The sequence below is a fragment of the Flavobacterium xueshanense genome (assembly GCF_900112975.1).
Classification (GTDB): Bacteria; Bacteroidota; Bacteroidia; order Flavobacteriales; family Flavobacteriaceae; genus Flavobacterium; species Flavobacterium xueshanense.
Genome location: NZ_FONQ01000009.1, coordinates 1 through 57,671, shown reverse-complemented (window position 1 = coordinate 57,671; position 57,671 = coordinate 1). Strand labels below are relative to the sequence as shown.

General features: G+C 35.2%; 44 protein-coding genes (1 of these 44 running past the window's edge). 33 read left to right on the top strand and 11 right to left on the bottom strand.

The features are described from left to right. The 3 genes from BMZ76_RS09800 to BMZ76_RS09790 form a co-directional block, all read left to right on the top strand. Positions 1-1,213, top strand: the 3' portion of a protein-coding gene (locus BMZ76_RS09800) for an OmpP1/FadL family transporter (protein WP_091205535.1). It extends 68 nt beyond the left edge of the window; 1,213 of the gene's 1,281 nt are visible here — the last part of the coding sequence; its start codon lies off the left edge, out of view; its stop codon occupies positions 1,211-1,213. 31 nt (positions 1,214-1,244) lie between these two features. After that, complete coding sequence (locus BMZ76_RS09795; protein ID WP_091205532.1) at positions 1,245-2,945, top strand: bifunctional metallophosphatase/5'-nucleotidase; 1,701 nt, start codon at positions 1,245-1,247, stop codon at positions 2,943-2,945. 136 nt (positions 2,946-3,081) lie between these two features. Further along, positions 3,082-4,512 (top strand): OprD family outer membrane porin, encoded by a 1,431-nt coding sequence (locus BMZ76_RS09790; protein ID WP_091205530.1) that lies wholly within the window; start codon positions 3,082-3,084, stop codon positions 4,510-4,512. Positions 4,513-4,521: 9 nt separating this feature from the next. On the opposite strand, the gene BMZ76_RS09785 is transcribed toward BMZ76_RS09790, so the two are convergent. Both BMZ76_RS09785 and BMZ76_RS09780 read right to left on the bottom strand, forming a co-directional pair. After that, a complete protein-coding gene (locus BMZ76_RS09785; protein WP_091205528.1) occupies positions 4,522-5,214 on the bottom strand; it encodes a LytR/AlgR family response regulator transcription factor in 693 nt (230 codons plus the stop codon). 2 nt (positions 5,215-5,216) lie between these two features. Then, complete coding sequence (locus BMZ76_RS09780; RefSeq protein WP_091205526.1) at positions 5,217-6,242, bottom strand: sensor histidine kinase; 1,026 nt, start codon at positions 6,240-6,242, stop codon at positions 5,217-5,219. 163 nt (positions 6,243-6,405) lie between these two features. Here BMZ76_RS09780 and BMZ76_RS09775 point away from each other — a divergent pair, with 163 nt between their 5' ends. From BMZ76_RS09775 to BMZ76_RS09765, 3 genes are read left to right on the top strand one after another with little or no spacing between them, the layout of a single operon-like run. Next, on the top strand, positions 6,406-7,791 hold the full coding sequence (locus BMZ76_RS09775) for a TolC family protein (protein WP_091205523.1): 1,386 nt from the start codon (positions 6,406-6,408) through the stop codon (positions 7,789-7,791). 12 nt (positions 7,792-7,803) lie between these two features. Beyond that, positions 7,804-11,088, top strand: a complete 3,285-nt coding sequence (locus BMZ76_RS09770) for an efflux RND transporter permease subunit (RefSeq protein ID WP_091205521.1) — start codon at positions 7,804-7,806, stop codon at positions 11,086-11,088. Then, positions 11,078-12,169 (top strand): efflux RND transporter periplasmic adaptor subunit, encoded by a 1,092-nt coding sequence (locus tag BMZ76_RS09765; protein WP_091205518.1) that lies wholly within the window; start codon positions 11,078-11,080, stop codon positions 12,167-12,169. The genes BMZ76_RS09770 and BMZ76_RS09765 overlap by 11 nt, the downstream gene beginning before the upstream one ends. A gap of 505 nt (positions 12,170-12,674) precedes the next feature. Here BMZ76_RS09765 and BMZ76_RS09760 read toward each other — a convergent pair. After that, positions 12,675-14,255, bottom strand: a complete 1,581-nt coding sequence (locus BMZ76_RS09760) for a GMC oxidoreductase (protein WP_091205515.1) — start codon at positions 14,253-14,255, stop codon at positions 12,675-12,677. A 262-nt stretch (positions 14,256-14,517) separates the two neighbouring features. Continuing rightward, positions 14,518-14,964, bottom strand: a complete 447-nt coding sequence (locus BMZ76_RS09755) for a tellurite resistance TerB family protein (RefSeq protein WP_091205512.1) — start codon at positions 14,962-14,964, stop codon at positions 14,518-14,520. A 371-nt stretch (positions 14,965-15,335) separates the two neighbouring features. Between BMZ76_RS09755 and katG the strand changes: the two genes are divergently transcribed. Continuing rightward, a complete protein-coding gene (katG, locus tag BMZ76_RS09750; protein WP_091205510.1) occupies positions 15,336-17,588 on the top strand; it encodes a catalase/peroxidase HPI in 2,253 nt (750 codons plus the stop codon). Between the two features lie 384 nt (positions 17,589-17,972). Here katG and BMZ76_RS09745 read toward each other — a convergent pair whose 3' ends face one another. After that, positions 17,973-19,553 carry an NADP-dependent glyceraldehyde-3-phosphate dehydrogenase gene (locus tag BMZ76_RS09745; protein ID WP_091205508.1) on the bottom strand — a complete coding sequence of 527 codons (1,581 nt, stop codon included), beginning with the start codon at positions 19,551-19,553 and terminating at the stop codon, positions 17,973-17,975. A 60-nt stretch (positions 19,554-19,613) separates the two neighbouring features. Continuing rightward, positions 19,614-19,925 carry a rhodanese-like domain-containing protein gene (locus tag BMZ76_RS09740; protein ID WP_091205506.1) on the bottom strand — a complete coding sequence of 104 codons (312 nt, stop codon included), beginning with the start codon at positions 19,923-19,925 and terminating at the stop codon, positions 19,614-19,616. 282 nt (positions 19,926-20,207) lie between these two features. Here BMZ76_RS09740 and BMZ76_RS09735 point away from each other — a divergent pair, with 282 nt between their 5' ends. The 7 genes from BMZ76_RS09735 (at position 20,208) to BMZ76_RS09705 (ending at position 25,049) form a co-directional block, all read left to right on the top strand. After that, the gene (locus tag BMZ76_RS09735; RefSeq protein WP_091205504.1) at positions 20,208-20,834 is read left to right on the top strand and encodes a Crp/Fnr family transcriptional regulator; all 627 of its coding nucleotides are present in this window, start codon (positions 20,208-20,210) and stop codon (positions 20,832-20,834) included. Positions 20,835-21,145: 311 nt separating this feature from the next. After that, on the top strand, positions 21,146-22,561 hold the full coding sequence (locus tag BMZ76_RS09730) for an MBL fold metallo-hydrolase (protein ID WP_091205502.1): 1,416 nt from the start codon (positions 21,146-21,148) through the stop codon (positions 22,559-22,561). A 25-nt stretch (positions 22,562-22,586) separates the two neighbouring features. Beyond that, entirely contained in the window at positions 22,587-22,790 is a 204-nt protein-coding gene (locus tag BMZ76_RS09725; protein ID WP_091205500.1) for a YgaP family membrane protein, read from the top strand. A 1-nt stretch (position 22,791) separates the two neighbouring features. After that, positions 22,792-23,628, top strand: coding sequence for a methyltransferase domain-containing protein (locus BMZ76_RS09720; RefSeq protein ID WP_091205498.1), 837 nt, complete (start codon positions 22,792-22,794; stop codon positions 23,626-23,628). A gap of 26 nt (positions 23,629-23,654) precedes the next feature. Next, a complete protein-coding gene (locus BMZ76_RS09715) occupies positions 23,655-23,861 on the top strand; it encodes a hypothetical protein (RefSeq protein WP_091205496.1) in 207 nt (68 codons plus the stop codon). Beyond that, complete coding sequence (trxA, locus tag BMZ76_RS09710) at positions 23,854-24,156, top strand: thioredoxin (protein ID WP_091205494.1); 303 nt, start codon at positions 23,854-23,856, stop codon at positions 24,154-24,156. The genes BMZ76_RS09715 and trxA overlap by 8 nt, the downstream gene beginning before the upstream one ends. Positions 24,157-24,326: 170 nt before the next feature. Next, on the top strand, positions 24,327-25,049 hold the full coding sequence (locus BMZ76_RS09705; RefSeq protein ID WP_091205492.1) for an LOG family protein: 723 nt from the start codon (positions 24,327-24,329) through the stop codon (positions 25,047-25,049). A gap of 114 nt (positions 25,050-25,163) precedes the next feature. On the opposite strand, the gene BMZ76_RS09700 is transcribed toward BMZ76_RS09705, so the two are convergent. From BMZ76_RS09700 to BMZ76_RS09690, 3 genes are all read right to left on the bottom strand, one after another. After that, on the bottom strand, positions 25,164-27,323 hold the full coding sequence (locus tag BMZ76_RS09700; protein WP_091205489.1) for a PAS domain-containing hybrid sensor histidine kinase/response regulator: 2,160 nt from the start codon (positions 27,321-27,323) through the stop codon (positions 25,164-25,166). A gap of 63 nt (positions 27,324-27,386) precedes the next feature. Further along, positions 27,387-29,408 (bottom strand): chemotaxis protein CheB, encoded by a 2,022-nt coding sequence (locus tag BMZ76_RS09695; RefSeq protein ID WP_091205487.1) that lies wholly within the window; start codon positions 29,406-29,408, stop codon positions 27,387-27,389. A gap of 428 nt (positions 29,409-29,836) precedes the next feature. Continuing rightward, the gene (locus BMZ76_RS09690; protein ID WP_091205485.1) at positions 29,837-36,235 is read right to left on the bottom strand and encodes a PAS domain S-box protein; all 6,399 of its coding nucleotides are present in this window, start codon (positions 36,233-36,235) and stop codon (positions 29,837-29,839) included. Positions 36,236-36,411: 176 nt separating this feature from the next. On the opposite strand from BMZ76_RS09690, the gene BMZ76_RS09685 reads away from it, so the two are divergent. From BMZ76_RS09685 to BMZ76_RS09665, 5 genes are all read left to right on the top strand, one after another. After that, a complete protein-coding gene (locus BMZ76_RS09685) occupies positions 36,412-37,725 on the top strand; it encodes a TolC family protein (protein ID WP_091205483.1) in 1,314 nt (437 codons plus the stop codon). 4 nt (positions 37,726-37,729) lie between these two features. Beyond that, the gene (locus BMZ76_RS09680) at positions 37,730-38,812 is read left to right on the top strand and encodes an efflux RND transporter periplasmic adaptor subunit (RefSeq protein ID WP_091205480.1); all 1,083 of its coding nucleotides are present in this window, start codon (positions 37,730-37,732) and stop codon (positions 38,810-38,812) included. A gap of 173 nt (positions 38,813-38,985) precedes the next feature. Further along, positions 38,986-42,177: an efflux RND transporter permease subunit gene (locus BMZ76_RS09675; protein WP_091205477.1), complete on the top strand. Its 3,192-nt coding sequence runs from the start codon at positions 38,986-38,988 to the stop codon at positions 42,175-42,177. Positions 42,178-42,253: 76 nt separating this feature from the next. Further along, positions 42,254-42,559, top strand: coding sequence for a hypothetical protein (locus tag BMZ76_RS09670; protein ID WP_091205475.1), 306 nt, complete (start codon positions 42,254-42,256; stop codon positions 42,557-42,559). An 11-nt stretch (positions 42,560-42,570) separates the two neighbouring features. Further along, the gene (locus tag BMZ76_RS09665) at positions 42,571-42,756 is read left to right on the top strand and encodes a YgaP family membrane protein (protein WP_091205473.1); all 186 of its coding nucleotides are present in this window, start codon (positions 42,571-42,573) and stop codon (positions 42,754-42,756) included. Positions 42,757-42,857: 101 nt separating this feature from the next. Here the strand turns inward: BMZ76_RS09665 and BMZ76_RS09660 are convergent, their stop codons facing one another. Then, complete coding sequence (locus BMZ76_RS09660) at positions 42,858-45,011, bottom strand: catalase (protein WP_091205470.1); 2,154 nt, start codon at positions 45,009-45,011, stop codon at positions 42,858-42,860. 498 nt (positions 45,012-45,509) lie between these two features. On the opposite strand from BMZ76_RS09660, the gene BMZ76_RS09650 reads away from it, so the two are divergent. The 14 genes from BMZ76_RS09650 to BMZ76_RS16140 all read left to right on the top strand — a co-directional run bounded on the left by BMZ76_RS09650 (position 45,510) and on the right by BMZ76_RS16140 (position 57,366). Continuing rightward, a complete protein-coding gene (locus tag BMZ76_RS09650) occupies positions 45,510-45,965 on the top strand; it encodes a MarR family winged helix-turn-helix transcriptional regulator (RefSeq protein WP_091205464.1) in 456 nt (151 codons plus the stop codon). A 14-nt stretch (positions 45,966-45,979) separates the two neighbouring features. Next, positions 45,980-46,612 (top strand): NAD(P)H-dependent oxidoreductase, encoded by a 633-nt coding sequence (locus tag BMZ76_RS09645; RefSeq protein ID WP_091205462.1) that lies wholly within the window; start codon positions 45,980-45,982, stop codon positions 46,610-46,612. Between the two features lie 28 nt (positions 46,613-46,640). Beyond that, positions 46,641-47,210, top strand: coding sequence for a YceI family protein (locus tag BMZ76_RS09640; RefSeq protein WP_091205460.1), 570 nt, complete (start codon positions 46,641-46,643; stop codon positions 47,208-47,210). Positions 47,211-47,551: 341 nt separating this feature from the next. Continuing rightward, entirely contained in the window at positions 47,552-48,952 is a 1,401-nt protein-coding gene (locus BMZ76_RS09635) for an anthranilate synthase component I family protein (RefSeq protein ID WP_091205458.1), read from the top strand. Positions 48,953-49,095: 143 nt separating this feature from the next. Beyond that, positions 49,096-49,662, top strand: a complete 567-nt coding sequence (locus BMZ76_RS09630) for an anthranilate synthase component II (protein ID WP_091205455.1) — start codon at positions 49,096-49,098, stop codon at positions 49,660-49,662. A gap of 169 nt (positions 49,663-49,831) precedes the next feature. Next, on the top strand, positions 49,832-50,125 hold the full coding sequence (locus tag BMZ76_RS09625) for a GNAT family N-acetyltransferase (protein ID WP_244281780.1): 294 nt from the start codon (positions 49,832-49,834) through the stop codon (positions 50,123-50,125). Positions 50,126-50,199: 74 nt separating this feature from the next. Next, positions 50,200-51,192, top strand: coding sequence for an anthranilate phosphoribosyltransferase (trpD, locus tag BMZ76_RS09620; protein WP_091205453.1), 993 nt, complete (start codon positions 50,200-50,202; stop codon positions 51,190-51,192). Positions 51,193-51,292: 100 nt separating this feature from the next. Next, positions 51,293-52,072, top strand: coding sequence for an indole-3-glycerol phosphate synthase TrpC (trpC, locus tag BMZ76_RS09615; protein WP_091205451.1), 780 nt, complete (start codon positions 51,293-51,295; stop codon positions 52,070-52,072). A gap of 65 nt (positions 52,073-52,137) precedes the next feature. Further along, positions 52,138-52,833 (top strand): phosphoribosylanthranilate isomerase, encoded by a 696-nt coding sequence (locus tag BMZ76_RS09610; protein WP_449756668.1) that lies wholly within the window; start codon positions 52,138-52,140, stop codon positions 52,831-52,833. Between the two features lie 12 nt (positions 52,834-52,845). Then, the gene (trpB, locus tag BMZ76_RS09605) at positions 52,846-54,027 is read left to right on the top strand and encodes a tryptophan synthase subunit beta (protein WP_091205447.1); all 1,182 of its coding nucleotides are present in this window, start codon (positions 52,846-52,848) and stop codon (positions 54,025-54,027) included. A gap of 235 nt (positions 54,028-54,262) precedes the next feature. Continuing rightward, positions 54,263-54,583, top strand: coding sequence for a gamma-glutamylcyclotransferase family protein (locus tag BMZ76_RS09600; RefSeq protein WP_091205445.1), 321 nt, complete (start codon positions 54,263-54,265; stop codon positions 54,581-54,583). A gap of 59 nt (positions 54,584-54,642) precedes the next feature. Beyond that, positions 54,643-55,404, top strand: a complete 762-nt coding sequence (gene trpA, locus BMZ76_RS09595) for a tryptophan synthase subunit alpha (protein ID WP_091205442.1) — start codon at positions 54,643-54,645, stop codon at positions 55,402-55,404. 232 nt (positions 55,405-55,636) lie between these two features. Then, positions 55,637-56,506 (top strand): hypothetical protein, encoded by an 870-nt coding sequence (locus BMZ76_RS09590; protein ID WP_091205440.1) that lies wholly within the window; start codon positions 55,637-55,639, stop codon positions 56,504-56,506. A 689-nt stretch (positions 56,507-57,195) separates the two neighbouring features. Beyond that, a complete protein-coding gene (locus BMZ76_RS16140) occupies positions 57,196-57,366 on the top strand; it encodes a hypothetical protein (protein ID WP_244281779.1) in 171 nt (56 codons plus the stop codon). On the opposite strand, the gene BMZ76_RS09580 is transcribed toward BMZ76_RS16140, so the two are convergent. After that, the coding region (locus BMZ76_RS09580; RefSeq protein WP_143071075.1) for an IS30 family transposase at positions 57,356-57,671 on the bottom strand (316 nt) is incomplete at its 5' end. The two genes, BMZ76_RS16140 and BMZ76_RS09580, sit on opposite strands and share 11 nt — an antisense overlap.

Genomic DNA, 57,671 nt, shown 5'->3' with positions numbered 1-57,671 from the left:
AATGCAGGGAGTTGGAGCCGTGAATATGTCTATGGGCGGTGCTTCAACAGCGCAACCTATTGATATCAATGGTGCTTTAAAATGGAATCCCGCGGCAATATCCATATTTGAAGGAAATACTATCTCTTTAAATGTAGGATTGTTTATGGCAAATCCGGAGCTTTCATCGACCGTTCCTACACCTAATGGACCAATGAGCGGTACGTCTACCGATACAAAAAGCAATTCAATAATGCCTTCGTTGGGTTTTGTTTATGGAAAAAAAGATAGTAAACATACCTTTGGAGCATTTGCATTTGGAGTAAGTGGTTTTGGTGTTGATTTTCCTGAAAGCACGACAAACCCCATAAATATGCCTCAATCTATGGGCGGTTTTGGAAATTTAACTTCCAATTATATGATGCTTCAAACTGGTTTAAGCTACGCCTATAAAATATCTGAATCGGTTTCTATTGGCGTAAGCCCAAACTTCAATATTGCTACATTAGAATTAAAACCCAATCCTACCGCTAGTCCGACAATGGCTGGTTATCCGACTACTAATAATGCTATGGCTACAGGTGTTGGAGGACAAATCGGTATTTTTTACCAAAATAAAGAAGGTTTTAAATTAGGAGCCAGCTACAAAACAGAACAACAGTTTTCTAATTTTGAATTTGAAAATACCTATTTAGACAATTCCAGTGCGGAAAACTCTTTTAAAATGAATTTTCCTGCAGTTTATTCATTAGGAGCTGGATATTCAAACAGTAAATTAGATTTAGCATTTGATTTCAGACAAGTAGAATACTCAAAAACAGAAGGTTTTGAAGAATATGGATGGTCTGCAACAGGTGCAGTAAAAGGTTTTGGCTGGAAAGATATGCAAGTATTATCAGTAGGAGCACAATATAAAGGAATCAAAAAATTACCTCTAAGAGTAGGTTATACCTATAATACCAATCCTATTAAACCGGAATTAGCATTTTTCTCAACTTCTGCAACTGCAGTAATTCAGAATGCGTGTCAATTTGGTTTTGGATATGAATTTTCTGAAAAATTAACTTTAAATGCGGTATATCATAATGCTACAAGTGACGGCAGTACCAAAGGACCTATATACAACCCAATGTTAGCTGGGCAAACTGATTCATTAGGGACAGTTCCTAGCAGCAAAGTTTCTTACAAAATGGATACAAGTATGCTAATGCTCGGCATTTCATATAGAATATAATTTTAAATAAAAATCATTTTAAATAAATAAAATGGAATCAAATAACAACCGAAGAAATTTCCTAAAATCAGTTGGAACATTAAGTCTGGGAGCGGCGATTATTTCGCCACTTTCTGCTATTGCAAATACAAATCAAACGGAAGAAATGAAACTGGATGCAGCAATTGACCGAAGCAAACCGCAAACGATTTCTATTCTTCAAACCACTGATGTGCATTGTCAGATTCATCCGCATGATGAGTTATTTTGGGAAAATGGGAAAGCTGTTTTTAGAAAAACGGGCGGTTATGCCTACATGGCAACTTTACTGAAACAACTCAAAAAGAAAAACCCAAATACCTATACCATTGACACCGGCGACATGTTTCAAGGTAGCGAATTAAGCGTAGAAACTACCGGTGAAGCTTTTGTTCCAATTTTAAATGCGTTGAATTACGACTTATATCTTCCCGGAAATTGGGAAGTAATTTACGGCAAAAAGAGAATGCAAACCCTTTTGGGTTCTCTGAATGCGCCAAAAATCTGTACCAATATGTACCATGATTTAGGTGAAGGGAAAAGAGGGGAACTTATTTTTCAACCCTATACGATATGGCATATTGCCGGAGCAAAAATTGGTTTTTTAGGCTACACCGATCCATTGGTTCCCTTGAGACAGAGTCCAAATTACAGCAAAGGAATTATTTATACCAATCCCGAAGAAAATCTGGCTCATTATGTAGATGTGTTACGAAATCAGGAACAATGCAGTTATGTAATTATAATTGCACATTTAGGTTTATCGCAGCAAATAGCATTGGCAAACCGACTGGAATGTGAAGGTGTAAACTACATTTTGGGTGGCGACACACACGAAAGAGTTCGTAAACCAATTGTTTGTAAGTATTCAAAAGTGGTGGAACCGGGAGCATTTGGTTCATTTATTGGAAAATTAGATTTGACCATTTTAAACGGAAAAGTGGTTAGTGACAGTTATGAATTAATAGAAGTCGATTCTCCAAAAATAAAACCCGACGCTAAAATCGAAAAATTATTAAAAGAAAAAGAATCCGTTTATCAGGAACAAATCAATCAGGTTATTGGTTATAGCACGATTCCGCTATACCGCTATTTTGTGGTGGAAAATCCTATTGATACAATGATTCTGAATGCCTTAAACTGGAAATTTCCTGATATTGACATTAATCTTTCTAATGGATTCCGCTTTTGTCCACCAAAAACCACAGCAGATCAAACCGGAAATATTCCCATCACAAACGGATTTATTTTTGATATGTTACCCGTTGACAGCACCGTAAGAACAGCAAAAGTAACCGGAAAGCAATTGAAAAACTGGCTGGAAAAAGAATTAAACAATGTTTTTGCTGGTGACGCTTCAAAACGTTTTGGTGGCTGGGTGGTAAAATTCAAAGGAATGGAAGTGCGCTTTAATGCTTTTGCCGAAATGGACAAAAGAGTTCAAAGTATTACGGTGAAAAATATGCCATTAGATCCTGAAAAATTATATTCAATCATGGCCTGCGAGCGCGACGGAGATCCTGTGGACATGCTTTGCAGAATGAAAGGCGTCATGGATGCCAAAAACACAAATGCAACCTTACATTCGGTAATGCGAGATTATTTAAAACAAAATTCTCCTGTTACACCTACACCGCAAAAAAACGCAATAATTCTTGATGCTCCTGAAACACTCTTAACTCAAGTTACCGGTGTTGATTATACTTTCACATAGTAATTAAGTCGTAAAATCAAAAGTCATAAAGTCGAATGTTTAAACATTCGGCTTTATTTTTTGGGCCAATGTGATAAAAGTTACCTCCCATTTATAGGACTCAGATTATTTTTGTAAAAAAATTAAAGACTTACAAATGAAATCTTTTTTCTCTATATTAATCTCAACTTTTTTACTTTTAATAAGTTTCCATTCCTCGGCACAACATCAGGAAGTTTCGGATAAGCCAGCCGTTTGGAAAGAGAAAAATAATGAAAAAATTGATTCCACCTCGATTTTAAATGCTTTCAAAAACGGAAACTTCAGCGGCCATTTTCGCTATTTTTTTATGAGTACCAACAATGAAAGTGGCTTATCTGATTATTATGCTAATGCTCTTGGTGGCGGCGTAAAATTTGAAACGGCTAAATTTCATAATTTTCAATTTGGGGTCAGCGGTTATTACATTTATGATATCGGTTCTTCTGATTTTTCTAAAAAAGATCCGGTAACAAATTTATCCAACAGATACGAAGTAGCGCTTTTTGATTTTCAAAACGTATCAAGTAAAGGCAATTTAAGCCGGTTAGAAGAATTATATTTAAAATACAACTACAAAAATTCTAATGTAACCCTTGGAAAACAACTGCTGAATACGTCTTTCATAAATCTGCAGGACGGCAGAATGCGGCCTACTGAAGTCGATGGAATATGGATCGATTTTAATGAACTCAAAAAAACTAAAATAAATGTAGGTTACCTATACGGAATTTCGCCACGAAGTACCATGAAATATTTCAGAGTTGGAGAATCCATAGGAATTTACCCAACAGGTGTCAATCCCGATGGAACAAAATCCGATTATGCAGGGAATTTAGACAGTAACGGAATTTATATTGTTGGTATACAAAATGAATCGATAAAAAATTTAAAAACACTTTTGTGGAATCAGTACGCAGAGAATATATTCAATTCGGCACTATTCCAAATGGACTATAAATACAATTTAAATCCAAACTCGACACTACTTTTCGGATTTCAGACAATTTACCAGAATGCCTTGAATTTCGGCGGAAATGAAAATCCACGCAAAACCTATTTTGAAAAAAATGGCAATTCGCAAACTTTTGGAGGAAGATTAGGCTGGCAGAATAAAAAAATAGAAATTACTTTAAATTACAACCGAATAACTGCTAAAGGAAGGTATTTAATGCCCCGAGAATGGGGACGAGACCCGTTTTACACCTTTATGGCCAGAGAACGGAATGAAGGATTTGGAGATGTGCATGCGGTAACGACCAAAATACAATATACGAATCCTAAAAAGACATTCAAATCACATTTGGCGGTAGGTTATTTTGATTTACCGGATGTGAAAAACGTTGCATTAAATAAATACGGATTGCCTTCTTATGTGCAGACCAATGCTGATGTTCGCTACCAATTTCAGGGAATGTTAAAAGGGTTTGATGCGCAATTACTGTATGTACACAAGTTCAACGCGGGTGAAACCAATACTAACAAAAATTATATTTTAAATAAAACGAATATGAGTAATATCAATTTTATACTCAATTTCAATTTTTGATTGTGTAAACTATTTTAAATTTAACCGCTCCGTCAATGCCCTTCTGTAAGTAATGCCAACCGGAATTTTCTCATTATTGATGACCACTGTATTCCGTTTCCAATCCTTAATTTTAGCAATGGCTACTATGTAGGATTTATGAACCCGCATGAAAAGTTCCGAAGAAAGACTATTTTCCAGTTCATTAGTGGTCATTGAGGCAAGATAAACTTTTTTTAATGTAAAAATTTTGACGTAATTACCGCAGCTTTGGGCAAAAAGAATGTCATTTACATTCAAATCAAATAGGAATCCGTCAATTTTTACTGCAATAATCGGATTTATTATTTCCGTCTTTTCATCAGTGTAAGTGGTAAAAAAGCGTTCCATCGATTTTAAAAAACGAGGGAAATAAATAGGCTTTAATAGGTAATCAAATACGCCGAATTCATAACTCTCCAATGCAAATTCCGAATAAGCCGTGGTCAGAATTGTTTTGGGCGGATCAGTCAGGGTTCGCAAAAGTTCCAGTCCCGTTATTTCAGGCATATCAATATCTAAAAACATCAAATCAACCATATTGGATCGAAGATAATTTAAGGCTTCAATACCATTGTAACATTGCTGCACCAGTTCCAATTGCGGGTTTTGGCTGATATAGTTCGCCAACACATAATGTGCCGCAGGTTCATCATCTACAATAATACATTTTCTTACGGTCATGTTCAGCGGAGTTCAATTACTAAATTAACGGTATAATCGTATTCGTTTTGCGTGATTTCAAGTTGGTGTTTTTTTGGATATAGAATTTCCAATCTTTCTTTCGTATTTTTCAGACCAATTTTGGTAGAAACCACTTCTTTTTTATGCTGCGGAACCGAATTGGATACATTCATACACAATTTTCCTTTGATTACCTTTATGTGAATGGTTACAAAACACTTTTCGATCGTAGCGGCGCCGTGCTTAAAAGAGTTTTCAATAAAAGTTATCAATACCATAGGCGCAATTTCATACTGCCCTTCCTGATCGCATTCGTAATCAAAATCAATAGTACAGCGGTAGCCTACCCTTTCTTTTTCCAACTGAATGTAACTGGAAATAAAGGTGATTTCGTTTTCTATAGAAACGAATTCTTTGTTGCCCTGCTCCACCTGATACCGCATCAGCTGCGAAACTTCCATAATCATTTCCGAAATGCGTTCCGGATATTTAAGACTGATTCCGTAAAGTGTATTCATCGTATTGAACAAAAAATGGGGATTAAACTGGTTCTTTAATGCATTAAGCTGAACCTGATTGTACAACAATATTTTGTTGGCTTCCTTTTTTTGTGCTCTGTAATGTTCTAAAATCTGTATGGTTCCCAAAATACAAACCAGCGTCCCAGACAAGGTAGCAAACTGAAACTGATACGTTTTTTGATGGGATGATTTGTATAAAAAACAATTTTTATAAATAAACTCGGTTGAAAATTGATATAAAAAGACCGTAAACAATGCTATTAACCCAACGGTAAGAATTATATATAAAACCGGTTGGTGTTTTTTTAATAAAATCGGAAGCAAAAAAAAACGATTGAGCTGTGCATGAAAATACAGCACGAAAAAATAGAGCAAACCGTTACTAAAACCTTTCCAACTTTGTATAAAAACCCAGTCGTTAAGTGTAAAAAGGATAAAAGAAAAAACTAAAATGGCCGTTTCCTGTTCCCATTTATTTTCTAAAATCGGTTTAAATTTCCATTTCATTACTATTTAATTAAAGTATCAAAGGAACGACATATAATTTAAATAGGCACCGATTGAGTGACCAATTCAATTCGTCATTTATAAAAAGTATTCGTCATTTATTACCGCCCCGAAAGAAGTACTCAGGTTAGTTTTGCAATTCAAATTTATTCATAATTTAATAATGAAAACAAAAAAACTAACCCTTTTTCTATTTCTGATTTTCTTTTCTCAGGGTTTTTCTCAAACGCTTCCGCTAAAAGAGGCACTGGAAAACGGAATTGCCAATTACGGAACGATAAAAGCAAAAAGCAACTATTCCGATGCTTCCAAAGAAGCGATCAAACAAGTTCGCAGAGAATATCTGCCCAATGTCACGCTCTCAGGCCAACAGGATTACGGGACTGTTAACGGACAAAACGGACCGCTGTATGGTTTTGGAGGACTCGGAGTGGCTTCTTCGGGGCTTCCGTTGGAAAAGCAAAATTGGAATGCAGCTTTTGGTGCCTTGTATCTGGTCAATGTCAATTGGGATTTTTTCACTTTTGGAAAAATGAAACAAAAAATCAATCTATCCAAAGCGGATTCCCAGCGTTACGAAAAAGATCTTGATCAGGAAAAATTCCAGCATAAAATTAAAATCGCAGCCGCTTACCTCAACTTATTGGCGAGTCAGCGATTATTGATTTCCCAAAGAAAAAATCTGGAGCGTGCCATGGTCTTTCAGAATATTGCAGCTGTAAGAGTAAAAAACGGACTCTTGGCCGGAGTAGATTCCACACTGGCTTCCGCCGAAGTTTCCCGATCCAAAATCACATTAAATCAATTGGAGGACCAAGTTAAGGAGCAAAATAACAAACTAATCGCACTGATGGGCGTTTCCATTCAGGATTTTGTGCTCGATACTACTTTTGTCACAACAATACCAAAAGCAATACTATCACAGGAAACTTCTGGTAAGAATTTGAATCCGATATTGGAATATCATAAAAGCAGGGTTGATTTCAGCGAAGAACAGCTTCGTCTTTTTAAAAAGGAATACTATCCCACCTTTAGTTTATTTGGTATATACCAAGGCCGGGCTTCCGGTTTTAAATCCGATTATGCCGTAAATCAGAATTCCTTCTCCCAAAATTATTTAGACGGTATTGATCCCTCCCGACAAAATTATCTGTTCGGCGTTGGCGTTACTTGGAACCTGACCACTATTGCTCGGATGCGTAAAAAAGTCAGTGCCCAGAAATTGATTTCCGAAGGTTTACAGGAAGAATACAATTTAATCGACCAGCAATTAAAAATACAGTCGGATGCGGCTGATGCCAAAATAAAATATGCATTGGAAAATTATGTTGAAGCTCCAAAACAGGTTCAGGCAGCGCAACAGGCCTATTTGCAGAAAACCACTTTGTATAAAAACGGAATGACCAATCTCCTAGATGTTACACAGACTTTATACACGTTGAACCGTGCGGAAACTGACCGTGATATTATTTATACCAATGTCTGGCAATCCCTTTTGATGAAAGCCGCAGCTATGGGAGATTTTGACTTATTTATGAATGAATTTTAATTATTTAAAGCAATGAATTTAATACGTTTTGCCCTTCGCAAACCCATCTCGATAATGGTACTGGTTGCCGGATTATTCTTTTTCGGAATTGGTGCTGTACGTGACATCAAAGTGGACATTCTGCCTGAAATGAATCTTCCCGTTATTTATTTAGCCCACTCATTTGCAGGTTATACGCCCAATCAGATGGAGTCCTATTTCGCCAAAAATTATGTCAATGTAATGATTTTAGCCAATGGTGTAAAAGATATCGAGACCAAGAATATTCAGGGGCTCACTCTGATGAAAGTGACCTATTATGAAGGCACTAATATGGCTCAGGCCGTTGCTGAAATCAGTGCGCTGTCCAACAGAATCCAGTCCAGATTTCCGCCGGGTTCCCAGCCTCCGTTTATCATTCGGTTTGATGCTTCCTCGTTACCCATCGGTCAATTGGTTTTGAGCAGTAAAACCCGTTCCAATAATGAGCTTCAGGATTTGGCAAACGTATATGTTAGGGCTTCGTTCACGGCAATTCCGGGATTATTATCACCGCCTCCTTTTGGCGGAAGCCCCAGAACCATTGAAATTAATGTAGATCCTGATCTGCTTCGTTCGCATCAACTGACGGCGGATCAGATTGTGGAAGCTATCCGTACCAACAATCAGACGGCTCCTTCGGGAAACCTCAGAATTGGGGATATCAACTATATCATTCCTACGAACAATACCATTAAAGAAGTAAAGGATTTTGAAAAAATACCTTTATTCAAAGGCGGTGTCCAGAATTTATATCTTGGCGATGTGGCTCAAGTGAAAGATGGCGCCGATATTACTGCAGGATACGCTTTAGTCAATGGAAAACGTTCTGTTTACATTAGTATTGCCAAGGCCGGTGATGCTTCGACTTGGGATGTTGTTCAAAAATTAAAATCACAACTCCCTAAAATCCAGAGTACTTTACCCGATGATGTTACATTATCGTATGAATTTGACCAGTCGGTTCATGTGATTAACTCGCTGAAAAGTTTAATTATCGAAGGGATAATCGGTGCCGTTCTTACAGGGCTCATGGTTTTATTGTTTCTTGGAGATCGAAGAGCAGCATTGATTGTCATACTCACCATTCCTATTGCTATTATTTCGGGTGTGTTATTCTTAAAACTATTCGGACAAACCATCAATCTGATGTCCTTAAGCGGCCTGGCTCTTGCGATTGGAATCCTGGTAGATGAAAGTACGGTAACCATCGAGAATATCCATCAGCATTTGGATATGGGCAAACCCAAGGCCTTGGCAATTTGGGATGCCTGTAAAGAAATTGCCTTGCCCAAGTTGTTAATCCTCCTTTGTATTCTGGCCGTTTTTGCACCTGCATTTACGATGACCGGAATTCCCGGTGCCTTATTTCTGCCATTAGCACTAGCGATTGGATTTTCGATGATTGTTTCCTTTTTGCTTTCGCAAACCTTTGTTCCAGTGATGGCCAACTGGCTGATGAAAACGCATTCAAAAAAAGAACATGCTTCAAATATTACCGATGATGAAGCCGAGTTTAATGCATCCGGACTTACTTTAGAATCTGAAGAAGACACTTTTGACCAGAAAAAAATCCTGGTTCAAAGAGCCGATTTTAATAATGACGGCAAAATCAACTTTTTTGAACGATTCAGAAACCGGTACATGCGATTCATCAATCGGCTTTTTGACTATAAAAAACCGATTACACTAATTTATCTTTTTCTGTCGGCTGGTTTGGTGCTACTACTGTTAAATACTATCGGACAGGATGTATTTCCTAAAGTCAATTCGAGTCAATTCCAAATGAGACTGAGGGCGCCGGACGGAACTCGTCTGGAAAGTACCGAAGATAAAGCAGTAACAGTGTTGACCGAATTGGAAAAAATGATTGGTAAAGAACATGTTGCGATATCGTCCGTTTATGTGGGTCAGCATCCTGCAATATTTTCCGTTTCACCCATCTATTTGTTTACTGCCGGACCTCATGAGGCGGTTTTCCAAATTGGATTAAAAGACTATCACGTGGATATGGATGTTTTTAAAGATGAATTCCGTCAGCGCATTAAAAAAATATTACCAGATGTCAAAATTTCTTTTGAACCCATCGAACTGACTGACAAAGTGCTGAGCCAAGGTTCCCCTACTCCAATTGAAATCAGGATAGCTGGAAAAAATAAAAAGCGGAATGAAGCATACGCCAAGAAACTTATCGCAAAATTGAATAAAATTGACTATTTGAGAGATATTCAGATTGCCCAACCCATAAAATATCCAGCGCTGGACATCACAATTGACAGAACACGTGCCGCACAATTAGGGATTGACATGAATGACATTTCGCGTTCACTGATTGCTTCCACTTCTTCGTCCCAATATACCGAAAAGAATATCTGGGTAGATGAAAAAGCTGGATTCTCCTATAACGTTCAGGTTCAGGTGCCTTTAAACAAAATGAAAAGCGAAAATGATCTGAAAGAAATTCCGTTGCTTAAAAATGCGTCCCGTCCGGTTTTAAGTGATGTGGCCACGATTACCCCTTCTTTTACGTATGGGGAAAATGACAATATTGGAGCCATGCCTTATATTTCTGTGACAGCAAATATGGATCACATTGATTTAGGAACTGCTACCAAAGCTGTTCAGCAAAGCATCGAATCTCTAGGCGAACTTCCCAGAGGCTTGTTCATAGAGCAAATTGGTTTAAGCACCGTTTTAAAGGAAACCATGAGCAGTCTGCAGACTGGTTTATTGATTGCTATAATGGTTATTTTCCTGATGCTGGCTGCAAATTTCCAGTCTTTTAAAATCTCGCTGGTCATTTTAACCACGGTTCCTGCTGTTATTTTAGGTTCCTTATTGTTACTGGTGAATACAGGTTCTACTTTGAATTTGCAATCTTATATGGGAATTATTATGTCGGTGGGTGTTTCTATTGCCAATGCCGTGCTGATCATCACCAATGCGGAACAGCTTCGAAAACATAATGGCAATGCTTTGCAGTCAGCACGTGAGGCCGCTTCGCTGAGGCTGCGTCCCATTATTATGACCAGTATTGCCATGATTGCCGGAATGCTCCCGATGGCCATCGGACATGGGGAAGGCGGCGATCAAATTTCTCCGTTGGGAAGAGCCGTGATTGGCGGATTGGTATTTTCTACCTTCACAGTACTTCTTATTTTACCGCTCGTTTTCGCCTGGGCTATGGGCAAAACTTCGGTACACTCTTTATCCTTAGATCCAGAAGACAAGGAAAGCAAACATTATATCTCATCTTTACACCCTCAAAATGAAAAATAAATTATTAAAAAAATCGTTTCTGTTTTTAGTCCTGGCCACTCTTGTAACAGCCTGCAATACTTCTGAAAAGAAAAAAAATGTACCTCTAGAAATCGCTCCGGTTATCGAAACCTTTACCATCAGTAAAGAAAAATTAGCAACCGAACTCCGCATTCCGGCGGAACTGACGGGTTTTCAACAAGTGGATATTTACGCCAAAGTGAGTAGTTTTGTCAAAGAACTCAAAGTTGATATTGGTTCGCAGGTGAAGAAAGGACAATTACTTCTCATTTTAGAAGCACCGGAAATCAGTTCGCAATTGGCGGCAGCCCAATCCAGACAGCTTTCGCAAAAAGCCGTTTATACAGCTAGTAAAAGCACTTTCGACAGGCTTTTTGAAACCAGCAAAATAGAAGGTACGATTTCCAAAAATGATCTAGAACAGGCTGCAGCGCGAAAAAATTCCGATTATGCCCAATATCAGGCAACCCAAGCGGCTTATAAAGAAATTACGATCATGAAAAGCTATTTGGCAATCCGAGCGCCTTTTGACGGAATTATCTCTGCCAGAAATGTAAATCCGGGAACCTTTGTTGGATCTTCAGGAAAAGGATCAGAATCCCCTTTGTTTACGCTTCAGCAACAGAATAAATTGCGTTTATCTGTCTATGTGCCTGAGATTTATACCGGTTATCTAAATATTGGTGATGAACTGATTTTTAATGTAAAATCTTTTAATAACGAGACCTTCCATGCAAAAATAGCCCGTATGTCCGGAGCTTTAGATAGCAAACTTCGATCCGAACGTGTAGAATTAGATGTTATAAATACCTCTAAAAAACTGTTGCCGGGAATGGTTGCCGAAGTGTTTTTACCTTTAAAATCAAAAGACAATAATTATGTGGTACCCAAATCGGCTGTTGTGACTGCCAGTGACGGTATCTATGTTTTTATCGTAAAGCATAATAAAATGAAAAAAACAGCCGTTCAAAAAGGTCGGGAATTGGAAAATCGCGTTGAAATTTTTGGGGATATTCCTGAAAATTCCATACTGGTAAAAGTAGCTTCAGAAGAAATGAAAGACGGTACGAAGGTGAAATAATAATATCAATAGCATCCGAAAAAATAATTTTCGGATGGCACTTTTAGTTAGAAATAAAACGATGACAAAAAATCTACACCTATTTTTTTATAAAAAAACTTAAAATAACTTTATTTAAATTCCTTGAAATTGAAGTTTGCAGTTTTTTTATTCCAAATGATAAAATTTCATTATCAAATAATTGATGAGGAAATAAAATATCGTTCCTGCCACTGCAAATGTGATAAAAAAGCTAATTAGGTTCAGCACAATGTTAGGTATAAACTTTAATCGGGGATGAGTCAAAATCGGCTCCCGATGCAGTCTTTGGTGAATATTTTCCTTTGCTATTTTTATTTTCTTTTTGATAATTGAATTGTTTTAAAGACGCACTCGGTCCTGAATTAAAATAATATTATGTTGTTTCTTAAACACTCTAAATTAGGTAATTAATTTAATAATGAAACATTCGCAAGCAAAAAATAATAGCGATTCATTAATTAACTAATCTATTTTGCATGAAATTTCAAAAATCCATTCTTTTAACAGCAAAAGGAATCTGATGCATGGCTCGTTCTGCAATTGCAGTGATAGAAAGTGATGGATTAACTCCCGGATTTGCAGATATCATAGAACCGTCAATGATCAACATATTATGGTATCCAAAAACTTCATTATTTTTATTAATTACCCCTACAGAACGGTCTTTCCCCATAACAGCACCTCCCAATACATGAGCAGTTGACGGAATTCCTGCTACGGATTCCAAAATAAATGAAGTTGCTTTACCATTAATTATTTTGCTGTATTTTTCTGTTAAAGCAATAGACTCCGGAATGTAAGCTGACGGTTTTAATCCAGTACCTATAATCGAAGACATTCCGCCAAAAAAGTTGTTTTTGAATTTTAAAGTACTGTCTACTGATTGCATGAATAATAAAACAGTAGTACTTTTTGACCAACTTTTTGTCCAATAAATTTTGAAATAGGATAACGGATATTTTACCACTTGCTGCGTCATGTTTGCCATTCGTTCCACCGTATTTTTTCCATTAGACAGCGGCAAATGAAATAATTTCCAGAAACCAGATCCTTCCGAATACCTTACAATTTCAAGATGGCTGTTGTCGTCCGTGCGCAGTAGACTGCCGATAGCCACTCCTTTTGATAAATTTATAGTTTTGTCTAAAGAGGAAACACTAATTAGTGTTTCATTATTGGTTCGTATATCAGCGCCGAGTTTATCTGACAATAGCGGAAGTGATTTCGTCTTTAGTTTAAGCAATAATTTAATAGTACCTAACACTCCTCCAGAAAAAATTACTCCTTTTGAAGTAAATTCTTTTCTAGATCCAAAAAATTTTGTGCTTGATTTCACAGCAATTTTATAACCTGCCGACCCATCTTTATTGTCAATTGGCAAAACATCATAAACCTCATTTTCGGCGAGGATTTCAGCACCATTATTTTGTGCTAAATAAAGATAATTTTTATCAAGTGTGTTTTTAGCATTATGTCTGCAACCCGTCATGCACCCTCCGCAAAAATTGCACCCAGCTCTTTCAGGACCTTTACCATCAAAATAGGGATCCTTTACTTTCACCCCTTGTTTTCCAAAAAAAACCGCAACATCAGGATGTTCAAATTGATCTTCTTTCCCAATTTCTTTGGCCAATTCTTTTAATGCAATATCACCGTCAAACAATTTGGGATTTCTGGATGCGCCAAGCATGGTGAGCGCTTTTTGATAAAATGGTTTTAGTTCGGTTTCCCAATTTTCTAATTCGCTCCAACTTCCTGATTTATAAAATGCCGATTTTGGTACGGGCAAAGTATTCGCATACACCAGAGAACCACCACCAACTCCTGTTCCCGATATAATTACAATATGCCTGAAAACACTCATTTTCATGATGCCAAAGAAACGCAGAGAAGGCATCCACAACCATTTTCTTAGATTCCAATTGGTTTTGGCAAAATCTTCCGATTGGTACCATTTGCCTTTTTCAATTACTAAAACTTTGTATCCTTTTTCAGAAAGCCGTAAGGCACTTACTGAACCTCCAAATCCGCTTCCTATTATTATGTAATCAAAATCGTAATGCATATTTTTTTGTGTTATATCCCAAAAATAAGCAATTATTTTGAATAATATGCATGCATACTAAAATGCTTAGAAAGGATTCTTTCAACAGCAAAAAATCAACTTCTAGTGAACCAAATCATATACCGACAGAATAAATGATTTGATGTAGATATGTTTTTAAATAAAGAAGAGCATTTCAAATTTGAAATGCTCTTCTTTATTTAACCCTACGGTAACATAGATCTTACTGGCTTTACGTAGTTATTATGGCAGAACTGTCAAATTATATTCCTTTAATATTTCCTTTATTTTTCAGGAAAATCACCTCAATTATTTTACTGGTCATTCCAGCTTCTATTTTTAAGTGATTGGATAAAACTTCAATTACGTTTTTTTCTTCTTTGTCCAATGTTCCGTCGGCAAGTAAAACTTCCAATGCGAGAGCAAAAACTGTTTGTTTATCGGATTCTTTAATTAATTCACAACAGGCCGAAATATAGTTTAATTGTCCCATTTCCGTTCTTATATTATATGATTTTGCATAAAGAGGCGCAATATCGATTCCAATAAATTTTTGTTTCGAATGCAATATTCTCGATAATGTTGCTGTTTCTGAATCGGTAATTTGATTATCGGCAGAAAGGCACGAATATAATATTCCAACCCAAGCTTCAAATTCAGAAGTTACTGGATTTTGATTACTATTATTTTTATCTTCAAATGAACTCATGTTTTTATTTTTTGGTTAAAGTTACCGCTAACAGCTTATTAGATTACTAGGATTTAGTACTAAATTATGATTTATTTTTTAGTTTTCAGGAAACTGACGAAAACGAGACCTTTAATCTTAAAGAATAATTCAGCGTTTTATAACTATTTTAAAAAAATAGTAAAAGTCAACCGCATAATTATTACCAATTTATAAACTTCACGCAATTAAACAACAACCTTATTTACTGATAATCAATTAATTAAAAGTTTAGGTGCATTTATGCATCACTAATACTGTAAATCATTATAGTTTTTATCTATTGAAAATAAAATCAGGTAAGGATGGTTTGTAGTAAATTCGCATTCAAGTAAATAAAAATCAATTAAACTATGGAAAATAATTCAAATCCAACCACATCGTCCTATAATGTGAACAGCGAAAGCAAATGCCCATTTAATCATGGTGCCAGCACCGGAACTCACGCAAAGCAAGGCGCTGGTTCTGCTCCGGCAAATCGTGACTGGTGGCCAAATCAATTGAAATTGAATATTTTGCGTCAGCACTCTGCAGCGTCGAACCCAATGGGAGAAACTTTCAATTATGCAGAAGAATTCAAATTGTTAGATTTTGCTGCTTTGAAACAGGACATCATGGATTTAATGAAAACTTCACAAGACTGGTGGCCGGCCGATTATGGGTCTTACTGCGGATTATTCATCAGAATGGCTTGGCACAGTGCAGGTACATATCGTATCGCAGACGGACGTGGCGGTTCTGGAGCTGGAACACAGCGTTTTGCCCCACTAAACAGCTGGCCAGACAATGCTAACTTAGATAAAGCTAGGCTGTTGTTATGGCCAATTAAACAAAAATACGGCAGAAAGATTTCTTGGGCTGATTTATTAATTTTAACTGGTAACTGCGCTTTAGAGTCGGCTGGTTTTGAAACTTTTGGTTTCGCTGGTGGACGTGAAGATATATGGGAACCAAACGAAGATATTTATTGGGGTTCTGAAAATGAGTGGTTAGGCGACGGTCGTTACAATACGGAACGCGAATTAGAACAACCTCTTGCTGCGGTTCAAATGGGATTAATTTATGTGAATCCCGAAGGACCAAACGGAAACCCAGATCCAGTATTGGCGGCACATGATATTCGTGAGACATTTGCCCGAATGGCAATGAATGACGAAGAAACTGTTGCATTAAGTGCCGGTGGACACACTTTGGGTAAAACTCATGGTGCTGCAGATCCAGAGAAATATGTTAGTGCAGAACCTGCGGGAGCAAGTATCGAAGAACAAAGCCAAGGTTGGAAAAACAGCTACGGTACTGGTAATGGTGCAGACACGATTACTAGTGGTTTAGAAGGCGCATGGACTACCACGCCATCGAAATGGAGTAATAATTATTTCGAAAATTTATTTGGTTATGAATGGGAATTAACCAAAAGTCCAGCAGGTGCGTATCAGTGGAAACCAAAAGATGGTGCAGGAGCTGGTTTAGTGCCAGATGCTCACAATCCATCATTAAGTCACCAACCTTTTATGTTGACTACCGATTTATCATTACGTTTTGACCCTGCTTATGAAAAAATATCAAGACGTTTTTTAGCGAATCCAGGAGAATTCAATGATGCGTTTGCTCGAGCTTGGTTTAAGCTTACCCACCGTGATCTGGGTCCAAAAACCCGTTATCTAGGACCAGAAATCCCTGCTGAAGATCTTATCTGGCAAGATCCTATTCCTGCAATCAATCATCAATTAATAGACGATCAAGATATTGATTTTCTAAAAGCAACAATTTTGGCTTCAGGATTATCAGTTTCTCAATTGGTGTCAACTGCATGGGCTTCAGCATCGACTTTCCGTGGTTCTGATAAACGTGGTGGTGCAAACGGGGCTCGTATTCGTTTAGAACCTCAAAAAGATTGGAAAGTAAATAATCCTTCTCAATTACAACAAGTAATTGAGACATTGGAAAAAATTCAAAAAGAGTTTAACACTGCTAATACTGGTGGCAAGCAAGTTTCAATTGCTGATTTAATAGTTTTAGGTGGAAATGCAGGAATTGAAAAAGCAGCAAAAAATGCTAATCATAATGTTAAAGTCCCGTTTACTTCTGGACGAACAGATGCTTTACAAGAACAAACAGATGTTGAATCATTTGCAGTTTTAGAGCCGCAAGCAGATGGTTTCCGTAATTACGTTAAGACAAAATATACGGTTTCAGCCGAGGAAATGCTCATTGACAAAGCGCAATTGTTGACATTAACAGTGCCAGAAATGACAGCTCTTATTGGTGGTATGCGTGTGTTGAATACGAATTTTGATCACTCTCAAACTGGAATTTTTACAAAACGTCCAGAGGCTTTAACGAATGATTTCTTTGTAAACTTACTTGATTTAGGCACAACTTGGAAAGCTGTTTCAGAATCTGATGATGCGTTTGTCGGTACTGACCGTAAAACTGGTACAATAAAATGGATTGGTACTCGTGTGGATCTTATTTTTGGTTCAAACTCTGAATTGAGAGCTATTGCTGAAGTTTATGGCTGTATCGATTCGCAAGAAAAATTTGTTAAGGACTTTGTGGCGGCTTGGACCAAGGTGATGAACTTAGACCGTTTCGATCTGGTTTAATTTTATTGTTTTTAATTTGTTTAAAAAGGTGGTCTGGCAACGGATCACCTTTTTTGTTTTTTATAATATAAATTACAAAACAGAATATCCCAGATATAAAGTGACACTAATCCATCCAAATAGGAAGGCTTCGTGCCACTAAATAGCTTTTGCTAAAGCATAGATAATTAACCAAAAAAATCTATCTCAACAAATCTAAAAGTTTTCGTTTTCATTGCTTTACGGTTTACCGTAAAGCAATGTTAATTTTTGTAATTATTTTAAAAGAACTTGACACATTACCTATTTTTTTTTAGAATAAAAATCTCATCTCCAACCTCAACTCCACAAAAAAAGCCATCTCGAAAAAAACGAGACGGCTTTACTTTTCTGATTAAAATAGATTTACATCGTATAATCCGTATTAACAAAATTGGATTCTTTACTGTTTAATAATTCCTGTAAAATAGCATTATTGTAGTCATTGTCTTTCGAAGCTACAAAAGTTCTGATAGAGAACGAGCGCAAGGCATCGTGAATACTCAACGTTCCCACAGCTGAATCTTTTCGTCCTGTAAACGGATAAACGTCGGGACCTCTCTGGCAAGAACTGTTCAAATTTACTCTGCACACTAAATTTACCAAAGTATCAATCAGTGGCGCAATGGTTTTGATATCTCTTCCAAATAAACTTACTTGTTGACCGTAATTCGATTCGGCCATATCGTTCAAGGGTTCCTGAATGTCTTTGAAAGTCATAATTGGTACCACTGGACCAAATTGCTCTTCATGATACACTCGCATTTCTTTATTTATTGGAAACAAAACCGCAGGAAATATATAATTAGGAGAATGTTTTCCACCTTTTTCATTGATGATGGTTGCGCCTTTTTTGACAGCATCATCAATCAATTCCTGAATATAAGCCGGTTTATCTTTTTCCGGTAACGGTGTCAACATTACCGATTGATCCCAAGGATTTCCAAAAACAAGCGAATCTACTTTGGCAGCAAAACGTCTGTTGAATTCATCGGCAATCGTCTCGTGAACGTATAAAATTTTCAATGCTGTACAACGTTGCCCGTTGAATGACAGCGTTCCTGCGATACATTCCTGAATGGCCAAATCTAAATCAGCGTCAGGTAAAATTATAGCTGGATTCTTAGCTTCTAAACCTAAGATTAAACGTAATCTGTTTTTGTTTGGGTGTTGATCCTGCAAGGCAATCGCTGATTTGCTGTTTCCTATCAAAGCCAAAATATTAACTTTTCCGGACTTCATAATTGGCGAAGCAACTTCACGCCCTCTTCCATAAACAATATTAATGACTCCTTTTGGAAAACTGTTTCTGAACGCTTCCAATAAAGGGGAAATTAATAATACGCCATGTTTTGCGGGTTTAAAAATAACGGTATTCCCCATAATCAATGCCGGAATTAGCAGTGCAAAGGTTTCGTTCAACGGGTAATTGTAAGGTCCAAGACACAATACAACTCCAAGCGGTCCACGACGCACCATAGCATTTACTCCTTGGCTTTTGGTAAAACGGGAACTATTTCGGTCTAGTAATTTATAATCTTCAATAGTGTCGTAAATATATTCTACGGTTCTGTCAAATTCTTTTTCGGAATCAGGCAATGATTTACCAATTTCCCACATCAAAAATTTAACAACTTCGCTGCGGGTCGCTTTCATTTGAATAACAAAATTCGACATACACTTTATACGGTCTGAAACTTTCATAGTAGGCCACAATCCCTGACCATTATTATACGCTGCACTAGCCGCATTGACTGCTTCCAAAGCCTCAGTTTCACCCATAAACGGAATCGAACCTAGGATTGTTGGACCGTATGTTTCCGTGGATGAAATCGTTGAAAAAACTGCGGTAGTCTGGCCTTCCCACTTTTTTAATTCGCCATCCACTAAATACGTATCTTGATTTAATAATGTGGTAATCTGAAATTCTTCTGGTATTGTGTTCATACTGTAGGATATAATATTTATAATTTAAATAAATAAAAGACGCAATTGGCTCTTTCCGTTTTATGGTTCAATGACCTCGCCGTCCCATTCTGTAATGCCGCCAATAAGATTATAAGCATTTTCAAAACCCAGCTGATTCATTATTTCACAGGCTTTTGCACTTCGAATTCCGGATCGGCAATACACAAAATAATTTTTATTTTTATCCAAAGCTTCTATTTCGGTTACAAAATCCTGGCCTCTGTGAATATCGATATTGATAGCATTTGCTATAAAGCCTTCGTTAAATTCGTCTTCGGTTCTCACGTCCAGAATCACTGCATTTTCATCAGCTTCAAATTGAGAAACCCAATCTTCTTGTGTTAAATTCATAATGATGTTTTTTGTAAAAATACAACGTTTTTACCGAACAATAAACGCATCAATTGTTAATTAGATAATATTAATAAGAAATCGTTTTCGCAAAACATTAACTATCAAGAAAGTATAAATCATGCTTTTATTTTTGCGAAAAACAGTCTATTAAATCTATAGGCAATATATAAATAATAGACGCTCAATCAAGCACTTGTATGCCGTTTTAGTCTAAAAAACGACCTGTTTTTTAAGTTTTTTAAACTACTTTTACAGTACAAAATAGTGAAAAAAATTAAAATGACTGATCCGATAAAAAAAATATTTACTTCCTTTTCTACTGAATTAGTCAAAGATGTTGATGCCAATGCGGCTATACAATCCTTCAAAACCGGCGATGTCATCATACGAACCGGTCAGTATATAAAAAATACGGTACTCGTAATCAGTGGCAAAATAAAGGTCTATCGCGAAGATGAAAATGGCGGAGAGTTTTTTATGTATTATTTGCAACCGGGTCAAGCTTGTGCCATTTCTATGATTTGTGCCACCAAAAATGAAAAAAGCCAAATCATGGCCAAAGTCGTTGAGGATGTTGAATTGATCATGGTGCCTTTACCATTGATGGATAAATGGATGATGCAACACCGCAGTTGGTATGAATTTGTAATTGACACGTACAGAAGTCGTTTTGAAGAAGTTTTAGAAGTTATTGACAGCATTGCTTTCAGAGCGATGGATGAACGATTGGAATTTTATTTAAAACGCCATGCTGATGTTTGTGGTTGTAAAGAATTGAAACTTTCCCATCAGGAAATTGCCTCCGAATTGAATACTTCTAGAGAGGTGATTTCCCGTTTGTTAAAAAAAATGGAACAGCGCGGCATAGTTGCTTTACACCGTAACAATATTGAACTTTTAAAATAAATTTACTTAATTCACTGAGAAAGCCTTTTTTATAAACGCTTCTTTTTTGTCCGTATTCTTTATACCATATATTTATCACCTGTTTATCAATACTTTAGATTCTAATTTTATGAAAAATTCACTTTGTAAAATGGACACTACTCTTAATTTTTGATTATCTTTAGTATTGTTTTTTTGTTTAATATTTGAAACAGAATCATACAATCCAAGTACTCATTTTTCTTATTCTAATAATAGTAATGTAACAATTGTCACTGTTTTTCCTAAAAAACAGAAATACATTTGTACTTTACATTTAAAAAAACGCAATCATGCAAATAGAACAAATATATACCGGATGTTTAGCACAAGGCGCTTACTATATTACTTCAAATGGTGAAGCTGCCATTATCGACCCGTTACGGGAAACCCAACCCTATCTGGACCGACTAAAAAGAGATGACGTAAAATTAAAATACATTTTCGAAACCCATTTTCACGCTGATTTTGTTTCCGGCCACGTCGATTTAAGCCGCCAAACTGGTGCTCCTATCGTTTATGGTCCAAATGCTACCTGCGAATTTGATTGCATTTCTGCAAAAGACGGACAGGAATTCACCATTGGAAACGTCAAAATAAGAGTACTGCACACTCCAGGACACACCATGGAAAGCTCTACTTTTTTATTGATTAACGAAAACGGAAATGATCATGCTATTTTCTCGGGAGACACTTTGTTTATAGGCGATGTGGGAAGGCCGGATTTAGCTCAAAAAGCGGCACACATGACACAAGAACAATTGGCCGCTACCCTATTTCATTCGTTACGAACAAAAATCATGACTTTGGCAGATGATGTCATGGTTTATCCTGCTCACGGTGCAGGAAGTGCCTGTGGAAAAAATATGAGTACGGAAACCGTTTCAACCATTGGCGACCAAAAAGCAACTAATTATGCATTACGTGCGAATATGACAGAAGCCGAATTCGTACAAGAGGTGACGGAAGGTTTATTGCCGCCGCCCGCTTATTTTGGTATGAATGTGGCCATGAACAAAAAAGGATACGATAGTTTCGAAAACGTTTTGAATTTAGGAATGCGTGCGATCTCCCCTTCAGAATTTGAAGTGGCTGCTGAAGAAACCGGAGCCTTACTTTTGGACACTCGTAAAAACGGAGAATTTGCCAAAGGGTTTGTTCCGCAATCTGTAAATATTGGAATTGATGGTGATTTTGCTCCGTGGGTAGGCGCTTTAATTGCCGATGTGCAACAACCAATCCTAATTATTTGCGAACCAGGACAAGAGGAAGAAACCGTTACTCGCTTGAGCCGTGTGGGATTTGACAACTTGATTGGTCATCTAGCAGGTGGTTTTGATGCTTGGGCAAAAGCAGGAAAAGAAATTGATACCGTAAATAGAATTTCAGCCGAACAATTTGCCAAGGAAGTAAAAATTGGCGAAAGCAAAATAATTGACATTCGTAAAGAAAGTGAATACTGCGCAGAGCATATTGAGGAATCTTATAGCAAGCCATTAGCGGCTATTAATGAATGGGTTAAAGATATTAATCCAAAAGAACATTTTTACCTACATTGTGCTGGTGGATACCGCAGTATGATTGCCGCTTCAATACTGGAAGCGCGTGGTTTCAGAAATTTTACTGAAATTGAAGGCGGTTTTAATGCTATTGCAAAAACGAATGTTCCAAAAACCGATTTCGTTTGCCAAAGTAAAGTTTTGAAATAACTAATAACCAAATAAAAAGTATACAATGAAAAAAAACATGGGTTCAATAGACAAAATTATCCGGATCGCCATTGCAGTAATCATTGCAATATTGTATTTTACCAATACTATCAGCGGTACACTTGCAATTGTTTTAGGAGCATTTGCCCTTATTTTTATAATCACCAGTTTTGTGAGCTTTTGCCCATTGTATGCGCTGTTAGGAATTTCAACCCGAAAAAAAATATAAAATGTCCGATTTAAAATGTTGTGTCGTTTCTTGCGATAGACCGCTAAATGCAGCCTATTGGGAAGCGCAATATGAAGCCAAAACTACCGGTTGGGATTTAGGCCAAGTATCACCGCCCATACAAATGTATGCAGATACGGTTGCGGATATAAATAGCCGTATTTTGATTCCCGGTTGTGGCAACAGCTATGAAGCGGAATACCTTCTGAAGCAAGGATTTTCAAATATTACCGTTATCGATATTGCACCCACACCAGTCTCCTTTTTAAAAGAAAAATGCAAAAACAATCCTAACATTCAAATTCTTTTAGGTGATTTTTTTGAACATGAGGGAAAATATGATTTGATTATTGAGCAAACTTTTTTCTGTGCTTTGCCTCCAAATATGCGTCAAAAATACGTTTGGAAAATGCACCAACTTTTGGCTGAAGAAGGAATTCTGTCGGGATTACTATTCAATAGAATGTTTGAATCAGGACCTCCTTTTGGCGGAAGTAAAGAAGAATATGAAAAGCTTTTTACAGCCGCTTTTGAATTTATAAAAATGGATTTATCCGAAAATTCAATTGCACCAAGAGCCAGTTCAGAATTGTGTATCGAATTGAAAAAGAACAGTCAGGTTGTTGTAAACCTTTATGCACTGGAAGGTATTACATATAGCGAATCGATTGAAACGCTTACAGAAAAACTACTGGCAATTGACGGCGTTTTAAACGTAAGCATCAGCGGTAATTTTGCTGATGCATTACTTGTGAGCAAAAATGAAATTACAATCGAAACATTACAACAAGTAATTGCTTTCGATGAAAAGTATACCATCAAAAAAATAAAAAAATAAATTCATACTCCTTTTTTAGAAAAAAAATGAAAGCACTATTATTCACAAATTGGCATGTTATGCGCTGGGTTCGCTTGGTGTTTGCCTTATTTTTATTTGCACAAGCCTATATCCTGAAAGAATGGATGTTCATTGGTCTTGGACTATTTTTCTTCATTCAGGTAATTTTCAATTTAGGATGTGGCGCGAATGGTTGCAGTATTCCTAACAATAAATACACTAAAAATGAATAATTTCGATACCATTATCCAGTCCGAAAAACCAGTCTTAATAGACTTTTTTGCCACATGGTGCGGCCCTTGTAAAATGCTTGGTCCCGTTTTGAAAGAAGTAAAAGACAGTTTGGGAGATCGCGTTTCCATTATCAAAATTGATGTGGATAAAAACCAGCAAATATCGAGTCAGTATCAGGTTCGTGGTGTTCCTACGATGATTTTGTTTCAAAACGGAAAACAGTTGTGGAGACAATCTGGTGTTTTGAGTAAGGAGGAAATCATTAAAACTATTTTGGAAAAAAGCAATAAATAGCCAAAATAATAACAATCGAAAAACTTTTGTTTTAGTTTGAGAATACTTGTGACTTTTCAAAGATTTTAACGGAAAACTACTTTAAATTTTAGAACTAAATTAGTATTAAATTCATTTATTGGGATGGAAAAATAAATGCAACCTGATATTTTCCTATATTAGTGATCACTATGGAAAAGCCACGCCAATACAGACTTTCAAGATCTGAATCTTTATTTGTAAGAGGACCTTTGACCCGATTAAAAAATTTAGTTTTCATTTTTAAAGTACTCTACAACTTCATCAGAGCGTTTCAGAAAATGCATTTTATTGGTCCTTGTGTCACCATTTTTGGTTCCGCTCGTTTTGGTCCGGAAACAGCGCATTACAAAAATGCAGAACGTATTGGTGCCGAAATAGCTAAATTAGGATTTACAGTAATGACCGGTGGCGGACCTGGAATTATGGAAGCCGCAAATAAAGGTGCTTACGAAGCTGGCGGTTATTCTGTGGGTACAAATATAGTTCTTCAAGTAGAACAGAAGCCAAATCCGTACCTTCACAAATGGATTTATATTCCCTATTTCTTTGTCAGAAAAGTAATTCTCATAAAATATTCCTATGGCTTTGTAGTAATGCCCGGAGGAATGGGGACTTTGGATGAATTATTTGAGGCATTGACTTTAATTCAAAATAAAATCATCAACAATTTTCCCATTGTTATTTTTGACTCTGTTTATCATAAAGAATTGTGTCATCACATTCAAAGAATGATTTACAATGAAAGTATCAGTCCTCAAGATATGAAGCTTTTATTTGTGACAGACTCTGTTGAAGAAGTGATAGAACACATCAAAAAAAATGCTATCAAAAAATTTGGATTAAAAAAACAAGAATATAAAGCCAAACAGTAACTTGTTGGAAAATATGTGTTTTTTCATTCTTACTTATCAACGAAAGTTATAATCAACTGTCTTATGTTACGGTTAATTACAGATTGCAAAAGTATTTTCTCATCTTTTATTATTTTAATTTAACGGTTTTTTTTTCAACCATTTATATAAAACCTCTTCTAAATCACATCTGATAATTGGTTTTGAAACATAATCATCCATTCCGGATTCCAAACATTTTTCTTTTTCTCCTAACATAATTCCTGCTGTTAAAGCAATTATAGGAATGTTATTGTATTTTTTTAGATGCTTGATTTCGGCAGTCGTTTGATAACCATTTTTGTGCGGCATTTGAATGTCCATTAAGATTAGATCCAGATTCTCTTTTTTGTACATTTTGATCGCTTTATTACCATCCGAAGCTTCTAAAACAGTGCTTCCCGGAAGTATCGATTTGAGCAATGTTTTTACCAAAAGCATATTAATTCGGTTATCCTCAACCACTAATATTTTCTTGTCGTTGAAATCACCCGAAGAAATCGTTTGGTTTTCTGTAGTAATTTCTGCTTCTTGGTCTTTAGCGGCAATTTCATGATGAGATTTTTCTAATTGCACTGTAAAATAAAATTCACTTCCTTGACCAAATTTACTTTTCAATTTTAATTCACTATCCATTAAACCTAAAAGCTGATTTGAAATGGCTAATCCAAGTCCTGTTCCACCAAATTTACGTGTTACAGAACGGTCTTCCTGAATAAAGGATTGGAACACTTTCTCTTGATTTTCCTGCTTGATTCCAATTCCGCTGTCCTTAACCGAAAAATATAAAATACATCGATGCTCGTCTCCAGAAATAATTTCAGAACTAATGTCCAATTGTACAAATCCTACTTTCGTAAATTTCAGAGCGTTCCCGATTAAGTTTACTAAAATCTGTTTCAAGCGAATGGAATCTGCAAACACAAAATTAGGAACGTTATCCTCAATATTTAAAATGAGATCTATTTTGTTTAATATTGCGTGGTATTTGAAAATATCAATTATATGAGTCGTCAGTTCATAGAGGTTGATTTCCTCAATATTCAGTTCTAATTTTCCGGATTCAATTTTCGAAAAATCTAAAATATTATTTATAATTTCGATTAAAATAGTTGCGGATTCATTAACCGTATTCATAAATTCCTTTTGGCTTTCATCCAAATTTGTTCTCATCAATAAATCAGTAAAACCAATAATTCCGTTCAAAGGAGTGCGAATCTCGTGGCTCATATTTGTTAAAAAACTGGATTTTGCTTTATTAGCTGCTTCGGCTTGTTCTTTGGCTTTTGTTAGTTCAATTTCTAACTTTTTCAATGCTGTTATTTCGATGAAACTGATGACAACTTCAGCAATTTCTCCACTGCTGCCCATAACGGGAAAACCGTTCAATAAAAACCATTTAACATCCCTGTTGTCCATTTTATTTATTCCAATAATAAAATTATTAACCGCTCTTTTATTTCGAATAATTAGGTTAACGGGATAATTTTCTGAAGACAAAGATTTGTTCTCATCATTAACAAATTCCCAATTTTGTTTAGAGCCCTCATCTTCTTTTATTTGTTCCTCACTCAAACCAATGAGTTCAGAGGCTTTTGGATTAGAATAAATAATTAAGCTGTCCCCATCATGCACAATTATTCCAACATCAAGATTGTTAAGCAAATCCCTATAGCGAGCTTCATTTTCTCGCAAAGCAGTTTCAGGTTTTTTAAGTTGGGTAATATCTAGAATGGTAATAAAGGCTTGCTCTCTATTTCCTGAAAGAATTCCTGTTAGGTACACATGCATTGTAGTTGCATCATCTAAAAGTAATTTCACTTCGCAACATTCTTTATTATCCAATCTGAATATATTTTCTAAAAATTGATTGAAAACCAATTTTGAATCATCAGAAACAAAAAAGCCAAATTGACTATTTTTCAGTTCTGATCTTTCTTTCCGCAAAAGTTGGGAACCGGCAAGATTTAAATCGAGCAATTTACCTGAATTTGTCAGCGTAAAATAGCCAGTAGGTGCAAAATCGTAAAAGTTCGAATATTTTTGCAAAGCATTTTCAACCTCATCTTTGGCAAGCATGAGCTCTTCTTTTTGTATTTCCAACTCTATCTGATGAACTTCTAATTCATGGATAAGTTTTAATGTTTCCACTTCTGAAAGTTTAGGACTATATTTTGATTCTTTTATTCGATGTAATTCTTCAGCTTTCTGCCTGATAATGTGGGGGTTTTCGGTTTTATTTTCAATGTTTTCCATAAGTGCAATCGATTTAAATACTACTATTTTAATTGTTTAAAATTGGAAATTATGCAACCTTTATTAACTTAAATACTGTTCTAGTCTGCTAATTCGTATATATACAATTGATTGTTTTTTTACTGTTAAAGTACTTGAGACCGGTGCGGTAATAGCTGGAATATCCGTAAAGATGATAATAATCAATCCTTTTACTGCATCGGGACTTTCTATTTGCTGTACCGTCAAATTGACAAGATGGAAATTTCCGTTTTCAGCTATTTTTACATTATCAATATGCACCGGTTCAAAACTTGGCAAAGCTTTACGAAATGCTTCCGGCAATTCATATTTTAAACCTTCCCGCGCCATTGCATGAACATTCCAGTTTGCTTTGCCTGCTGCGGGTTCTAAATATTTTCCGGTTCTCCCAGTAATGTATATAATGTCACCTTTATTATTTACAAGTATGCCTGTGGGCGAAAAAAGTTGCAATAAAATTTGATCCGTAAGGGTCTGTATGTTTTCAACGACTTTGGTTTCCTTTATAATGTCAAGAGTTATTCTTCTTGTTTGGGAAAAGTAATTTGGAAAATTCGTGAATCTAGGAGAAACTGATTTAGAAATTCGTTTATAAAACTTCAATTTAGAAAGCAATAATTCAAATCGTTTGATACTGCTTGCGATTGTTTCCGCAGTTCCATCCATCATTATCCCGTCCTGATTTGGGCTATAATTAAGCAGCATTATTAATTTATTTTGCAGTTGTGGTTCCATGTAAATTAGCATATTGCTACCAGTAAATAGGTCTAACTTTGTAAATGAAGGATCTTTGATTACGTTGTGGGGAGCAAAAACTGTTAGTTCGCGAATGGAAGTATTTATGCGATAACCGTCGTTTTTAAGTGTGAAAAATTTAGTAATCCTCCCATGAGAAACATCCTTAGTTATGCTGGAATAAAAAAAGACTTTTCTGGCTTTCTCATTAGATAAAATATCTAAATCAGTAGCGAAAATTTGCAATTTTATATTTCTGGGTTTTTCCAATTTAGATAAAAACTCATCAAAAATGATTGCCAAAGAATACGCTTCTTCTCCAGTGGAGCATGCCGGAACCCAATCTCTTATAGTATGTCCGTCAGGAATTCCTTTTAATATATTGGAGATAATTTCCTCTTTGAGCTTTGTCCAAACATCAGAATCTCTAAAAAAACTGGCCACTATTAATAATTCTTTAAAAAGCAATTCAATCTCTTTCAGGTTTTCCTGTAAAAAACGCACATAGCTTTGTATTTTATCAATATGATGTATTCCTTTTCTTCGTTCAATGCGAAGCCTTAAAGTATTTTTTTTATCTCTCGAAAAATTATGTCTAGTTTGTTCCAGAGACTGCCCATTAATTCTATCAATACTACTTTTAGTTTTGATAGGGAGCTCTGACTCTGTATTTATTTCTGGTAAATAATGAAATACATTAATCCGTTTAGCAGGTAATTTCTTTACCGGAACCACAATATCCGGCACAATCGATTCTATTGCATTGCGTGGCATGCCATTAAACTTTGATAAAGCTGGATCTTTTACCACGGCAATTCCATTTTTTTTCGCAATGGCTTTCAATGATAAACTCCCATCTGAACTCATTCCGGAAAAAATAACTCCAATACTTTTTTCCATACGATCCATGGCCAATGACTTCAAGAAAATATCTACCGGTAATCGAAGGCCACGAGATTCTGTTGGAACAAATAAATGTGGTCTTCCGTATACTATTGATAAGCTTTTATTAGGTGGAATTACGTAAATACAATTTGTTTTTACTCTGAGCGTGTCAGTTACCTGAATGACTTTCATTTCGGTCTTTCTTTGTGATAATTCTGGTATTATTCCAGTATAGGTCGAATCTAAATGTTGAATTACTCTGAATGCCAAGCCGCTGTCAATAGACATGTTTTTAAAAAATAAAGCAAGTGCTTCTAATCCACCAGCTGACGCTCCAATATCAATAATTGGAAAATCATTGGTATCGGCTTCCGATAAGCTTAAATTTGGTTTCAAATCTAGAACTTTACCCTCCCCAAGGCTGATTTGATTATTTTTTATCATTACAAAATTTGAATTTTCTATAACTATAATTGTTACGCAGAACGCTTTTATCAAACTTGTTCTGAATTATTAAATGACTATTTAGTACGTTTTTGACAGCTTCATGGTTTTTTTTCGAAATAAAAAATGGAATAAAAACAGTTTCCTGCTGACAGCTGAACTACTTTTATTTAACAATTGTTTAATTTATTTTAAAAAAAGTTTAAAATAAATTAACGTTTTATATCATTTATATGAACAAAACATGTCTCTGTACTATTGTCAATCATTTTAATTAACTGATTAACAGCTAGTAAAAGATAAAATTAATAAAATAAATGCATTTTTACAAGTAAATTAAATATTAAAAAAACATAAACAGAATGCAAAGAATTTGCACAAAAAAAGTGTCTGAATCAACAAACACTTTTTTAAATTTTGAGCTAAAATTAATTTTTATCCAACCAAATATGCAGCATATTTTCCAAATCTGATTGAATAATAGGTTTGGGTAAATAATCATTCATTCCCGCTTCCAGACATTTTTTTTTATCTTCAACCATTATTCCTGCTGTTATCGCAATTATAGGAATATGTTCCGCTCCTATTATTTGCCTGATTTCATTAGTTGCTTCATACCCGTTTTTATTGGGCATTTGGATATCCATTAAAATAACATCAGGTCGCTCTTTCTTGTACATTTCTAAGGCTTCATTGCCATCTTTTGCTTCAATAACGGTGCAATTCGTTATAATGTTTTTAACCAATGTTTTAGCCAAAAGCATGTTGATTTTATTGTCTTCTACAATTAAAACCTTTTTGTCTGCCAGCTTGGTAATCAGAAATAATGCATTATTTTTTGCTGTTTTAGAAAGTAGTTGATTTTTATTCTTTACATGATTTGTTTTTTTGAATTTTACAATAAAGTAAAAATCACTACCATCGCCATATTTACTGATGAGTTCTACTTTACTGTCCATCAAATCCAAAAGCTGATTTGAAATCGCTAAACCTAATCCAGTACCTCCAAATTTCCTATTGGTTGAATTGTCTTCCTGAACAAATGAATTGAATATTTTTTCGTTGTTTCCTGATTTTATTCCAACACCAGAATCTTTTACCGAAAATTTGATAACAGACCATTTCTGATCTATTGTATCAATTTCATCAATGTCTAAACGAATTTCTCCAAAGTTGGTAAACTTTATTGCATTGCTCAAAAGGTTGACCAGTATTTGCTTCAATCGCACTGAATCCGCAAGAATATATTGTGGCGTATTTTTGTTAATGTTTAGAATTAAATCTATCTTTTTTTGGTCGGCCTGATATTTAAACAAATTAATAACCTGATCTGTTAATTTGAAAAGATTGATTTCTTCATTATTTAACTCTAATTTCCCAGATTCAATTTTGGAAAAATCCAAAACATCATTCACTATTTCCATCAATGAAATTGCAGATTCATTAACGGTTTTCATGTATGCGGATTGATTCTTTTTTAGATTTGATTTTATCAGTAAATGTGTGAATCCAATTATTCCGTTAAGCGGTGTTCTAATTTCATGGCTCATATTGGCAAGGAAATAAGTTTTGGCTTTATTGGCGGATTCTGCTAGTTCTTTCGCTTTTACAAGTTCCCTTTCCATTACTTTTTGTTCCGTGATGTCAATAAAACTAATTACGATTTCGTAAATCGCTCCATTAGCATCAATATCAGGATACCCGTTGATTAACAGCCAGACAACATCATTAGTTATTGGTCGACTCACGCCAATTGTAAAATTCTTAAGTGCTTGTTTTGTAACAACAATTTGATTTACTGGATACTCAGCAATGGACATCACAGAATTATCTTCATTCAAAAAATTCCAAGTAGGATCATAGGCGGCAATCCCTTTTATTTGATTGTCACTTAGTCCTAATAATTCAGCTGCTTTTATATTATTGACTACAATAGAGGTGTCAGGAGCATGAACCACAATACCTGCATCCAGATTGTTTAGCAAACCACGGTACCGTTCCTCACTTTTCAATAGGGCATTATCAGATTGTTTGGCACCGGTAATATCTCGTGAAAGACAAATGAAATGTGTTTCATGTTCATCACTTTCCTTCATGGGAGCTATCGAAAGTTCAAACCAGTGTCTGCCAGTAGCTAATTGTAATGAATATTGTCGACCGGTAGAATACCCTTTTTCTGATGCCTCTCGAATAGCGGATATGCACAAATTTGAAACATCCGGTGGTAATACTTCTGAAAATGATTTTCCTAAAAATACATCTGGAGATAACGCTAACAAATCATCCTGACGGAAATGGTAGTTAAAAATTTTACCTTTTATGTCTACTTCAAACAATAAATCCGGTATTGCGCCGAGAATCGCTTCCAGTTTTTTGTGAATTTTCCTAAATTCATTCTCTGATTTTTTACGTGTGCTTACATCTCGTACTATCGCCACAATACGACCATCAGCAATCATTTTGGCTGTTATCTCAACTGAAATTAATGTCCCATCTTTATGCAACATAGTACGGTCAATTAGTGTTTTTTCGCCATGAAGTAATTCTTCAATCATAATTGGTCTGCACTTCAGCTCATCAATCGTATATAAATCAGTTATGTTTTTTGTGCACAGTTCTTCTTTAGAATAACCTAACAAGAAACAAGCACTTTCATTGACCTCCAATAAATCTCCTGCAACATCATTAATAAAAATAGCATCAGAAGCTTGCTCAATCAAACTGCGGTATTTTTCTTCACTATTTAACAGTTGCTCCTTAATATCCTTTAATTCTGTAATTTCAGTTAGAGCACCATTTAAACGAATTGCTTTTCCAGATTCATCCCTAGATATAAGACCCCTGTCGTAAAATATACCGTACGTGCCATCTGATTTTTGAAAACGAAATTCATCCGACCATAAATTTGTAGTTCCCGCACAGAAATCTTCTAATTTTTTTATAACTCTTTCTCTATCATCCGGATGAACTTTAGAACGCCATATCGTAGTATTCTTAACTCCATCAGGTTCACTGTTGCCAAACCCTAAAAGATCAGCAAATGTTTTATTATTCCAGCTTTCTCCTGTTATCAAATCCACTTCAAAAACAGCATCATTCGTAGCTGCAGAAATCATTTCGAATCGTTCGTTAGCTATTTTTATTTTTGCTTCGGCTTTTTTTCTTTCCGTAAGATCAATTCCCATTCCTAACAAGCACCTTTTCCCTTCATAATCAATTACATGAGAACTAATATAATACGGAATTTTATTTTTATTTTTGGTAAATAAATCCACCTCTATATCCGGTAAATTTTTCTCAAAAACCGCTTTTAATCTTTCCCTGATTCTTTCCTTATCAGCTACATCATAAAAATCAGTTGGAGTCATTTGAGAAATTTCGTCATTATTAAAGCCTGTAACCTCTTCAAAATTTTTATTCCATTTTACAAAGTTTCCAGATTTGTCGTAGAGATAAAAAATTCCTGGAAGATTATTGATAATCGATTCTGATAGTTTTTTCTCTCTTAAGATTATCGATTCGGCAGTTTTTCGCTCCGTAATATCAGTTATGGTACCAATGTAGCCTACTATTTCGTTTTTTACATTATATTCAGGTAAAGCCTGTCCCATTACCCAGGCAACAGAGCCGTCCTGACGCACAAACCGATATTCTGATAGTGAATTTTGTTGGTTTGTTGTGGCATTTTCCCATCCTTTTAATATTGAATTTTTATCTTCTTCATGAACTGCTTTGAGCCAACCGTTTCCTAAAGCTTCCTGTAAAGACAAACCTGAAATTTGACGCCAATGTGGATTTACATAAGTGGTAAGCCCGTTTACATCGGTTCTAAAAATTCCAACCGGAGATACTTCCGTAAGTGTATGATATCGCTCTTGACTTTCCAAAACGGCCTCCTCTGCCTTTTTGCGCGAAGCTTCTTTATCAAAAATCTCTAACGCAAAAGCTACATCACTTGTTGCTTCTTCCAAAAGTGAAATTTCCTCGGAATCAAAAAAGTTTTTTTCACTGGCATAAACAGAAAAAATTCCAATAACCTTTCCGAACTTTTTAATTGGCACCACAATTAACGAAAAGAAACCTCGTTCTAAAGCTTCTTCTTTCCAAAGCAACATCATTGGGTCATTCTCAATATCATTACATACCACATATCTGGCTTCCCTAACGGCAATTCCACAAGGACCTTTACCCTGCGAAACATCTTCTGTTGAAATCATTTTTATTTTAGCAAGATGCCCCATATCTTCGCCTACAATCATTCTTGGAACTACTTTTTTAGTATTTTCATCTACTAAGCCAATCCAAGCTACCTTAAATTTCCCTAATTCAACCGCTATTGTGCAGGCCTCTTTAAAAAGAATTTGTTCATCAGTCGTGCGAACAATCATCTGGTTTATCTGGCTAATAAATAAATAGAGTCGATTCGCTTTAATAAGTTTTTGTTCCGCCTCAATTCTTTCGGTGATATCAGTAACGATTCCATGAAAAATTACTCTTTCTTCAGATTCAAGCACCGGTAAAGAGTTCATTTCATGCCATACCAATCCTTTTGTAAGATGGAGATAACGGTATTGAACTTTAAGTGGAACTAATTTAGATGTCGTTATTTTAATGCTTTCCATCACATGACCAATATCATCTTGATGAATCAATGCGAAAATGGCATTTGAATCATTTTTAATGTCTTCATACGTGAAACCGTAAATTTCTTCAATCGCATCACTAGCATAAGGATAACTCAATGAGCCGTCTTTATTTTGACGCATAGAATAAATTAATCCCGGTGAAGTTGCTGCAATTTTAGCAAACTTATCTCTTTCTTCTCTTAAGATTTCAATGGCTTCTTTTTGTTCAGTGACCTCTCTTAAATTAGAAACAATGCCATTCACGCTGCTGTTATCTAATAGGTTATTTATAACGCCTTCCAGCCAAATATGATGCCCTTTTTTATGTTGGACCCTAAATAAAACTGGATTTGGAACTCCAGGATTTTCCAATGTTTTTTGAATTTCCTTATCAATATAATCTATATAATCTGGATGAAAATAGTCTTTGTTAGAAATTTTTTTTAATTCTTCATTTGAATATCCGGTTATTCGCAACGAAGAGGGACTACGAAATAAAGCCTTTAAATTTTTATCAAGTACAGTAATAATTCCTTCATTGTTTTCCACTAATGCCCGAAAACGTTTTTCGCTTTGTTCAATTTTATCCTGAGCAATTTTACCTTCAGTAATATCTCTTAAGTTAGCAATAATCAATTTTACGCCATTGTCATTCAAGCGGTTAGTCAGCACTCCTTCTAACCATATATAGTGTCCCTTTTTATGTTTTACTTGGAACAACATTGGATTTAGAACACCCGGACTTTTAAAAGTCTCTTTCAACTTCTGATTCACATAATCAATATAATCCGGGTGAAAATATTCTGAATCAGAAATCGTAGTAAATTCTTTCTGTGAATATCCCGTTATGCGTTCCGAGGAGGAACTGCGAAATAAAGTTTTCAAATTTTCATCAAGTACGGTAATAATTCCTTCATTATTTTCTACCAATGCTCGAAAATATTTATCATTATTTTTAATCGTTTCTAATGCTTTTTTGCTCTCAGTAATATCTTTAACAAAGCCTAAAAAACGATTTTTGGAAAGCCGTACTACCTCAACAGACCACCATTTAATCTCTCCATTTTTATGAATTGCTTTGATTTGTTTTTTTGCTATTCCATTATCTAAAAGATTCTGGAACTCTTTGAAATAATCTTCAACAGAATCTAACGTTGATACATCATCAAACTTCATTGTTAAGAGCTCCTCTTTTGAATATCCCGTTAATATAGTTGCAGCATGGTTAGCTTCTAAATAATTTCCTTTTTCATCCAAGACAAAAACGCCATCAGGAGCATTTTCTATGTAATTCTTAAACTTTGCATTACTTTTTTCTTCAATTACTTTTAGTTTAAAATCAACTTCTGCTTTCTCTTTGGCTTTGAGCGCTTCCACAATTTGTTTTTTCAAACTAATATCTTGAATATTTCCCCTAATGGCTTCAACTTTCCCATTAGAATCTATTACGGGAAATACAATGATATTAAACCATTTTACTTTATCTGAAAATAGTGCTGCCTGCTCAAACTCAAAAGGTTCTTTATCAATTATGGCCTTATCAATCTTATTTTGAAAAGAAACAATATCTTCTTTATTAAAAAAATTTAAATAAATCTGAAATAAGTTTTGATTTGGTTTCTTTTCAATTTCATAAAGGGAATATAATTCCTCTGACCAAATCATTTTTTTATTAAAAAAAATGAATTCCCAACTTCCAATCTTAGCAATTTTCTGCGCCTCGTTTAATAATTTTTCATTTTCAACTAAATTTTCTTGTGTTTTTCTTAGTTCAGTAATGTCCCTTCCTATTGAATAGTTAAATTTCCCCGATGAATCGATGCCGCTTGTCCATTGAATAATTGTAATTTCCCCATTCTTTTTAAAATATCTATTTTCGAAATTTATTGACGTATTACCTTTTGATAACAGATCAATTTCAAGTGTAGTTCTGTCTACATCATCGGGATGAATAAAAGAAACGAGGGGCTTAGCAAGTATTTCTTTTTCAGAGTAACCTAATTTTTTTATAAATGCCGGATTTATTTCTTTAAAATAACCATCAATACCAGAAATACATAGCAAATCGAGAGATTCTTTTACGTAGAATTCAAAATTGGTTAATGAATGTCCTTTTTTAGCCAATCGAATTATTTCTAATTCTTGTTCTTCTGTTTTTTTGAGTAATTCATTATACGTTAATTTAGCCTTATTTATACTCATAAAATTGTCAATAAATTTGTTGTACCCTCTAAATATAATAAAATAAAACAAGAAATTGAAATAGGTGCATTATTATAAAAAAACATTTCAATCTTCAATATTACGTAACTGTGACTTTTGTTACTGTGCAAGGATTTATCACCTAATATCTTTGCTGTATTAATAAAAGAAAAATTATGAAGGAAATAAATTTAATACTGATTTCAGGAGCATTTTTGATTTCTACTTTAGGATTTGGTCAAGACACGTTGACTATTTCTAAAAAGGATATTTGGAAAAAGGCTTCCGATAAAAACCTGCTTATCAAAATAGCTAATCAGGAATTCAAATCGGCACAAGCAGATTACAGACAATCCAATTCGTTATTCTTACCAAGTATTTCGGCATCGCATACAGCTATTTCAACAACAAATCCTTTGATGGCTTTTGGTTCCAAATTGAATCAGGAAATTTTAACGCAATCGGATTTTAATCCAGACTTATTGAATAATCCAGCAAGAACGAAAAATTTCGCTACTAAAATTGAAATTTTACAACCCTTAATCAACGTAGATGGATATTACGGAAGACAAGCTGCAAAAGCAAAAATGCAGGCCTTTCAACTGCAAACGGAGCGCACCAAAGAATTTTTGGAACTGGAAGTCAGTAAAGCTTTCATGGAATTGCAATTGGGTTATAAAGCGGCAAAAGTTCTGGAAAAAGCCAATACGACTGCAACAGCCAATTTGAAATTGATAGAGAACTATTTTAAGCAAGGAATTCTTCAAAAAACAGATTTGCTTTCGGTTCAGGTTCGTGTGAATGAAATTAAAAATCACTTGCAATACGCCAAAAGTAATGTGCAAAACGCTTCGGATTATTTGGGGTTTCTTTTAAATGAAGATACAGCAAATAAAGTATATAAACCCATTGAAGAATTAGAAAATGCAATTGTTATTGAAACGTTCAACACGACACTTTCCAGTAATAGAAAAGACATTCAGGGAATAGATAAATCATCTGAAGCCTACGCAAAAATGGTACAATCAAGCAAAATGAATTTCTTACCAAGGTTAAATGCTTTTGGAAGTTATGAATTGTATGATGATAAACTTTTTGGAACCAATGCCAAAGGATATTTGATCGGAGCACAATTGTCATTGAATGTTTTTGACGGTTATAAATCTATTGGAAAAATGGAAAAAGCGAAAGCGGATTTCCAAAAATCAGAAATGGAAAACCAACAATATAAATCCAAAAGCCAATTGGAATTAAGCAAAACCAACCGCCAGTTAAAAGATGCTGAAAACAAAGTAAATCTTTCCAAATTAGCATTAGAACAATCGCAGGAAGCTTACAGAATTCGAAGCAATCGTTTTACGCAAGGACTGGAAAAAACGACTGATTTATTGCAAGCAGAAACCCAAATGTCTCAGAAAGAATTGGAATTCCTGCAAGCTGTTTTCGAATATAATTTTACTCAAGAATATTTACAATTTTTAACTAAATAAACACATGAAAAAAATATTTATCCCAATACTGACTGTAGCCCTGATCCTTTTAACTTCCTGCAACGGAGAAAAGAAAGAAGCTCCTGCCAAAGAACTTGCCATTGCCGTGAAAGTAAGCGGGATTTCATCCGATGACAACAGTCCATTTGTAACGGCAAGCGGAAAAATTGAAGCCGAAAACAGTGCCAATCTCAGCACTAGAATAATGGGTTATGTCACCAAAATTCATGTACAGGTAGGACAAAAAGTAGGTGCCGGACAATTATTAGTCAGCATCAACAATACTGATTTGCAAGCTAAAAAAGCACAGGTCGATGCCAGTATTCATCAAGCGAACGCTGGTTACAACAACGCTAAAAAAGACTACGATCGTTTTGTAAATTTATTCAAACAACAAAGTGCCTCTCAAAAAGAACTCGACGATATTACAGCACGTTACGAAATGGCAAAAGCAGGATTGGAAGGAGCCAGACAAATGCGAAACGAGATTTTAGCTCAGTTTTCGTATTCGAATATTACGGCTCCGTTCTCGGGAGTGGTGACCAAAGCTTTCGTAAAAGAAGGTGATATGGCGAATCCAGGAATGCCTCTAGTAAGTTTGGAAGGTGCTTCAAAATTACAAGTAACAGCCATGGTTTCTGAAAATGATATTGTAAGTATAAAAAAAGGAATGCCTGTCAATGTTTTGGTAAAATCATCTAATGTCACACTGACCGGAAAAGTTAGCGAAGTGAGTATTTCGGCTGCGAATACTGGAGGACAATATTTGGTAAAGGTAAATTTAGATAAAACAGATGCATCAGTGTTATCAGGAATGTTTGTAAATGTGCAATTTCCTGTTGCAAACAAAACTCAAACGGTTGAAACTAATAGAATTTTAGTGCCCGAAAATGCTTTGGTAAAACAAGGACAACTAAGCGGAATCTACACGATTGCAACTGGAAACATTGCCATTTTAAGATGGTTGCGAACTGGGAAAACGTTTGGCAATCAAGTAGAAGTTTTATCTGGTTTATCCGCTAATGAGCAATACATTGTTTCGGCAGATGGAAAGTTGTATAACGGAGCTTTAGTTCGTGTTCAGTAATAAAGTTTAAGGTTTAAACCAAAAAACTGAAAATCTATAAAATAAATGTCATTGTTAATTCCGCGTGAGGGATTCAGGCGGCATCCTTTTGTAAAGCGTAGCGGAACAAAAGATACAGCCGAAAGCCCGACCCGACCTTTTTGGGAGGGTCACGCCCAAATAAATAAAAGAAAATGCAAGAAGGTATTTCAGGTAAAATAGCCCAATTTTTTATTAACTCAAAACTGACCATTTTGCTGATGGTGGGTTTAATGATTATTGGAGTATATAGTTCGTTTCTGATTCCGAGGGAAGAAGAACCGCAGATTAATGTTCCGATGGCCGATGTAATGGTGGGTTATCCGGGAGCGAGTCCTACGGAGGTGGAAAGTCGTGTGGCCAAACCATTGGAGAAAATTATTTCGAATATTAAAGGAGTGGAACACGTGCATACGATGGCGATGAACGGTCAGGCGATGCTGATTGTGCAGTTTTATGTAGGTCAGGATGTGGAGCGTTCGTATGTTAAATTGTACGACGAATTAGCGAAACACGAAGATATGTTTCCGAAAGGAGTATATAAACCGATGGTGAAAACACGTTCTATTGATGATGTTCCTATGTTGGGAATTACGCTTTGGAGTGCTAAACAAGATAATTTTCAGCTGCGCCAAATAACCGAAGAAGTAACATCGGAGATTGAAAAAATAAAAGATGTGGCGATTACCAAAGAAATTGGTGGCAGCAATCGCGAACTGAAAATAATTCTCGACAAGGATAAAATGGCCGAAAATGGCGTGGATGCTTTGGGAATTATGCAAATGATACAAGCCAATAACGGAAGTTCACAATCAGGGAGTTTTGTACAAAATGACCAGGAATATTTGATTACTACAGGTCAGTTTTTATCGAATGCCGAAGATGTAGAAAACTTAGTGGTTGGTGTAAATAAAAACATGCCAGTATATCTGAAACAAGTGGCGAAAGTGCAAGACGGACCGGCTACGCCCAGAAGTTATGTGTCTTTTGGCTATGGCAAAGCCAATGAAAAATTCAAAACGGCAAAATCAGAATATCCTGCCGTCACTATATCAGTTGGTAAAGTTAAAGGGGCAGATGCAATGAAAATTTCGGAGAAAATAATTGCGAAAGTAGAACAGCTAAAGAAAAATTTAATCCCGACTGATGTTCATGTTGAAATCACCCGTAATTATGGGGAAACAGCCTCGGATAAAGTAGGCGAATTATTGTTGCATTTGGGAGTGGCGATAGTAGCAGTAACTATTTTGGTGATGTTAGCCATGGGATGGCGCGGTGGATTGGTCGTGTTTTTCTCGGTTCCATTGACATTTGCACTTACCCTGTTTGCTTATTATTTATTGGACTATACGTTGAATAGGATTACACTTTTCGCTTTGGTTTTTGTGGTGGGAATTGTGGTCGATGACAGTATTATCATTGCCGAAAACATGCACAGACACTTCAAGATGAAGCGACTGCCCTTTAAACAAGCGGCTATTTATGCGATAAATGAGGTGGGAAATCCAACGATTTTAGCAACATTTACTGTTATTGCGGCTATTTTGCCAATGGCTTTCGTATCTGGAATGATGGGACCATATATGAGTCCGATGCCAATTGGTGCTTCGATTGCAATGATTTTGTCTTTGTTTGTGGCTTTGACTGTAACGCCTTATTTGGGATATCATTTGCTTCAGGAAAAAGACGATCAAAAACACAAAGAATCTGAAGGATTAGAAACCAGTCGTATTTATAAATTGTACAACAAACTGGAACGACCATTCTTAGAAAGCAGTACAAAAAGAAGAATGCTACTTGCCGTTACTGTTGTGTTATTGTTTGGTTCTGTTTTGATGTTTTTCACGAAATCAGTAGTGGTAAAAATGTTGCCCTTTGATAACAAAAATGAATTTCAAGTCGTGATTGACATGCCCGAAGGAACAACACTGGAGCGAACTGCAGCGGTTACCAAAGAAATTGCTCAGTATTTATCGACCAGACCAGAAGTAGTCAATTATCAGAATTATATTGGAACCTCTGCTCCAATTACATTCAACGGATTGGTACGTCATTATGATTTGCGTGGCGGAAGCAACATGGCGGACATTCAGGTAAATTTATTGCACAAAGAAAACCGTGATATACAAAGTCATGCAATTGCCAAAGCGATGCGTCCTGCCATCCAGAAAATTGCTAAGAAATATGGCGCAAACGTGAAATTAATTGAAGTACCACCAGGACCGCCAGTATTGTCAACCTTGGTTGCTGAGATTTATGGACCAAATTATAAAGACCAGATAAAAGTAGCCCAACAGGTAAAAACTATTTTGGAAACTACTTCGGATGTTGTGGATATTGACTGGATGGTTGAAGACAATCAAACGGAGTATAAACTAGAAGTGGATAAAGAAAAAGCGATGCTGAATGGAATTGCTCCGCAGCAAGTGGTTGGGAATTTGACGTATTTACTCAAAGAATATCCAATTTCTAATTTGTATGATGAAAATTCGAATGATAATGTGGGAATTGTTCTTTCGCTTGACGATAAAGACAAAACAAGTTTACAGGACATTCAAAACCTAAAAATTAAAGGAAGCCAGGGAAATATGATTCCGGTGAGTGATTTGGTAAAAGTAAAAACGGATACATTACAAAAAACCATTTACAGAAAAGACCAGAAACGTGTGGTTTATGTAACGGCTGATATGGCTGGAGCATTAGAAAGTCCGGTATATGCGATTTTAGGAATGAGTGAAAAATTGACTAAAATGAAAGTCCCAAAAGGATATAAAGTCAATGAATTGTATATGGAGCAACCCACGGATGAAAGTGATTTTACTGTAAAATGGGATGGGGAATGGCAAATTACTTTGGAAGTATTCCGTGATTTAGGGGTTGCCTTTATGGTGGCCATCGTAATCATTTATATGTTGATTGTGGGCTGGTTCCAAAACTTTAAAACACCAATTGTGATGATGCTCGCTATTCCGCTATCCTTAATCGGGATTGTGTTTGGTCACTGGTTGTTAGGTGCTTATTTTACAGCTACTTCTTTCATTGGAATGATTGCATTAGCTGGTGTTATGGTAAGAAACTCGGTTTTACTGATTGACTTTATAGAAATACGATTGAATGATGGTGTCGCATTAAAACAAGCGATAATCGAGGCTGGAGCTGTGAGAACCTCTCCTATTCTATTGACAACTGGTGCGGTGGTTATTGGAGCTTCCATCATATTATTTGATCCTTTGTTTCAGGGATTGGCTATTTCCTTGGTGTTTGGAGCAATAGTTTCCACTATTCTAACATTGATTGTGGTACCATTGATTTATTATATAACGGAGAGAAAGAAATGGGAAAAATAAAAAATAGTGTAACGTTTAAGGTTTAAAGTTGTAAAACCGGGACCTTAAACTTAAAAATTTTAAACAAAAAACAAACATGAAACTACTGATTATTACCGCAGTCATATCATTTGAAAAAGACATCAAACAAATGCTGAAACAAGCCCATGTAAAAACCTTCACCTACAAAGAAGTTAAAGGCTTTAATGATATTTCTGAAGAGGCCATTGAAAGCAATTGGTTTTCAACAGAATTAAATGAAACTGAATCGATATTATTTTATGCTTTCGTAAAAAAAGAGAATATAAATATACTATTTGATTTGTTTACTGAATTCAATGAAAAGCTAAAAACGTCATCCAAAATACATGTTGCCGTTCTAAATATCGAAAAATCAAATTAAAATAAAGAATTATGAAAAACAGAATTGTAAGGGCGGTAGCCGGCACTTTTATATTAATCAGTTTACTTTTGGCAATCTATGTCAACCAAAATTGGTTGTGGTTTACCGCTTTTGTAGGAGCCAATTTATTACAGTCTTCTATAACCAAATGGTGTTTGATGGAACAAATACTCACTAAGTTAGGGGTAAAAGATTAATAATACATTTTAAATTTAAAATACAGAAAAACCGAAACTTACATTTCGGTTTTTCTGTTTACAAATAATTTCTTTTAAATCGGAACCATATCAAACTGTATTTATAGTTCTGCTTCACGGTTCCAGAAACGGTGATTTCCCATAGCATCTATAAATTCTTTTGTAAAATTTTTATCGTTAGTTTTTGAATTAATAATAATTCCTTCTTCTTCATTTTTATCTTCTTTATCATAGATATGAGTTTTAGCCAATATTTCAAATTCATCAGCACCTATGACTTTACAATGCTTGTAAGCTTCATTGATAAATTCGATAGCTTCAGCATTGGAATTTAAAAAACCAGCATTTTTTCCGCCGGGAATATATACAGCATCAAATAAAACAGAAGCGGCAATTAGGAAACTCTGATCAACCGCAAGTTCATTCCCTTCGCTAGTTTTTATAGTCCCTAAATGCGGTGCTATAACTTTTGCAGTAGCGCCCGCTTTTTCTAATGCGGTTTTCATGGCATTAATCGATGCTTGATGAACTCCTTCTGAGCATAAAAATGCCACTTGTCTTGTCGCAATTGTTTTAGACAATGTTTTGTTTTTAATCATACTCAACGCATCCGATGATTTCACACTTTGGGTAACTTTTTTTGGTTCATATTTTTGTTTGTCAGCATTCGCTCCAACACCATGATTTATTGGTTTTTCTGGGCTGCTAGGAACTTTAAGTCCTAAGCCCTGGGCAACTTTATCAGCTAATGTTTTATCAATTTGCGATAATAAACCTAACATTCGAGTTTTTATGGCAATGGTTTCTAATTTGCCCAGTTCAAAACGCAATGCTTTTATGATATGATTTTTTTCAACTTGCGTTTGGCTATTAAAGAACAAGGTTGCCTGGCTAAAATGATCCGAAAAACTCTCGCTGCGGTCCCGTACTTTGTGAGCATCAATCCTTTCGTTGAAACTTGTAAAACCACCTTCATCAATTTTTGCCTGAAAAGGACAACCTCCACCAAGAGAATTGGGGTGATAGCTACCCCGACCTACATTAATTTCCTGACGCATGTGACCATCACGCTGATTATTGAACATAGGTGCAATAGTTCTATTGATAGGAATTTCATGAAAATTAGGGCTTCCTAAACGTGATAATTGGGTATCGGTATAAGAAAATAAACGGCCTTGTAATAAAGGATCGTTTGTAAAATCGATTCCAGGTACAATATGACCTGGATGAAAAGCGACTTGCTCCGTTTCAGCGAAAAAATTATCAGGATTACGATTCAGAACCATTTTTCCAATTATGGTAACCGGAACTAATTCTTCAGGAACTATCTTAGTTGGGTCTAATAAATCAAATTCGAATTTGTGTTCATCGGCTTCAGGAATAATCTGAACGCCTAATTCCCATTCCGGAAAATTCCCATTTTCGATGGCTTCCCATAAATCCTGACGATGAAAATCGGAATTTTTTCCAGATATTTTTTGGGCTTCATCCCAAACTACGGCATGGGTTCCTAATTTTGGTTTCCAATGGAATTTCACAAAATGCGATTCATTTTTGGCATTTATAAAACGAAAAGTATGCACACCAAAACCTTCCATCATTCGCAAACTTCTTGGGATTGCGCGGTCTGACATTACCCACATAATAGTATGCATGGTTTCTGGCATTAGGGAAATAAAATCCCAAAAAGTATCGTGAGCAGAAGCCGCTTGTGGCATTTCATTATTCGGTTCCGGTTTTACAGCATGAATTAAATCCGGGAATTTTATGGCATCTTGAATAAAAAACACCGGCACATTATTTCCAACTAGATCATAATTGCCTTGCTCTGTGTAAAATTTAACTGCAAATCCTCTGATATCACGTGCTAAATCCGTCGAACCTCTTGATCCTGCAACAGTGGAAAAACGGGTGAAAACGGGCGTTTTAAGGCCAGGATCCTGAAGAAATCCCGCTTTAGTATATTTCTCCATAGACTCATAAACCTGAAAATAACCATGCGCAGCTGAACCTCTTGCATGCACAATTCTTTCCGGAATTCTTTCATGATCAAAATGGGTTATTTTTTCTCTTAAGATAAAATCTTCCAGTAACGAAGGTCCGCGTTCTCCCGCTTTAAGGGAATTAGTATCATCATTAATTTTAAGTCCTTGATCTGTGGTCATCATCTGATCAGTAGCATCGGATTTATTGACTTTTAAATCCTGTTGTTTCCTATTTTCAGAATCCTGCGCATGTTTTTTTACGTTTTTCATTTCAATAGTTTTTTAAAGTTTTTAATTCTTATAAATTTACACTTTTAAACAATGATTCGTTTACACAATTCCAAGTAAAATTTGCAATTTTATTAAATTAACAAATTACAAATCATTGCATTACATACAATTAAAAAATTATTTTGAAAATCAGGAGTTACAATTCAGTGTTTATTTCAAAATAAATTTTAATCCAAAGACTATAACCAACTTTAATTCTAAAAGAAAGATAATTGGTCAAAAATTGATCTCCCTGCCTCTTCCCGTTTTCATAGATGATCAAAAAATAATTGTGGTATGTATTTTGAATATGAACTAGGAGAAAACAATTTAATTTTTTGAAACCAACTACGACAACTAATTTATGTTGCTGATTTACAATGATTATAATTCTTAATAAAGAGTGATTTAAAAAAATTAACAAAAAATTAATTATCATTTGTATATACAAATATAAAATGTGTTACATTTGTACCAACAAATTACATATATACAAATATGAAAATTGAAGAAGTTTTAAAATCGACTGTTCCAATGAATAATTCAAAAAAAATTATTCTGAATGTTTTATATACACAAAATGTAATAACAGAAAATTTTAGTGAAATATTAAAACCTTATGAAATCTCTGGAGAGCAATACAATGTACTCCGAATATTAAGAGGCCAAAAAGGAAATCCTGCGAACATGTGTGTTATTCAAGAACGAATGGTAGCCAAAACGAGTAATACCACTAGATTAGTTGATAAATTACTGCTAAAAGATTTAGTCACTAGAAAAGTATGTCCTGAAAACAGACGGAAAATAGAAGTGCTAATTACTCAAAAAGGATTGGACATTCTGAAGGAATTAGATCCGAAAGTGATTGCTCACGAAGAATTTTTTTCAAAGAATTTAAGTTCTGAAGAAATTGTTCAACTAAATCAATTATTAGAAAAATACAGAAACCAATAAACAGTCAATACAATATGAATACTTTTTTAGAAAATCAAAATTGGAGATACGCAACGAAAAAATTCGATGCAACAAAAAAAATAACAACTGAAGATTTAAACACGTTAAAAGAAGCGATTCGCTTGAGTACTTCGTCCTATGGATTACAACCTTACAAAATAATTATTGTTGAAAATCCTGAATTAAGAGCGCAACTGCAAGTTGCTGCGTATGGTCAAGCCCAAGTAGTAGATGCTTCTCACTTAATTGTTTTTGCTAATGAAATGAATTTTGGTGAAGAAGGAATTGTAAACTTCTCAAAAAACATGAGTGAAACAAGAGGAATTCCTTTAGAAAGTATTCAAGGATACGTGGAATATATGAAATCTAACATTGTAAATCTTTCTGAAGAAACAAGAAACATCTGGTCAGCAAAACAAACTTACTTAGCCTTAGGAAACTTATTAAACGTGGCAGCTGAACTTAAAATAGATACTACTCCAATGGAAGGTTTTGTTCCTGCTCAGGTTAATGAAATTTTAGGACTTGACAAATTAGGATTGAACGCTACTTTACTTGCAACTCTAGGTTACAGACACGATGAGGACGCAACCCAACATTACAAAAAAGTTAGAAAATCAAACGAAGAATTATTTATCACACTATAATTAGTAATCCAATTTAACACTCAAACAAATGAAAAATTTAAAATCAATCACATTAGCATTAGTAGTAGTTCTATCTGCTATGTCAGTAACCGCTCAAACTAAAAAAATTAAAACTTCAGCAAGTACTATAAACTGGGTTGGAAAAAAAGTAACTGGTGCACATGAAGGAACTATCAATCTTAAAGATGGTGCTTTAGTTTTCAAAGGAAAAAAATTAGTGGGTGGTACATTTAATGTGGACATGAATTCAATCGTAGTTACTGATTTGAAAGCAGGTCAAGGTAAAGAAAAACTAGAAGGCCACTTGAGAGCTGATGATTTTTTTGGAACAGATAAATTTGGTACTGCAACTTTAGTTTTCAAAAAAATAGTTACTAAAGCTAAAAATTTATATACTGTAACTAGTGATTTAACAATCAAAGGAATTACTAAACCAGTAACTTTCGATCTTGTTACAACTGCAAATACAGCTACTACCAATGTGAAAATTGACAGAACAAAATACGATATTAAATATGGTTCCGGAAGTTTCTTCGACAGCTTAGGAGACAAAGCTATCAATGACGATTTCAATTTAGCAGTAGCTTTGAAATTCTAATTTGATTCTAGAATATAAATACCAGCCCCAACAAGAAATTGTTGGCGCTAGTATTTATAGGTTTTCAGATGGAAATATTTATTTAACAAAAAATCTTCCATTTTTAAATTTTTTAACTAATTATATTTTTGAATAATCGAATTTCATTTCTATATTTGCCATAATAAAATAAAACATGAAAACAATTATAAACAATACTTGGTGGTGGAACAATTTACGTCAGACGTCGTGAACTAAGCTCCTATAGTATTATTAACTATAAATATAAAAGGCTTGTCATCACGACAGGCCTTTTTTTTGTTCCCATTTTACCTTAACACACAACATAAAAAACATAGAAATTGAAATCATTTACCTTAAATACGAATTACAAACAAATCTTAGCTGATACGATAACTCCTGTGAGTGTGTATTTTAAAATTCGGGATAAATTTCCAAATAGTCTTCTGCTGGAAAGCAGCGATTATCATGGCAATGACAATAGTTTCTCCTACATCTGTTGCAATCCGATTGCTTCCATCAAAATAGAAAATGAAATCATTTACAAGACTTTTCCCGATGGAAGTGTTGAGAAAATAAATATTGATGCCAGTACCGATATTCCTGAAGTGATTCAAGAATTTTCGAGTCAGTTTAAATCGGAGAAAAACAATTTTAAATTCATCAACAATGGACTTTTTGGATATATTTCGTATGATGCTGTTCGGTATTTTGAAAAAGTGAATATTGCCAAAAAAGAAAATAGTAATACCATTCCGGATGTGTACTATGCTGTATACCAAAATATAATTGCTATCAATCATTTCAAAAATGAAGCCTATATTTTCTGTCACAGTTTAGACGGAAGAAACAACATTTCAGAAATCGAACAATTATTACAATCTCGAAATATTGCTTCTTATAAATTTTCCAAAGAAGGAGAAGGATTTTCCAATCTAACTGACGAAGAATTCAAGCATAATGTGGTTTTGGCCAAAAAACATTGTTTTAGAGGTGATGTATTCCAATTGGTTTTATCCAGAAGATTTACACAAGGTTTCAAAGGCGATGAATTCAATGTTTACAGAGCGTTGAGAAGCATTAATCCTTCGCCTTACTTATTCTTTTTTGATTATGGCGATTTCAAAATATTTGGTTCTTCACCCGAAGCCCAAATTATTGTAAAAGACCGTAAAGCTGAAATTCACCCAATCGCAGGAACTTTTAAAAGAACGGGTGATGACGAAAAAGATGCCGTTCTTGCCAAACAATTATCCGAAGACAAAAAAGAAAATAGTGAACATGTGATGTTAGTGGATTTAGCCCGAAATGATTTGAGTAGAAACGGCCATAATGTAAATGTAGAAAAATACAGAGAAGTACAGTTCTTTTCGCACGTAATACACTTGGTTTCAAAAGTAACGGGACATTTACATGAAAAAGCTTCTACGATGCAGGTTGTAGCCGATACTTTTCCCGCAGGAACATTAAGCGGTGCGCCAAAACACAGAGCGATGCAACTGATTGAGGACTATGAAAAAACCAATAGAAATTTTTATGGCGGCGCCATCGGTTTTATGGATTTTGAGGGTAATTTTAATCACGCGATTATGATTCGGACTTTCCTAAGCAAAAATCACCAGTTACATTCGCAAGCTGGAGCAGGCATTGTAGCTAATTCCGATGAAGAAAGTGAAATGCAGGAAGTATACAATAAATTGAGAGCATTGAATGCGGCTTTGGATTTAGCGGAAACTATATAAATCCCCTCCCCGACCCTCCCCAAAGGGAAGGGAGCCAAATCTAAAAAATAAGCAACTTATGAAGTTGTAACTAAAAATAACAATTAAAAAACCTATTTACCCCAATAGGTGCTCCCCTCCTTCGGAGGGGTTGGGGGAGGAACATGAAAAAAATACTAGTCATAGACAATTACGATAGTTTCACTTATAATTTAGTGCATTATCTGGAAGATTTAGATTGTGAAGTAACCGTTTACAGAAACGATGAATTTGATATTGACGAAATTGCAGTTTTCGATAAAATTCTTCTTTCTCCAGGACCAGGCATCCCGGATGAAGCAGGATTATTGAAAGAAGTGATTCGGAAATACGGACCAATCAAGAGTATTTTTGGTGTTTGTTTGGGTCAACAAGCAATTGGCGAAGTTTACGGCGGAACACTTTCTAACTTAGATAAAGTGTATCATGGTGTAGCAACAATGGTAAAAACTGTGGTTGATGACGAGCTTTTATTCGAAGGATTAGGAAATGAATTTGAAGTAGGACGCTATCATTCTTGGGTAGTTGACACCAATTTACCTGATATTCTGGAAGCAACTTCATTCGACGAAAACGGACAAGTGATGTCGTTGCGTCACAAAACATACGATGTGCGCGGTGTACAATTTCATCCGGAAAGTGTGTTGACTCCAAATGGGAAAAAAATATTAGAGAATTGGGTGAAATCGTAGAGACGTTGCAGTGCAACGTCTCTACACAATTTTATTTTTTAATAAAAAAAACAAAATGAAAATTATAATTTCCGAAGCAAAAGATTTAAAAATTGAAGATTTAACAGCGCTTTATTAAGCAAACGAATGGAGTTCCGCTGACAAACCACAACAATTATTTAATGGCCTTTTGAATTCGGATACTTTAGTTACTTCTTGGGAAAATAAAAAATTAGTTGGACTGGGAAATGCTATTTCTGATGGATATTTAGTGGTGTATCACCCCCATTTATTAGTTCATACAGACGATCAAGGAAAAGGAATTGGCAAAATGATTTTTGATAAAATGCAAGAGAAATACAGTAGTTTTCACATGCAAATGCTAACCGCAGATGGAAAAGCGATAGATTTCTATAAAAAAAATGGTTTTGAACGTGCAGGACAAATAGAACCGATGTGGATTTACAAAGGAAATGAACATTAATTTTAGGACTTCATTATCAGTAATAGGAAAATAAACATATAGTCTTTGAGCCTTAACGGCAAAAAAAATATAAAATGAAAAATATATTAAACAGATTAATCAATCACGAAATACTTTCAAAGGAAGAAGCAAAAAATGTATTGGTTAATATCTCCAACGGAAATTATAACACCAGTCAGATTGCTTCTTTTTTAACAGTTTACATGATGCGAAGCATCAGTATAGAAGAGCTTGCGGGATTTCGCGAAGCACTGCTGGAATTGTGTATTCGTGTGGATTTATCCGCTTACAATACCATCGATTTGTGTGGAACTGGCGGTGATGGAAAAGATACTTTTAATATTTCAACCTTGGCTTCATTTGTAGCTGCTGGAGCGGGAATTAAAGTAGCCAAACACGGAAATTACGGAGTTTCTTCTATTTCGGGTTCCAGTAATGTGATGGAGAAATTAGGAATCAAATTCAGTAATGATACTGATTTCCTGGAAAAATGTATTGATAAAGCAGGGATTTGTATTTTACACGCCCCGTTATTTCACCCCGCTATGAAAAATGTGGGACCAATCCGAAAAGAACTGGCAGTAAAAACATTCTTCAATATGTTGGGACCAATGGTAAATCCATCGTTTCCAAAAAACCAATTGGTCGGTGTTTTTAATTTAGAACTGGCCAGAATGTATGCGTATTTGTACCAAAATACAGATACTAATTTCACCATCTTACATTCGCTTGATGGCTATGACGAAGTTTCGTTGACAGGACCTACAAAAACGATTACCAGTTCCATGGAAGGAATGTTAAATCCAGAAGATTTTGGTGTTCGTCTTTTGCTGCAAAGCGAAATAGAAGGCGGAACAACCATCGAGGAATCAGCTCAAATGTTTACTAATATCATTTCTGGAAAAGGAAATGAAGCGCAAAATAATGTGGTTTGTGCCAATGCGGCCATGGCCATTGCAACGGTTACAAAATGTTCTCCCTTAGAAGGATTTCAAATAGCAAAGGAAAGTTTATTATCCGGAAAAGGACTTGTAGCTTTGAAAAAATTGAAAGATTTAAGCAAATAAAATAGTTTAAAGTTTAAGGTTTAAAGTTGTGGAAATAGATTAGTACAAACGATGAGCAACTTTAAACTTTAAACAAAGAAAACTTTAAACAAATAAATAAATGAACATCTTAGATAAAATTATAGTTGACAAAAAAAGAGAAGTCATTCTCAAGAAATCCATCATTCCCGTTTCACAATTAGAAGCTTCGGTTTTCTTTGAAAAAAAGACTATTTCTTTAAGCGATAATTTAAAAAACAGCACATCCGGAATTATTGCTGAGCACAAACGTCGTTCGCCTTCCAAAGCAGAAATAAATTATAGTTTTACAGTGGAAGAAGTGACAAAAGGCTATGAAAATGCTGGTGCCTGTGGAATTTCAGTATTGACGGATGGTAAGTATTTCGGTGGTTCGTTGGACGATTTACTTTTGGCAAGAGCCACAGTAAACATTCCATTATTACGAAAAGAATTTATTATTGATGAATACCAAATCCTAGAAGCCAAAGCACATGGAGCCGATTTAATACTACTAATCGCAGCGGTTTTAACAAGAGACGAAATCAAATCTTTATCTGAATTTGCTAAAAGTTTGGGATTGGAAGTTTTACTGGAAATTCACAATCAGGAAGAACTGGAAAAATCGATTATGCCCACATTGGATATGATTGGTGTAAACAACAGAAATCTAAAAACATTCGAAGTGAGTTTGGATTTCAGCAAGCAATTGGCAAATAAAATTCCAAATGACTTTGTAAAAGTTTCCGAAAGCGGAATTTCATCTATTGAAGCGATTAATGAATTAAAACCTTTTGGTTACAAAGGATTTTTAATTGGAGAAAACTTTATGAAAACGGATAATGCCGGTAAAGCAGCAACGGAATTTATTAATAAACTTTAAAAAATAACCCTGTTAGGGTTTAAAACCTTAACAGGGTTCGGTTAAGTTTAAAGAAATATCTTGTAATGAAAAAAGATACTAACAATCAAGACCTTTCGGCTCCCTTCCCTTCGGAGAGGGCTGGGGTGGGGATTAAAATCTGCGGCATGAAATATCCCGATAATATACTCGAAATAGGGTCGCTCCTACCCGATTATATGGGATTTATATTCTGGGAGAAATCGGCTCGATATTTTGATGGTGTGATTCCAAATTTACCAAAATCTATTAAAAAAGTGGGAGTTTTTGTCAATGCTGCACAAAATGAAATTCTTGAAAAAATTGCAAAATATGATTTGCAAGCCATTCAACTGCATGGCGACGAATCGGTTGAATTTTGCCAAGAATTAAAAGAAAATGTGAAACAAGTTCAAATTGAAATCATAAAAGTTTTTTCGGTAGATAATTCTTTTGATTTTGAGGTATTGAAACCATTTGAATCCATTTGTGATTATTTTCTTTTTGATACAAAAGGAAAATTACCCGGCGGAAACGGAACCACATTCGACTGGAAAGTATTAGAAAACTATCCTTCAAACAAGCCGTTCTTCCTGAGTGGAGGAATCGGAATTAATGAAATGGACGCCGTGAATGAAATTTTGAAAACCAATTTACCCCTTTATGCCATTGATGTAAACAGTAAATTTGAGATAGAACCCGGATTAAAAAACATACAATTATGTAGAGAAGTTGCAATGCAACGTCTCTACCCAAAAAAATAAAAAAATAAAATTATGTCATACAACGTCAACGAAAAAGGGTATTACGGCGAATTTGGAGGTGCCTTCATTCCTGAAATGTTATATCCAAATGTCGAAGAATTACGTCAAAATTATTTAAAAATCACAGCTGAACCAGAATTTCAAGCTGAATTTGACGCTTTGCTAAAAGATTATGCAGGTCGTCCCACGCCTCTTTATTTTGCAAAACGGCTTTCTGAACAATACAACACCAAAATCTATCTGAAAAGAGAAGATTTGTGTCATACTGGTGCGCATAAAATCAACAATACTATCGGACAAATTCTTTTGGCAAAACGTTTAGGCAAAACCAGAATCATTGCTGAAACAGGTGCTGGTCAACATGGCGTAGCTACAGCAACTGTCTGTGCTCTTATGGGATTAGAATGCATCGTTTATATGGGAGAAATCGATATTAAACGTCAGGCGCCAAATGTGGCTCGTATGAAAATGTTAGGTGCCGAAGTTCGTCCCGCGCTTTCTGGTTCAAAAACCTTAAAAGATGCCACAAACGAAGCAATTCGGGATTGGATTAACAATCCCGTTGATACCTATTACATTATCGGCTCTGTCGTGGGACCGCACCCTTATCCGGATATGGTGGCGCGTTTTCAAAGTGTCATTTCTAAGGAAATCAAAGAACAATTACTGGAGAAAGAAGGACGTGAAAACCCGGATTATGTAATTGCTTGTGTAGGTGGCGGAAGCAACGCAGCCGGAACTTATTATCATTTTCTGGACAATGAAGACGTGAATATCATTGCCGTCGAAGCCGCAGGTTTAGGTGTCGATTCTGGCGAAAGTGCCGCAACTTCAGCCTTAGGAAAAGTGGGTGTTATTCACGGAAGTAAAACACTGTTGATGCAAACTAGTGATGGCCAAATCACCGAACCGTATTCCATTTCAGCAGGACTGGATTATCCGGGTGTTGGACCTATGCACGCTAATTTATTCGTGACCGGAAGAGCACAATTCATCTCGATTACGGATGAACAAGCCATGCAATGGGGATTAAAATTATCCAAAATGGAAGGGCTTATTCCTGCCATCGAAAGTGCGCATGCCTTTGCCGTTCTCGACGAAATGAAATTCAAGCCAGAAGATATCGTAGTCATCAATCTTTCCGGTCGCGGCGACAAAGATTTGAACACCTATATCGATTATTTTAAATTATAAGTTGGGTTTACCCTGAATTCATTTCAGGGTTTATCCCGGATTTATTTCCGGGTTTATCCCGTATTTATTTCGGGACGTAACCGCGCTTCCACTAGCGTTACAGCGAGGTCAGGCTTTCCGTTACAATCTTTTTTATCTCGTTAAAAAACGAGAAAAAAAGGATTTTCACTGCCATCCTTAACGCAAAGTCGGCAACACAAAATGAAGTTCAGTTCACATTTTCAAAATAGAAACTATGGAAAAATTATTCGCTTACGGAAGTTTACAAAATGAGGATATTCAAAAAGATCTTTTTGGACGTATTCTTGAGGGAACTCCTGAAACATTGATTGGTTACATCGTGAAAGAAATCCAAATTGAAGAGGAATTTGGATTAGTTCACTATCCCATTATTACCGAAACCCAAAAACCGGAAGATACCATCAACGGAATGGTGTATTCTGTTTCGTCACAGGAACTTCGCCAAACAGATCTGTACGAAGGATTGCATTATAAGCGCGTTGAAGTGCATTTACAATCCAACCAAAAAGCGTGGGCATATAGTGCAGCCATCTAAACTTTCAAAATTAAAACTCCAAGGCAAAAAACCTTGAAAACGGAATAAAAAACACAACAATGAACAGAATAAATCAGAAATTACAAGAAACTAAAAAGATACTTTCCATCTATTTCTCCGCAGGATATCCTAACCTCAACGATAGCGTGCAAATCATTCAGGATTTAGAAAAAAATGGTGTGGACATGATAGAAATCGGATTGCCGTTCAGCGATCCATTGGCCGATGGACCAACGATTCAGGCCAGTTCAACACAAGCGTTGCATAACGGAATGACAACACAAGTGTTGTTTGACCAACTAAAAGACATTCGCAAAACAGTTTCAATTCCCTTGGTAATTATGGGATATTTCAATCCGATGTTGCAATTCGGGATAGAGAATTTCTGCCAGAAATGTGCGGAGATTGGCATCGACGGATTAATTATTCCCGATCTTCCTGTTGATGTGTATGCCGATGAATACAAAGCAACTTTCGAAAAATACGGATTGAAGAATATATTCTTGATTACGCCACAAACTTCTGACGAGCGCATCCATTTTATTGACAGCGTATCTGATGGTTTCATCTATATGGTAAGTTCGGCTAGTGTTACGGGCTCACAATCTGGTTTTGGAAGCGCTCAAGAAGAGTATTTCAAACGCATTGCCGACATGAATCTGAAAAATCCTCAAGTAATAGGTTTTGGAATCAACAATAAGGAAACCTTCAACCAAGCCACACAATTTGCAAAAGGAGCAATAATAGGAAGCGCTTTTATTCAGCATTTAACTGAAAACGGAATAGGAAAAATCGAGAAATTTGTAAAAGCGATTCGATAATAAAAATATCATTTTATATAAATCAAACGGCGTTTAAAGTTAATTTAGATGCCGTTTTTTAATGTTTAAATTTTAAAAAATGATAAGATAATTTGTAAGGTTATTTTCATACTTTAGCAAAAGCAAAAAAGATGAACGTTGTCAGACAAAGCCACACAAATTTGGGGTGATAGTTCGCATAATGTCAGACCTATACACTAGTTGGCAGATATTTTAGAAAAAAAATACGCAAATGAATATTAACCAAGATAGATTTTCTGTTGACTTCGGAGAAACTAAAATAATCTGGAATTATGGAATTCCAATTATTGTTCCAGTAAATTTTTCAATTGAACAAGAAAAATACTTAAAAGCAGCTTTGACAACAATTCAATATGGAAATGTATCAGTTGATAATACTTTGAAGACTTATTTTAAAGACTTTGAAAAAAATGAAAAAATAAGATTTTCAAATTCAAAAGATAATATTAATTATAAGTATGATTCTTTAATCAATGAAATTTTAAAATTTCAAAAGCAGACATTTGAAAAAATGTCTCGAAAACTTTTAAAATATAATTTTGTAGATGATTTAGAATCAATATCATTTTGTGGGTTAATTTTTAAAAGATTAATAAGTAGTTTTGACGCTTCAAGAAATCTAATAAAACAAGGTTTTTATTTTGAAACATATTCATTAATAAGACAAATGTTAGAACAAATTGCATTTGCATATAACATTTCAGGAAAAGACAATTTTGAAGAATTTATTTCACCAACTAAATGTATTAGTTCATTAAAAGACTTTTATCCATATTCAGGAAAGTTTTATGGATTATTAAGTTCAAAAACTCATATTGATAAAAGCCAAATAGAAAGATTTTTTTATGTGGACGAAAATGGAGAAGGGCAAATTATTTTGAGGTCACTTCAATATTCAATGGAAACCGCAGTAGATCTTCTAATTATTTTAGACTTATATTGTTGTGTATTTGAATATATTTTTAAAGATAAAATATCCAAATATCAATTTATAGAAAATGAAACTACATTAAATGAAAAAAGAATAACGAGAGTTTTTTACCATCAAATATTCGAAAAATATAGAACCTTAAATAAATAGAAAAAACATCTGCCAACAGCTAGAGACCAGCTTCGCAAAGTGTTCTTCTTAAAAATAAATTTCTCGTTAATGCTGCGCAAATGTCACCAGCTCCGCAAAGTGTTCTTCTAAAAAAATAAATTTCTCATTAATGCTGCGCAAATGTCTCTGACTTTGCGCAATTTTATGAACTTGTTATTAAAACTTAACGTCATAAAGTCTCTGACTTTCATCGTCTTAAATTTTAAAAACACAAACAAGTATTTAAAATCGTTATTTTTATATTAAAAAATTCAGTAAAATGAAAGAAGGCTATGTAATATGGGATCAGACTATACCACATTATATAACGGCGACCGTTGTCGATTGAACAGCTGTTTTCAGTTGGCAAACCTACAGAGAAAGTATGATTGAGTCTTTAGATTACTGCATAAAAAAACAAAGCACCGATTTTATATGGTTAAGTTATTATAAGCAATCACAGTCATTTAATTATTCAATCTGAAGATGGCAAATTATAAGATTGAATGAAAGATTTTAAAAAATTTATTGCGAAAAATATTTTGGATAAAATACGAGCCGTACTGGAAGGCCGATAAGAATGGATACTAGAACGCTTCAAATCAGCAGCAGAAAAACAGGCAACAAACAAAAATTACCAATTTTGGCAACACCGTAATCATGCAGAGAAGATTTACAGCAATATATTTATGTGGTCTGAATTAGATTACATTCATCTGAATATAGTAAGAGCCGGTTTAGTTGAAAAGGCTTCACAATATATTTATTCAAGCGCAAGCCATTACATAAAAGATTCGGGATTATTAAAAATAGAAAAAGGAGATAACCCGATTATTATTGTTGCAGGATTCAAGTTATAAATGCAACTTTTTGATTAAACATAAAATTAGGTGTTTCAAAATTAAATCTTTTTCTTGGTCTATTGTTTAATTTCTCTTGTATTTCTATAATTTTCTCTGGAGTTATTTCATCAAATGATGATGATTTGGGTATGTATTGTCTTATTAATCCATTTAGATTTTCATTTGCACCACGTTCCCAAGGGCTGTAAGGGTTGGCAAAGAAAAAATCTATTTCAAGTGCCGAACTGATCTCTTGATGTTGCGCAAACTCTTTCCCATTATCAGAAGTTATTGTATTTATAAAGTGTTTCCAGTTCTGTAGT

Coding starts and splice junctions, on each gene's coding strand:
- BMZ76_RS09795 (WP_091205532.1), top strand. CDS start 1,245: ATGGAATCAAATAACAACCGAAGAAATTTCCTAAAATCAGTTGGAACA.
- BMZ76_RS09790 (WP_091205530.1), top strand. CDS start 3,082: ATGAAATCTTTTTTCTCTATATTAATCTCAACTTTTTTACTTTTAATA.
- BMZ76_RS09785 (WP_091205528.1), bottom strand. CDS start 5,214: ATGACCGTAAGAAAATGTATTATTGTAGATGATGAACCTGCGGCACAT.
- BMZ76_RS09780 (WP_091205526.1), bottom strand. CDS start 6,242: ATGAAATGGAAATTTAAACCGATTTTAGAAAATAAATGGGAACAGGAA.
- BMZ76_RS09775 (WP_091205523.1), top strand. CDS start 6,406: ATGAAAACAAAAAAACTAACCCTTTTTCTATTTCTGATTTTCTTTTCT.
- BMZ76_RS09770 (WP_091205521.1), top strand. CDS start 7,804: ATGAATTTAATACGTTTTGCCCTTCGCAAACCCATCTCGATAATGGTA.
- BMZ76_RS09765 (WP_091205518.1), top strand. CDS start 11,078: ATGAAAAATAAATTATTAAAAAAATCGTTTCTGTTTTTAGTCCTGGCC.
- BMZ76_RS09760 (WP_091205515.1), bottom strand. CDS start 14,255: ATGCATTACGATTTTGATTACATAATAATAGGAAGCGGATTTGGAGGT.
- BMZ76_RS09755 (WP_091205512.1), bottom strand. CDS start 14,964: ATGAGTTCATTTGAAGATAAAAATAATAGTAATCAAAATCCAGTAACT.
- katG (WP_091205510.1), top strand. CDS start 15,336: ATGGAAAATAATTCAAATCCAACCACATCGTCCTATAATGTGAACAGC.
- BMZ76_RS09745 (WP_091205508.1), bottom strand. CDS start 19,553: ATGAACACAATACCAGAAGAATTTCAGATTACCACATTATTAAATCAA.
- BMZ76_RS09740 (WP_091205506.1), bottom strand. CDS start 19,925: ATGAATTTAACACAAGAAGATTGGGTTTCTCAATTTGAAGCTGATGAA.
- BMZ76_RS09735 (WP_091205504.1), top strand. CDS start 20,208: ATGACTGATCCGATAAAAAAAATATTTACTTCCTTTTCTACTGAATTA.
- BMZ76_RS09730 (WP_091205502.1), top strand. CDS start 21,146: ATGCAAATAGAACAAATATATACCGGATGTTTAGCACAAGGCGCTTAC.
- BMZ76_RS09725 (WP_091205500.1), top strand. CDS start 22,587: ATGAAAAAAAACATGGGTTCAATAGACAAAATTATCCGGATCGCCATT.
- BMZ76_RS09720 (WP_091205498.1), top strand. CDS start 22,792: ATGTCCGATTTAAAATGTTGTGTCGTTTCTTGCGATAGACCGCTAAAT.
- BMZ76_RS09715 (WP_091205496.1), top strand. CDS start 23,655: ATGAAAGCACTATTATTCACAAATTGGCATGTTATGCGCTGGGTTCGC.
- trxA (WP_091205494.1), top strand. CDS start 23,854: ATGAATAATTTCGATACCATTATCCAGTCCGAAAAACCAGTCTTAATA.
- BMZ76_RS09705 (WP_091205492.1), top strand. CDS start 24,327: ATGGAAAAGCCACGCCAATACAGACTTTCAAGATCTGAATCTTTATTT.
- BMZ76_RS09700 (WP_091205489.1), bottom strand. CDS start 27,323: ATGGAAAACATTGAAAATAAAACCGAAAACCCCCACATTATCAGGCAG.
- BMZ76_RS09695 (WP_091205487.1), bottom strand. CDS start 29,408: ATGATAAAAAATAATCAAATCAGCCTTGGGGAGGGTAAAGTTCTAGAT.
- BMZ76_RS09690 (WP_091205485.1), bottom strand. CDS start 36,235: ATGAGTATAAATAAGGCTAAATTAACGTATAATGAATTACTCAAAAAA.
- BMZ76_RS09685 (WP_091205483.1), top strand. CDS start 36,412: ATGAAGGAAATAAATTTAATACTGATTTCAGGAGCATTTTTGATTTCT.
- BMZ76_RS09680 (WP_091205480.1), top strand. CDS start 37,730: ATGAAAAAAATATTTATCCCAATACTGACTGTAGCCCTGATCCTTTTA.
- BMZ76_RS09675 (WP_091205477.1), top strand. CDS start 38,986: ATGCAAGAAGGTATTTCAGGTAAAATAGCCCAATTTTTTATTAACTCA.
- BMZ76_RS09670 (WP_091205475.1), top strand. CDS start 42,254: ATGAAACTACTGATTATTACCGCAGTCATATCATTTGAAAAAGACATC.
- BMZ76_RS09665 (WP_091205473.1), top strand. CDS start 42,571: ATGAAAAACAGAATTGTAAGGGCGGTAGCCGGCACTTTTATATTAATC.
- BMZ76_RS09660 (WP_091205470.1), bottom strand. CDS start 45,011: ATGAAAAACGTAAAAAAACATGCGCAGGATTCTGAAAATAGGAAACAA.
- BMZ76_RS09650 (WP_091205464.1), top strand. CDS start 45,510: ATGAAAATTGAAGAAGTTTTAAAATCGACTGTTCCAATGAATAATTCA.
- BMZ76_RS09645 (WP_091205462.1), top strand. CDS start 45,980: ATGAATACTTTTTTAGAAAATCAAAATTGGAGATACGCAACGAAAAAA.
- BMZ76_RS09640 (WP_091205460.1), top strand. CDS start 46,641: ATGAAAAATTTAAAATCAATCACATTAGCATTAGTAGTAGTTCTATCT.
- BMZ76_RS09630 (WP_091205455.1), top strand. CDS start 49,096: ATGAAAAAAATACTAGTCATAGACAATTACGATAGTTTCACTTATAAT.
- trpD (WP_091205453.1), top strand. CDS start 50,200: ATGAAAAATATATTAAACAGATTAATCAATCACGAAATACTTTCAAAG.
- trpC (WP_091205451.1), top strand. CDS start 51,293: ATGAACATCTTAGATAAAATTATAGTTGACAAAAAAAGAGAAGTCATT.
- BMZ76_RS09610 (WP_449756668.1), top strand. CDS start 52,138: ATGAAAAAAGATACTAACAATCAAGACCTTTCGGCTCCCTTCCCTTCG.
- trpB (WP_091205447.1), top strand. CDS start 52,846: ATGTCATACAACGTCAACGAAAAAGGGTATTACGGCGAATTTGGAGGT.
- BMZ76_RS09600 (WP_091205445.1), top strand. CDS start 54,263: ATGGAAAAATTATTCGCTTACGGAAGTTTACAAAATGAGGATATTCAA.
- trpA (WP_091205442.1), top strand. CDS start 54,643: ATGAACAGAATAAATCAGAAATTACAAGAAACTAAAAAGATACTTTCC.
- BMZ76_RS09590 (WP_091205440.1), top strand. CDS start 55,637: ATGAATATTAACCAAGATAGATTTTCTGTTGACTTCGGAGAAACTAAA.
- BMZ76_RS16140 (WP_244281779.1), top strand. CDS start 57,196: ATGTGGTCTGAATTAGATTACATTCATCTGAATATAGTAAGAGCCGGT.